General features: G+C 65.4%; 50 protein-coding genes (2 of these 50 cut by a window edge). 18 read left to right on the top strand and 32 right to left on the bottom strand.

Translation table 11 applies throughout. From position 1 onward, the window contains the following. A protein-coding gene (locus tag AC3A4M_RS16675) for a TIGR03885 family FMN-dependent LLM class oxidoreductase (protein WP_498737053.1) crosses the window boundary here: on the bottom strand, positions 1–730 show its 5' portion. The gene continues 227 nt to the left of window position 1, outside the view; only the first 730 of its 957 coding nucleotides appear in the window; its start codon is at positions 728–730; the stop codon falls past the left edge of the window. An 86-nt stretch (positions 731–816) separates the two neighbouring features. Between AC3A4M_RS16675 and AC3A4M_RS16670 the strand changes: the two genes are divergently transcribed. Both AC3A4M_RS16670 and AC3A4M_RS16665 read left to right on the top strand, forming a co-directional pair. Further along, a complete protein-coding gene (locus AC3A4M_RS16670) occupies positions 817–1764 on the top strand; it encodes a hypothetical protein (protein WP_498737051.1) in 948 nt (315 codons plus the stop codon). A gap of 71 nt (positions 1765–1835) precedes the next feature. After that, on the top strand, positions 1836–2435 hold the full coding sequence (locus AC3A4M_RS16665; RefSeq protein ID WP_498737049.1) for a hypothetical protein: 600 nt from the start codon (positions 1836–1838) through the stop codon (positions 2433–2435). 115 nt (positions 2436–2550) lie between these two features. Here the strand turns inward: AC3A4M_RS16665 and AC3A4M_RS16660 are convergent, their stop codons facing one another. The 13 genes from AC3A4M_RS16660 to AC3A4M_RS16600 all read right to left on the bottom strand — a co-directional run bounded on the left by AC3A4M_RS16660 (position 2551) and on the right by AC3A4M_RS16600 (position 17812). Then, entirely contained in the window at positions 2551–2766 is a 216-nt protein-coding gene (locus AC3A4M_RS16660; protein WP_498737047.1) for a YegP family protein, read from the bottom strand. A 148-nt stretch (positions 2767–2914) separates the two neighbouring features. Continuing rightward, on the bottom strand, positions 2915–5695 hold the full coding sequence (locus tag AC3A4M_RS16655; protein ID WP_498737045.1) for a helix-turn-helix transcriptional regulator: 2781 nt from the start codon (positions 5693–5695) through the stop codon (positions 2915–2917). Then, entirely contained in the window at positions 5688–7085 is a 1398-nt protein-coding gene (locus tag AC3A4M_RS16650) for an MFS transporter (RefSeq protein WP_498737044.1), read from the bottom strand. The genes AC3A4M_RS16655 and AC3A4M_RS16650 overlap by 8 nt, the downstream gene beginning before the upstream one ends. Before the next feature lie 159 nt (positions 7086–7244). Next, positions 7245–8336: a benzoate 1,2-dioxygenase electron transfer component BenC gene (gene benC / locus AC3A4M_RS16645; RefSeq protein ID WP_498737042.1), complete on the bottom strand. Its 1092-nt coding sequence runs from the start codon at positions 8334–8336 to the stop codon at positions 7245–7247. 89 nt (positions 8337–8425) lie between these two features. Continuing rightward, complete coding sequence (gene benB / locus AC3A4M_RS16640; RefSeq protein WP_498729366.1) at positions 8426–8944, bottom strand: benzoate 1,2-dioxygenase small subunit; 519 nt, start codon at positions 8942–8944, stop codon at positions 8426–8428. 12 nt (positions 8945–8956) lie between these two features. Next, a complete protein-coding gene (gene benA, locus AC3A4M_RS16635) occupies positions 8957–10321 on the bottom strand; it encodes a benzoate 1,2-dioxygenase large subunit (RefSeq protein WP_498737040.1) in 1365 nt (454 codons plus the stop codon). A gap of 285 nt (positions 10322–10606) precedes the next feature. After that, the gene (locus AC3A4M_RS16630) at positions 10607–11824 is read right to left on the bottom strand and encodes a benzoate/H(+) symporter BenE family transporter (protein ID WP_498737038.1); all 1218 of its coding nucleotides are present in this window, start codon (positions 11822–11824) and stop codon (positions 10607–10609) included. A 157-nt stretch (positions 11825–11981) separates the two neighbouring features. Continuing rightward, entirely contained in the window at positions 11982–12362 is a 381-nt protein-coding gene (gene rbsD / locus AC3A4M_RS16625) for a D-ribose pyranase (RefSeq protein WP_498729370.1), read from the bottom strand. After that, complete coding sequence (locus AC3A4M_RS16620; protein ID WP_498737035.1) at positions 12359–13315, bottom strand: ribokinase; 957 nt, start codon at positions 13313–13315, stop codon at positions 12359–12361. The genes rbsD and AC3A4M_RS16620 overlap by 4 nt, the downstream gene beginning before the upstream one ends. After that, complete coding sequence (locus tag AC3A4M_RS16615) at positions 13312–14253, bottom strand: substrate-binding domain-containing protein (RefSeq protein ID WP_498737033.1); 942 nt, start codon at positions 14251–14253, stop codon at positions 13312–13314. Before AC3A4M_RS16615 ends, AC3A4M_RS16620 begins: the two co-directional genes overlap by 4 nt. Positions 14254–14297: 44 nt before the next feature. Then, positions 14298–15269, bottom strand: a complete 972-nt coding sequence (locus AC3A4M_RS16610) for an ABC transporter permease (protein ID WP_139006638.1) — start codon at positions 15267–15269, stop codon at positions 14298–14300. Positions 15270–15281: 12 nt separating this feature from the next. Further along, complete coding sequence (locus AC3A4M_RS16605) at positions 15282–16799, bottom strand: sugar ABC transporter ATP-binding protein (RefSeq protein ID WP_498737031.1); 1518 nt, start codon at positions 16797–16799, stop codon at positions 15282–15284. Continuing rightward, entirely contained in the window at positions 16796–17812 is a 1017-nt protein-coding gene (locus AC3A4M_RS16600; protein ID WP_498737029.1) for a LacI family DNA-binding transcriptional regulator, read from the bottom strand. The genes AC3A4M_RS16605 and AC3A4M_RS16600 overlap by 4 nt, the downstream gene beginning before the upstream one ends. Before the next feature lie 257 nt (positions 17813–18069). Between AC3A4M_RS16600 and AC3A4M_RS16595 the strand changes: the two genes are divergently transcribed. The 3 genes from AC3A4M_RS16595 to AC3A4M_RS16585 all read left to right on the top strand — a co-directional run bounded on the left by AC3A4M_RS16595 (position 18070) and on the right by AC3A4M_RS16585 (position 22023). Then, a complete protein-coding gene (locus AC3A4M_RS16595) occupies positions 18070–19722 on the top strand; it encodes an amidohydrolase (protein ID WP_498737027.1) in 1653 nt (550 codons plus the stop codon). Positions 19723–19850: 128 nt separating this feature from the next. Then, on the top strand, positions 19851–21227 hold the full coding sequence (locus tag AC3A4M_RS16590) for an NAD-dependent succinate-semialdehyde dehydrogenase (protein ID WP_498737026.1): 1377 nt from the start codon (positions 19851–19853) through the stop codon (positions 21225–21227). 157 nt (positions 21228–21384) lie between these two features. Further along, positions 21385–22023: a RibD family protein gene (locus tag AC3A4M_RS16585; protein WP_498737025.1), complete on the top strand. Its 639-nt coding sequence runs from the start codon at positions 21385–21387 to the stop codon at positions 22021–22023. 180 nt (positions 22024–22203) lie between these two features. Here the strand turns inward: AC3A4M_RS16585 and AC3A4M_RS16580 are convergent, their stop codons facing one another. From AC3A4M_RS16580 to AC3A4M_RS16560, 5 genes are read right to left on the bottom strand one after another with little or no spacing between them, the layout of a single operon-like run. After that, positions 22204–23001, bottom strand: a complete 798-nt coding sequence (locus AC3A4M_RS16580; RefSeq protein WP_498737022.1) for an IclR family transcriptional regulator — start codon at positions 22999–23001, stop codon at positions 22204–22206. An 8-nt stretch (positions 23002–23009) separates the two neighbouring features. Further along, the gene (gene kduI, locus AC3A4M_RS16575; protein WP_498737021.1) at positions 23010–23843 is read right to left on the bottom strand and encodes a 5-dehydro-4-deoxy-D-glucuronate isomerase; all 834 of its coding nucleotides are present in this window, start codon (positions 23841–23843) and stop codon (positions 23010–23012) included. 22 nt (positions 23844–23865) lie between these two features. Continuing rightward, entirely contained in the window at positions 23866–25173 is a 1308-nt protein-coding gene (locus AC3A4M_RS16570) for a TRAP transporter large permease (protein WP_498729386.1), read from the bottom strand. Beyond that, positions 25170–25703, bottom strand: coding sequence for a TRAP transporter small permease (locus AC3A4M_RS16565; RefSeq protein ID WP_498737019.1), 534 nt, complete (start codon positions 25701–25703; stop codon positions 25170–25172). The genes AC3A4M_RS16570 and AC3A4M_RS16565 overlap by 4 nt, the downstream gene beginning before the upstream one ends. Beyond that, positions 25703–26710, bottom strand: a complete 1008-nt coding sequence (locus AC3A4M_RS16560; protein ID WP_498737018.1) for a TRAP transporter substrate-binding protein — start codon at positions 26708–26710, stop codon at positions 25703–25705. Before AC3A4M_RS16560 ends, AC3A4M_RS16565 begins: the two co-directional genes overlap by 1 nt. Positions 26711–26862: 152 nt before the next feature. Here AC3A4M_RS16560 and AC3A4M_RS16555 point away from each other — a divergent pair, with 152 nt between their 5' ends. The 5 genes from AC3A4M_RS16555 (at position 26863) to yidC (ending at position 31664) form a co-directional block, all read left to right on the top strand. After that, positions 26863–27894, top strand: a complete 1032-nt coding sequence (locus AC3A4M_RS16555) for a zinc-dependent alcohol dehydrogenase (protein WP_498737016.1) — start codon at positions 26863–26865, stop codon at positions 27892–27894. Next, entirely contained in the window at positions 27891–28646 is a 756-nt protein-coding gene (locus AC3A4M_RS16550) for an SDR family oxidoreductase (protein WP_498737014.1), read from the top strand. The genes AC3A4M_RS16555 and AC3A4M_RS16550 overlap by 4 nt, the downstream gene beginning before the upstream one ends. After that, on the top strand, positions 28643–29272 hold the full coding sequence (locus tag AC3A4M_RS16545; RefSeq protein WP_498737012.1) for a bifunctional 4-hydroxy-2-oxoglutarate aldolase/2-dehydro-3-deoxy-phosphogluconate aldolase: 630 nt from the start codon (positions 28643–28645) through the stop codon (positions 29270–29272). Before AC3A4M_RS16550 ends, AC3A4M_RS16545 begins: the two co-directional genes overlap by 4 nt. Continuing rightward, positions 29269–30210, top strand: a complete 942-nt coding sequence (locus tag AC3A4M_RS16540) for a sugar kinase (RefSeq protein WP_498737010.1) — start codon at positions 29269–29271, stop codon at positions 30208–30210. Before AC3A4M_RS16545 ends, AC3A4M_RS16540 begins: the two co-directional genes overlap by 4 nt. Before the next feature lie 479 nt (positions 30211–30689). Beyond that, positions 30690–31664 carry a membrane protein insertase YidC gene (gene yidC / locus AC3A4M_RS16535; protein WP_498737009.1) on the top strand — a complete coding sequence of 325 codons (975 nt, stop codon included), beginning with the start codon at positions 30690–30692 and terminating at the stop codon, positions 31662–31664. Between the two features lie 190 nt (positions 31665–31854). On the opposite strand, the gene AC3A4M_RS16530 is transcribed toward yidC, so the two are convergent. The 6 genes from AC3A4M_RS16530 to AC3A4M_RS16505 form a co-directional block, all read right to left on the bottom strand. Further along, positions 31855–32244, bottom strand: coding sequence for a hypothetical protein (locus tag AC3A4M_RS16530; protein WP_498737007.1), 390 nt, complete (start codon positions 32242–32244; stop codon positions 31855–31857). A 185-nt stretch (positions 32245–32429) separates the two neighbouring features. Then, on the bottom strand, positions 32430–32855 hold the full coding sequence (locus AC3A4M_RS16525; protein WP_498737004.1) for a hypothetical protein: 426 nt from the start codon (positions 32853–32855) through the stop codon (positions 32430–32432). A gap of 180 nt (positions 32856–33035) precedes the next feature. After that, positions 33036–33446: a hypothetical protein gene (locus tag AC3A4M_RS16520; RefSeq protein WP_498737003.1), complete on the bottom strand. Its 411-nt coding sequence runs from the start codon at positions 33444–33446 to the stop codon at positions 33036–33038. A 16-nt stretch (positions 33447–33462) separates the two neighbouring features. Continuing rightward, on the bottom strand, positions 33463–34968 hold the full coding sequence (locus AC3A4M_RS16515) for an FAD-dependent monooxygenase (protein WP_498737001.1): 1506 nt from the start codon (positions 34966–34968) through the stop codon (positions 33463–33465). A gap of 121 nt (positions 34969–35089) precedes the next feature. Next, on the bottom strand, positions 35090–37156 hold the full coding sequence (locus AC3A4M_RS16510; protein ID WP_498736999.1) for a transglycosylase domain-containing protein: 2067 nt from the start codon (positions 37154–37156) through the stop codon (positions 35090–35092). A 182-nt stretch (positions 37157–37338) separates the two neighbouring features. Further along, positions 37339–38172, bottom strand: a complete 834-nt coding sequence (locus tag AC3A4M_RS16505) for an SDR family oxidoreductase (protein ID WP_498736997.1) — start codon at positions 38170–38172, stop codon at positions 37339–37341. A 77-nt stretch (positions 38173–38249) separates the two neighbouring features. On the opposite strand from AC3A4M_RS16505, the gene AC3A4M_RS16500 reads away from it, so the two are divergent. Next, positions 38250–39074, top strand: a complete 825-nt coding sequence (locus AC3A4M_RS16500; RefSeq protein WP_498736995.1) for a sigma-70 family RNA polymerase sigma factor — start codon at positions 38250–38252, stop codon at positions 39072–39074. 99 nt (positions 39075–39173) lie between these two features. On the opposite strand, the gene AC3A4M_RS16495 is transcribed toward AC3A4M_RS16500, so the two are convergent. Then, the gene (locus tag AC3A4M_RS16495; RefSeq protein WP_498736994.1) at positions 39174–39854 is read right to left on the bottom strand and encodes a TetR/AcrR family transcriptional regulator; all 681 of its coding nucleotides are present in this window, start codon (positions 39852–39854) and stop codon (positions 39174–39176) included. 96 nt (positions 39855–39950) lie between these two features. Here AC3A4M_RS16495 and AC3A4M_RS16490 point away from each other — a divergent pair, with 96 nt between their 5' ends. The 3 genes from AC3A4M_RS16490 to AC3A4M_RS16480 all read left to right on the top strand — a co-directional run bounded on the left by AC3A4M_RS16490 (position 39951) and on the right by AC3A4M_RS16480 (position 42637). Beyond that, entirely contained in the window at positions 39951–40988 is a 1038-nt protein-coding gene (locus AC3A4M_RS16490; protein ID WP_498736992.1) for an NAD(P)-dependent alcohol dehydrogenase, read from the top strand. Positions 40989–41066: 78 nt separating this feature from the next. After that, on the top strand, positions 41067–42086 hold the full coding sequence (locus AC3A4M_RS16485; protein WP_498736991.1) for a PHP domain-containing protein: 1020 nt from the start codon (positions 41067–41069) through the stop codon (positions 42084–42086). Positions 42087–42160: 74 nt separating this feature from the next. Continuing rightward, positions 42161–42637, top strand: coding sequence for a heavy metal-responsive transcriptional regulator (locus AC3A4M_RS16480; RefSeq protein ID WP_498736989.1), 477 nt, complete (start codon positions 42161–42163; stop codon positions 42635–42637). A 127-nt stretch (positions 42638–42764) separates the two neighbouring features. On the opposite strand, the gene AC3A4M_RS16475 is transcribed toward AC3A4M_RS16480, so the two are convergent. After that, positions 42765–44033 (bottom strand): glycerophosphodiester phosphodiesterase family protein, encoded by a 1269-nt coding sequence (locus AC3A4M_RS16475; RefSeq protein ID WP_498736988.1) that lies wholly within the window; start codon positions 44031–44033, stop codon positions 42765–42767. A 150-nt stretch (positions 44034–44183) separates the two neighbouring features. On the opposite strand from AC3A4M_RS16475, the gene AC3A4M_RS16470 reads away from it, so the two are divergent. Further along, positions 44184–44819 (top strand): hypothetical protein, encoded by a 636-nt coding sequence (locus tag AC3A4M_RS16470; RefSeq protein WP_498736986.1) that lies wholly within the window; start codon positions 44184–44186, stop codon positions 44817–44819. Here the strand turns inward: AC3A4M_RS16470 and AC3A4M_RS16465 are convergent. The 5 genes from AC3A4M_RS16465 to AC3A4M_RS16445 form a co-directional block, all read right to left on the bottom strand. After that, a complete protein-coding gene (locus AC3A4M_RS16465; RefSeq protein ID WP_498737081.1) occupies positions 44727–46277 on the bottom strand; it encodes a dynamin family protein in 1551 nt (516 codons plus the stop codon). The genes AC3A4M_RS16470 and AC3A4M_RS16465 overlap by 93 nt on opposite strands. 77 nt (positions 46278–46354) lie before the next feature. Next, positions 46355–48190, bottom strand: coding sequence for a dynamin family protein (locus AC3A4M_RS16460; RefSeq protein WP_498736985.1), 1836 nt, complete (start codon positions 48188–48190; stop codon positions 46355–46357). A gap of 105 nt (positions 48191–48295) precedes the next feature. Next, on the bottom strand, positions 48296–49585 hold the full coding sequence (locus AC3A4M_RS16455; RefSeq protein ID WP_498736983.1) for an IniB N-terminal domain-containing protein: 1290 nt from the start codon (positions 49583–49585) through the stop codon (positions 48296–48298). Positions 49586–49737: 152 nt separating this feature from the next. Then, entirely contained in the window at positions 49738–52353 is a 2616-nt protein-coding gene (locus AC3A4M_RS16450; protein WP_498736981.1) for a helix-turn-helix transcriptional regulator, read from the bottom strand. Positions 52354–52357: 4 nt separating this feature from the next. Then, on the bottom strand, positions 52358–54433 hold the full coding sequence (locus tag AC3A4M_RS16445) for an Hsp70 family protein (RefSeq protein WP_498736980.1): 2076 nt from the start codon (positions 54431–54433) through the stop codon (positions 52358–52360). 509 nt (positions 54434–54942) lie between these two features. Here AC3A4M_RS16445 and AC3A4M_RS16440 point away from each other — a divergent pair. The 3 genes from AC3A4M_RS16440 to AC3A4M_RS16430 all read left to right on the top strand — a co-directional run. Further along, positions 54943–55161, top strand: coding sequence for a PLD nuclease N-terminal domain-containing protein (locus AC3A4M_RS16440; RefSeq protein WP_498736978.1), 219 nt, complete (start codon positions 54943–54945; stop codon positions 55159–55161). Continuing rightward, positions 55148–56203, top strand: coding sequence for a GlxA family transcriptional regulator (locus AC3A4M_RS16435; protein ID WP_498736976.1), 1056 nt, complete (start codon positions 55148–55150; stop codon positions 56201–56203). Before AC3A4M_RS16440 ends, AC3A4M_RS16435 begins: the two co-directional genes overlap by 14 nt. A gap of 124 nt (positions 56204–56327) precedes the next feature. Beyond that, positions 56328–56848, top strand: partial view of an HD domain-containing protein gene (locus AC3A4M_RS16430; protein WP_498736973.1) — the 5' portion only. 118 nt of this gene lie beyond the right edge of the window; only the first 521 of its 639 coding nucleotides appear in the window; its start codon is at positions 56328–56330; the stop codon falls past the right edge of the window.

Raw genomic sequence — 56848 nt, 5'->3', positions numbered from 1 at the left:
CAACGTGCGGCGGGAAGACGTTGGTCCGCCACTGGTCCAGGCCGATTTCCACGGCGGCCTCCTCCGAGGGTGCCCAGGACAAGTGCACCTGCAGCGCGGCCTTGCCCCGGCCGCCGTTGTCACGGTAGGCGTCCAGGACCTTCTTCAGCTGCGCCGGCGGCTGGTTGACTGTGATCAGGCCGTCCGCCCAGGCAGCCGCGCGGCGGGCGGTGTCGACACTGATCGCCGGCGCGATCAGCTCGGGCTTGGGTTCCGGCACCTCCCAGATCCGGGCGTGCTCCACGGTGACCAGGCCGCGGTGGGTGACTTCCCCGCCATCATGCAACCGGCGGATCACCTCCACCGATTCCTCGAGCCGCTGCTGGCGCACGTCCTTGGACGGCCAGGCGTCGCCGGTGATGTGCTCGTTGGTGTTCTCGCCGCTGCCCGGCGCCAGCCAGAACCGCCCGGGAAACATGACCGCCAGGGTCGCGGACGCGTGCGCGATAATCGCGGGATGGTAGCGCTGGCCGGGCGCCGTGACCACGCCGAAGCGCAGCCCGGTGGACGCGAGCGCCGCGCCGAGCCAGGACCAGGCGAAGCCGGAGTGCCCCTGCCGGGCAGACCACGGTTCAATGTGGTCCGAGCACATGGCCGCGTCAAACCCGGCAGCCTCGGCGAGCTGGACATCGGTCAACAGCCGCGCGGGACTGATCTGTTCATGGGACGCATGGAATCCGATCACAGGCACCCTCCATGCTTACCCGGCGGTAACGGCATTGTCGAGGGCTACAGTGGCATTGTGGAGGACAACACCGGCATGGGACACGCCTGCCCATGAGCCAGGAAGCCGCGGACACGGATCTGGCGGGCATCGCCGTCGAACTCTATGCCCTCCTGCCCAAGGACTTCACGGCCGCCCGCAACGAGCGGGCCAAGGAGCTGGGCAAGACCGACAAGGACCTGTCCAAGCAGGTCCGCGGCCTGCCGAAACCCTCCACCGCGGCCTGGCTGGTCAACATGTTGGCTGCGCACCGGCGGGAAGAGATCGACGGCGTGATTGGGCTGGGGGCGGCCATGCGCGAGGCGCAGGACGAGCTGGATCCGCAGCAGCTGCGGGAACTGAGCGACCAGCGGCACCGGTTGCTGGCGGCGATCGCGAAACAGGGCCGGAAGCTGGCGAAAGAGCTCGGGCATCCGGTCAGCGAAACCATCGCCGCGGACGTGGAGCAGACACTGCGCGCGGCCATGGCGGATCCGGCTGCGGCCGCCGCGGTGACCAGCGGCCTGCTGACCGATTCGCTGTCCTCGAACGGGCTGGATCCGGTGGAGCTGGACGGCAAGGTGGCGGTCCCGGAGGCCGTCGGTGAGGCCGCTCCGACGGCGCCGAAGACCCGGCAGAAGCCTGTGGATGAACTGGCCAAACGCCGTACCGAACGCGCCGCCCGGACGGACCGGGAGAAGCAGCGCCGCGCCGAGGAAGCCGAACGGCGCCGTCAAAAGGCCCAGGCGGATGTGGACAAGGCTGCCCGCCGGCTGGCCGAGACGGAAGCCGGCGAGCAGGGGGCCGAAGCCGAGGTGGAACAGATCTCCGCCAAACGGGAGGACCTCGCGGCGGAACTGGCGGAGCTGAAAAGCCGGATCCGTACCCTGGAGCGAAGCATCACGGCGGTGGACACGGAGGTCGCGGCCGCCGAGGACCGGCTCGAGGAAGCCACGCGTTCTGCGGCGGAGGCGCGGCGCGGACTGCAGCGCGCCCGGAAAGCGTTGGACGATCAGGACTAGGGGTCGACCGGAAGACAGACAGTAAGTATGCTTATAACCTTCCCTGCAAGCTGTCTTTCCAGGAGTTCACAATGTCAGGAAATCTTATTGCCCGGTCCGTCCATGATTTGACTGCGGGCGCCTGGTTCGGCGGCTCCCTCATGGGGGCCATCGGGCTGAACGGCGCCGCCGCGCAGGCCAAGGACCCGAGAGAGCGGGCCCGGCTGTCCAGTCTGGGCTGGAAAAAATGGGCTCCCGTCCAGGCCGGAGCCTTCGGCGCACACCTGCTCTCCGGCATTCCGCTCGTGCTGAAGAACGCGGACCGGTTGGGCAGCCAGCACGGCGTTGTCCGGCTCTCCGTCTACAAGGCCATCGTGACGCTGACCGGCGCCGGCGTGACCGCCTACGCGGGGCTGCTGGGCCGGAAGGTCGAAAAGCTCTCGCAGGAAGGTGCCGAAGGAGCCACCGAGCCCAGCCCGACGGCGTCGGAAGAGCTGGCGCAGGCACAGCGGCAGCTGAAGATCCTGCAGTGGACCGTTCCGGTTTTCGCCGGCTGGGTCATGGTGCTCGGCGCCAAGGAAGGCGAGATGCAGCGGCCGCAAAACGTGGCGATGGGCCTGCGGAAGAACCTTTCCCGCCCTGAACTGGCCAGGCTGCTGCAGGAGTGGAAGGAGCGCTCGCGGCTCATGTAGCCTGCGCCTCTGATGGCAAACGCCGGCAGCCGCTCGTTTAGCGCCGGCTCGAGCAAACCCTGCCGTCGGGCCTTGGACCGCCTTGGTCCGGGCCCGACGGCGGACGGATGCTACTTCAGCTTGCGGCCTGTGCCAGCTCCGGCACCTCGGCCAGGACAGACCTGTCCCTGATCCGCGAGGAGGCAGCGTACTCACGCGTCGCGTTGATCGCGGCCACCACGGCAGACTTCTCCGCGTAAGCCTCCGAGACTGCTATGACCATGTTCTTGGCCCCGAGCAACCGGAAGCGGTACTGCTTGTTGCGGTCCTTGAAAATTTCAAACAATCGCATTCTCCCAAAATCGTGGGGCGCCTTGCTCTCCGTTGAGCGGTCGAAGCTGTTCCCCAATCCAGAAGCATAGGCGCCCGAAACCGTACTGCCGAGTAGGAAAGTAGCCTGCGTCACAGATAGTCAGGAAATCCCAAGAACGACGCCGGCACTAACCTTCCTCGGTCTCGGCCCGGTAGCGGGCGGCCAGTTCACTGCGGGAACTGATGCCCAGCTTCGAATAGATGCGCGTCAGGTGGTATTGGACCGTCTTGGCCGCGATGAACAATTCCAGACCGGTCTCCTTATTGGTCCGGCCGTCCGCCACCAACCGGGCCACGGCAATTTCCTGCGCGGTCAGGACTGAGAAGTCCAGGGCGCCCCGGCGGCCAGTGCTCTGCACTCCGCTGGCCTGGATCTCTCGGTCGCAGCGCTCCACATAGACGCTGGCGCCCAAGGCCAGATAAAGGTCCCGGGCCCGGGCCAGGACGTCGGCGGCCTCCCGGCGCTGACCGGCCCGGCGCAGCATCTGTCCATAGGCGAAGTTTCCGCGCGCCCGGACGTACGGCGTCGGCAGATCCTTGATGCCGGCGAGACTCGTTTCGAATACCTCGCGGGCTTCATCCAGCCTGCCCTCGGCGCCGAGGATCCGGCCCCGGGGCACCGCCAGCCGGGCCATCACGGTACGGTGGCCGCGCTGGGCCGCCAGCTCTTCATGCGGAACGAGGAACTCTGCCGCTTCCGCCATCCGATCGGTCATCACCAGGGCGTTGGCGTAAACATCGTGCCACGGCCAGAACCCGGGCTCGTCCATCCCGTTGGCACGGTCCAGCTGCAGCAGCGGCCCCAGGGCGCGCAGCACGCCGTCGTAATCCGCAGCGGCTTCGGCCACGAAGGCGGCGGCCATCGCGGCGGGCAACTGCATGATGGCGTAGCTGTCCGCCGGCGCCCTGGCCGCGTCCCGGTGGAACGCGCTTTTGGCCGTCTCTCCCCGCAGGGCATGGACCTGGGCTGCGGTCAGATGGAGCAGCGGTCGGGCCAACTGGATCTGCAGGCGTTCCTGCTGGAGCAGCCCCCGCTCCACAGTGCGCAGGGCTTCGTCCCAGTCCCCGAGCTCGAACTCCGCCCTGGCCAGCCAGCCCTGAGCCCATTGCGCGATCCGGCCTGAACCCAGATGGTATTCGGTGGGGACGGCGGCGGCGAGCTGGTCCCGGGCCAGATAATGCTCGTCCTGCGCCAGGAGCAGCCAGCCCCGGCCCAGCTGCACGCGCTGGCGCTGGGCGCCAAGGGCCTTCAGGGACGGAAACTTCCCGTACTGCGCGTGCGCTTCCTCGATGCGGCCGAGCCCGGCCAGACCCAGGCCCATGATGGAGCGCGATTCGATGAAGGCAGGGGAATCCTCCGGTGCCAGTTCGATGGCGCGCTGCGCCCAGAGCACCAGATCGGCTCCGTTCTGCGCGGCCAAGGCATGCAGGACGCGCCGCTGGCAGATCATCGCCGCGATGTCCGGCGACGATGCCGGATTGCACTGCTGCCAGGCCTTGTCCAGCTGCATGTCCGCCTCGGTTTCCCTGCCGCGGAGGACGGCTAGGTAACCCAGCACGGCTTCCTTCAATGGGCCGGGGCGGAAACCCGCGACTTGCTGCGCATAGGCGCTGGCCCGGGGCAGGTCGCCGGCGGCGACGAGGGCATCGAGTGCCTGGAGCAGACGCTGCTGCCGGCCGGTGGCATCGGGCCAGACATAGCTGGCGCGCAGCAGGGCAGCGGCCGCGGACAACCATGCGCCGCGCTCTGCCTGGTGCGCGGCGTACGCGTCGAGTTGTCGGGCCAGGCCGATGTCAGGCAGCGCCGCGGCGGCAGCCAGGTGGAACAGCTGCTCGCCTTCGTCGTCCCCCATCGACGAAGCGGAGCGGTGCAGTGCAGCCCGCTGGGTGGCGGTCAGGGAGGAGTAGACGCCGGCCCGGACCAAGGGATAGGGGAAGTTCAGCACCTGCAGATCGGCGCCGATCTTCAATAGTCCCAGCGCACGAGCCTCGTCCAGGGCCGCCAGTGGATCCTCGATGCTGTCCGTTCCGGCGGCGTTGGCCAAGGCGACGGCGTCGGCGAGCAGACAGCCTGGTTCCAGGACCGCAGCGGCCTGCACCAGATCACGGGTCGCCGCGCCGGCAGCGGCCAGCGCGGTTTCGATTTCGTCTCTCAGGCGCAGCGGCGCCGGCAGATGCTCGTGCCACTCATTCCAGTAGTCGTCCGGCTGTTCCTGCAGCAGCTGGAGGAGATAGCCCGGATTGCCGCCGGCGTGGGTGCAGAGCCGCAAAGCCATCGGCGCGGGAAGTTCCAGCGCCCGGACCGACCAGGCGAGCGAAACGACGTGTTCGGGGGCCAGCGGACGGAGCCGGAGCTTTTGCACGGCAGCGGAGCCGGCGAATTCGCGGAAACCCGCCGGCAGCTGCCACCACTGGTCATCACGCACTGCCAGCAGGACCAGCACGCGTTCGGCAGCCAGGCGCCGCAGGGCGAAGACCAGCGCGCGGAGGGAGAATTCATCGGCCCACTGCACATCGTCGATCCAGACCACGAGCGGCGGGTGGTCCGACTCAGCAGCAGCATTGTGCGTGCCGGCTGAGCGGAGCCGTGTCAGCAGCAGATGCCCGGCGTCCACCGGATCAACGGGAACGGCGGCGGGTGCTGTTGTGCCGCCGTCGTAACCTCGCAGCAGCTGGGCGAGGACGCTTCCGTCCAGAGTCGTTTCCCAGCGGGCGCCTGCTGCCCGCAGCACTGTGCCGGAATCGGGCCGGGACAAAAAGTGCTCCACGAGGCTGGACTTCCCCATGCCCGCAGCACCGTGGATAATGGCGACCTGCGGGTCGGCGGAACTGGCGGCGCCGGCCATTGCTGCCAGCGCCGCCAGTTCCGCGGATCGCCCCGCCAGGGGTTCGGTTTTGGTCTCAGTCATTCCCGACAATGTTAGCTGCCGTGGCCATCTCGGGTGCCGGACGGTCCTCGGCCAGGCCGGAGCTCTCCTCGGTAACCGGACGCTTGGGCAGGAACAGGGTCACCAGCGCTCCGGCCAGCGCGACCCCGGCGAAGACGTAGAACGCCGTCGCTGTCTGCACTCCGGCAGCGATCAGGAAACCGCCGAGCAACGGGCCGAAGATGCCGCCGAGGCGGCCGAAGCCGGCGCACCAGGCCACGCCTGCGGCGCGCACCGAGGTGGCGTAGTAGTTCGAGACGAGGCCATAAATCAGCACCTGGGTGCCCAATGTACCGACGCCGGCGATGGCGATGGCGGTCAGCAGCACCGGCAGCGGGAAGCCGAAGGTCAGCAGGACCAGGGATACCGCGGCCAGCGCGAAGGTTGTCGACACAATCCGCTTGGCACCGAACTTATCCGCGGACCGGGATGCGATCAGGCCGCCGACTACGGCACCGGCATTGAGCGTCACGAGGAACATCAGCGAGTAGTTCTTGTCGTACCCGTACTGGCTCATGATTTCCGGCAGCCAGGTGTTCAGTCCGTACGTCAGGAGCAGCCCGGAGAAGCTCATGATGCCTAGGAACGCCGTGGGAACTGCGTAGCGCCGGCTGGCGAGACCGGCAAAACCGGCCTTCTGCTGCACTGCCGGTGCTGCGGATGCTGCGGTCGCCGGCGAGGCGGGAGCTGCGAGCAGCGGAATACCGGTCTTCACCGACAGCAGTTCCGCTTCGCGCTGGCGGCCGCGGGCCTGCAGCCAGCGGGGCGACTCGGGAAGCTTGAACAGGGCCACCGGGAGCAGGAACACGATGGGCAGGGCGCCGATCATGAACAATCCGCGCCAGTCGAGGATGCCGTTGAAAACGATGGCAAGCACCGAGGCCAGCGTGGCACCGGCCGGGACGCCCGAGTAGACGATGGCGTTGTAGAAATTCTTCTTGCCGGCCGGCGCGAACTCGGCAACGACCGCTCCCGCCGTCGCCACCAGGGCGCCGACGCCGATGCCGGTGAGGAAGCGCAGGATGCCGAAGGCGAAAACGCTGGTGGCCATGGACGTGAGCGCCATGCCGATGGAGAACCAGGCGATGTTGATCAGCATGACTTTGCGACGGCCGAGGAAGTCGCCGACGGCGCCGACCACAAGGGCACCGACCATGACGCCGACCAGGGCATAACTGCCCAGCGCACCGGCTTGGGCCGCATCCAGCGGGCCAAGCTGGCTGGGATCGTCCAGCAGGCTGGAGACCACGGTGCCGTAAACCACCAGGTCGTAGCCGTCGAAGACCAGTGCGAGGGCGGCGATCAGCACCACCCAGCGGACTGTTTTGCGGCCGCGCGCTGCTGTCGCGGCGGATTCGGTAAGAACGCTCATGTACAGACTCCTTTGTCCGGCGGCCTGTTTTGAGACAGGGCGCGATAGGGATTCGTGTCGAAATGGGGACTGCGCGGCCGTCGATGGCCGGCAGGGTTTAGCCGCGGGGAGCGGCCGGCAGGAAACTAGCCCTCGAAGCGGCCGGGGGAAATCATGGCTTCACCGGTTGTCACCGGAGACTTCGGTGTGGCCGGGCTGGCCTTCGTGTTCCTCCCCCGTCTCCTTGACGGAGCTGGTGGAGCCGACGGCGAAGCGCTCGTAGTAGAAGTTTTCCGGCACGATCCCCTGGCCGTCCCAATACTTGCGCACGGCGTCGACCATGGCCGGCGGTCCGCAGAGGTAGACGTCCACGTCGCCGCCGTTGAGCTGTTCCTCGGCGATGTGCTGGGTGACGTAGCCCTTCTTCTCCGCAGCGCTTTCGGGGTCGGCGACGCAGTAGTCGAAGCTGAACTCCTTGATCCGCTCCGCGTAGTACTCCAGTTTGTCCAGCTCCACCAGGTCCTTGTCGAAGGTCACGCCGTAGACCAGGTGGATCGGGTGCAGTGGATGGCCCTGTTCGGTGGTGTCGAGCTTTTCCAGCATGGCCAGCAGCGGTGCGATCCCGGTGCCACCGGCGAGCATCAGGGTGGGGCGCTTAATGTCGCGGAGGAAGAAGCTGCCCATCGGTCCGGTCAGCTCCAGCACGTCGCCCGCCTGCGCGCGGTCCTTCAGGTAGCCGGTCATGGCTCCGTCCGGGGCGGTGCGGACCAGGAACTTCAGCTGTTCGGAACTGGGCCCGCTGCTGAAGGAGTAGGACCGGACGGCGTCCGTGCCCGGAACGGCCACGTTCATGTACTGGCCCGGCAGGAAGGACAGCTCGTCGCGGTTCTCGATGTCCAGGGTGAAGCCGGCGGTGTTGTCCGCGAACCAGTGCAGGTCCGCGATCTTCGCCTGGAAGGTCTGGGCTCCGGTTTTCGCCATTTCTGCCGTGCCGGAAATCTGCAGCACCAGGTCCGATTCCGGGACCATCTGGCACGGCAGGCAGAAGCCCTTGTCCGCTTCGTCCTCGGTGAGCGCTTCGTCGATGTACTCGCCGGCGTCGTAATTTCCTGACTCGCAGAAAGCCTTGCAGGTACCGCACGCGCCGTCGCGGCAGTCGAAAGGGATGTTGATGCGGGCCTTGTAGGCGGCGTCCGCCACCGTTTCATAGGTGTTGCACTTGATGAACCGGGTCAGGCCGTCTTCGAAAGTGAGGGCAACTTGATAGGACATGGGGAACTCGTTTCCATCGGGACCGGGGCTGTCTGGGGAGGCGGTGCCTTCGGCTGCCGGACAAGGATCCCGGTCCGGCAGCCGCTCGATCAGATGTGGTAGACGTCCACCACGTGGTGGATGTAGTCGTTCTTCAGGACGACCTTCTTCTTCATGATGACCGGCTGGGTACCGGAGAAATCGAGCGTGTAGAAGGAGGTGCCGAAGTAGGTGTCCACGTTGTTGTAGCGGTAGTACAGCGTGAACCAGTTGAAGCGCACGTCCACCGTGTCACCGCGCTGCTCGATCACCTCGACGTTGGTGATGTTGTGGCCGGTGCGCGGCTCGGGCAGGCTGGTGGCGCTGGAGCGGTCGGTGCGGATCCGGAAGACCCGGTCCTCGATGCCGCCGCGGTTGGAGTAGTAGATCAGCGAGATCTCGCGCTGCGGATCCTCGGTGAGTTCATCGTTGTCGTCCCAGGCCGGCATCCAGAACTCGGCCGAAGGGTGGTAGCAGTCGATCCATTTCTCGAATTCGCGGTCGTCCAGGAATCGTGCCTCGCGGTAGAGGAACTGTTGGATGTCCTCCAGTGCGACGGCGGTGGCGGGCTGTTCAGCGGTTGCAGTCATCGTCGATGCTCCTTAGGCGTTGTTCTTCTCGGCGGCTTCGGCCTCGACCGCGGCCTTCATGCTCTGCAGCCAGTAACCGTGCTGCACGGGGTAGAGGCCTTCGTCCTCGGTCTTGGCGCCGCTGGAGAGCGGGTTCAGGCCGATCTTCTTGGCCTGCTCGTCCGGCCCGTTGAGCTGGTGGGTCACCCCGCGGCTGAGGTCGTTCCACTTCGCCGTGCCGGCCAGGTAGGTCTTCTGGCAGGAGCGGAACTCCTCCAGGTCATCCGGAGTGGCCATGCCGGAGGCGTTGAAGAAGTCCTCGTACTGGCGGATCCGGTTCGCGCGGGCGGCGTCGGACTCGCCCTTCGGCGCGATGCAGTAGATGGTCACCTCGGTCTGGTCCACAGAGATCGGCCGGAAGTGGCGGATCTGCGAGGAGAACTGATCCATCAGGTACACATTCGGGTACAGGCACAGGTTGCGCGAAGCGCCCACCATGAACTCTGCCTTCTCGGCGCCGAACTCCTGCGCGAGCTCTTCGCGCCGCTCATACAGCGGGCGGTCCTCGGGGTTGCCCCACCACATCCACAGCAGCAGGTGGCCATGGTCGAAGGAATAGTAGCCGCCGCCCTGCTTGCCCCAGGTACCGGCGTCCATCGCCTTCGTCTCATTGCTGGACTCGCCCGCGGTCCGGCGGGCAGTCGTCGCCGCGTAGTTCCAGTGCGTGGCGGAGACATGGTAGCCGTCGGCACCGTTCTCGGCCTGGACCTTCCAGTTCCCGTCATAGGTATAGGTCGAAGCGCCGCGCAGCACCTCGAGACCCTCCGGCGACTGATCCACGATCATGTCCATGATCTTGGTGGAATCGCCCAGGTGCTCCTCGAGCGGCTTGACGTCTTCCTTCAGCGAACCGAAGAGGAAGCCGCGGTAGGACTCGAAGCGGGCGACCTTGGTCAGGTCGTGCGAGCCGTCCTTGTTGAACTGCTCGGGGTAGCCGGCGTCGCGGGAATCCTTGACCTTGAGCAGCTTGCCCTTGTTGTTGAACGTCCAGCCGTGGAACGGGCAGGTGAAGTTGTTCCGGTTATCCGTCTTGCGCCGGCACAGCATCGCGCCGCGGTGGCTGCACGCGTTGACCAGGCAGTTCAGCTCGCCGTCCTTGGAGCGGGAAATGACCACCGGGGTGCGGCCGATGTAGGTGGTGAAGTAATCGCCCACGTTCGGGATCTGGCTCTCGTGCGCCAAGTACACCCAGTTGCCCTCGAAAATGTGCTTCATCTCGAGCTCGAAGATCTCCTCGTCCGTGAAGATACTCCGCTTCGCCCGGTGGATCCCGTTCTCGTGATCCTCGATCAGGGCGTCCTCAAGGTGGGTGCGGATGCTGTCCAAGGTTTCGGTCATGGTCACTCCATTCAACGTTGGGCGTCGTTGCCCCGGCAGGCCTCTTGGCAGCCGGTCCAAATCAGATATTCCACCCTCGCAGTACTGTGACCTGCGTCGCACCAGACATTTGCCTAGTCACGGCTAGGGGGTCCAGCAAGACTCCAGGCGTCCTAAAACCACCCTCGATTGTCTGAATCCTTTTGCCCCGTAATCCCGCGGAAAACCAGGCGTATTCCCGCCGCGGAAAAGCCAACGGACCCCGGCTGCCGAAGCTTCCGGGGCCCGCCACAGCGAGTCCAGGCGTTAGACCTTGGCGCGTCTGCGCAGGACCAGGTAGGACACCGTTCCGGCCAGGCATCCCCAGAACGGCGACACGATGCCCCACGGCGCAACGCCGGACGCCGTCACCACCAGGGTGATCAGCGCAGCTTCCAGCACAGCCGGCGAGGCCTTGTCCGCCGTCACGGTGTCCTTGAAGGATCCCTGCAGCGCACCGATCAGGGCCACCCCGGCCAGGGCGGTGAGCATCTCCCCCGGGATCACCGCAAACAGCGCCACGATCGCCGTGCTGAAGGTGCCGAACGCCAGATAGAACAAGCCGCAGAAAACCCCGGCAATGTAGCGGCGCCGCGGATCGGGGTGGGCCTCCGGACCGGCGCAGATACCGGCGGTGATGGCGGCGAGGTTGATGGCGTGGGAGCCGAACGGGGCGAACAGCACCGACGCCACCCCGGACGCGCCGAGCAGCAGCTTGTCGTTCGGCTCGTAGCCGCTGGCGTGCATCATGGCCAGCCCCGGCCCGTTCTGGCCTGCCATGGTGACGATCAGCAGCGGTATGGAAATGCCCATGATCGCCGTCGCGTTGAACGTGGGCATGGTCCACAACGGGCCGGCCAGCGAGAGGGACAGCTGCGGCGCGGCAAGCTCCCCGGTGGAGATGGCAAGAACGACGCCGGCAAACAGTGCCACGAAAACCGCATACCGCGGCAGGAAGCGCTTGCCCGCCAAATAAGCCAGGACCAGGCCGCCGGCCACCAGCGGGGAGGCGATCACGGCCGAGGCCGCATTGACCACGAAGGGCAGCAGCACGCCGGCCAGGACGCCGGCGAGGATGGGCTTCGGCACCGCGGCCAGCAGCTTGCCGAAGAGCCCCGTGACCCCGAGGACAGTGCCCAGGATGCCCGCGACGATGTACGCGCCGATAGCGTCGGAGTAAGAGTAGTCGCCCAGAGCCGTCAGCAGCAGCGCGGCGCCGGGAACGGACCAGGCCACCATCACCGGCTGGCGGGTGAACAGGCTCAGCACCGTACACACCAGCCCGCTGGCAATCGAAACCGCCCAGACCCACGAAATGGTCTGCTCGGGAGTCAGCCCTGCGCTTTTCGCCGCTTCGAGCACCACCAGCAGGGGCCCGGCATAGGAGACGGCTACCGCGATCAGCCCGGCCAGGACAGCCGAGAGGGACATCGCGGAGCGGTGGGTCAGGCGGGAAGAATCAGTCTTAGTGTTTGCCAGCGCCATAATGTTGCAGACACTATCCGACGGCTGTGGCGCGGCCAACAACTGCCCGGCCGATCCTGCGGATGTGCGTAACAACCTAGGCAATTGTCCTAGCCAACCCGGACATTTACGACGGCGGCGGCTCACCCGCCGTCGTTGGTTTCAGTATGCGCCGTTCCTAGAACGGGACGCCGCAGCGCAGCACCACGTTGGCGTAGGGGGTGGCTTCCCCCGTACGAATGATCAGGGCCGCCTGCGGGAGCAGGGCCTTCAGTTCCTCGTGGCTTATCAGGCCGGGCTGCAGGCCGCGTTGCTCCAGCCAGCCCAGCACCTCGGGACCAGTTTCAGCGGCTGCGGTGCTCGCCTCGACTTCGAGCTCGGCCAGCACCGCATCCAGGACCTCGGCGAACCGGGGAACGCCCCGCACCAGCGCGAGGTCAACCACGGGACCGGCTGCCGGCAGGGGCAGCCCACAGTCCGCGATAACCACCAAGTGCCCGTGGCCCAGCCGGGACAACCCGGCGTTGAGCGCCGGATTCAGGATGCCTGTCTTCTTCACCGCTGCTCCGCTTCTTCGGGTTCAATGCCCTTACTGACAGCCGGCAGCTCATCGGCCAGGGTCGGGTACGAAGGCTGCGCACCGGCTGTTTGCACCGCGAAGGCCCCGACCCGGGCGGCGAAGCGGGCGGCTGTGGCAAGGTCCTCGCCGCGGGACAGGGCAGCGGCGAGGGCTCCGGTGAACGCGTCGCCGGCCCCCGTCGTATCCACAACCCTAACTTTTGGCGCCGGTATAACGGTGACGGAAGCGCCGCCGTCGTCCCTGGTTTCTCCGACCAAGGCACCCGCGGCGCCTACGGTCATGACGACGGACCGCACGCCCGCGTCAAGGAGCCCGCGGACCAGATCCTCGTGGCCGTTGCCTGCGGGTGTCCCGCCCAGTCCGGACAGCGCGAGCTCGCCTTCATGTTCGTTGACCACCAGCGGATCGGCGGCGCGGACAACCGCCGGATCCAGCTCAACCACGGGGGCCAGGTTCAGCATGACCCGCCCTGTAGCGAGCGCGGCCGCAGCCTCGATGCCGTCCCGGGGGATCTCGCCCTGCAGCAGCACGATCTCCGCCGAGGCGATCAGCTCGCGCTGGCTTTCGACGGCGGCCCTGTCCATGGTCCCGTTGGCACCGGGGATCACCACAATGGTGTTTTCGCCTTGGCGGTCCACCTCCACCAGTGCCACGCCCGTGGAGCCGTCCGGATGCACCAGGCCCGTGAGGTCCACACCGGCGGCGCGGAGCCCGGAGAGGGCAATGTCCGCATAGGCGTCATTGCCCACGGCGCCCACCAGCGCCGTTGCCGCTCCCAGCTGGGCCGCGGCAACGGCCTGGTTGGCGCCCTTACCGCCGGGCAGAACTGCCATCGACTCGCCCAGCAGCGTTTCGCCGGGGCTCGGATGGCGGTCAAGGCGGATCAGCAGATCCGCATTGATGGATCCTACGACGACGGTCAGGCCGCTCACTTGATGAATTCCTCCACATTTTCCTCGGTCACGGTGGTTACCGGGACCGGCACGTTGGACTCGACGGTCTCGCCGGCCAGCAGCTGCGCCATCAGTTCCACCGAGCGCTTGCCCAGCTCGGAGGGCTGCTGCGCGATGGTAGCGGTCATGGTGCCGGCCTGGATCGCGGCGAGGGCGTCTTCGGTGCCGTCGAAGCCGACCACCTTGACGTCCGTGCCGGCCCTGTCGCCCAGAGCCTGGATGGCGCCGAGGGCCATCTCGTCGTTTTCGGCGAAAATGCCGGTCACGTCAGAGTTGGCCTGCAGCAGGTTGGTGGCGACGTCGAGTGCCTGGGCGCGGTCGAAGTTGGCGGTCTGTTTGGCCACTACCTCGATGTCCGGGTAGGCCTTGATGCCCTCTTCGAAACCGGCGCCGCGGTCGCGGCTGGCGGAGGTGCCGGCCACGCCCTGGAGCACGATCACTTTGCCCTTTTCGCCCATGGCCTTGGCCAGCTCGTCAGCGGCCTGCTTGCCGCCGGCGACGTTGTCGCTGGAGACCAGGGAGGCGATTTCGGCGTCGTTGACCGCGCGGTCAACCGCGATGACGGGGATGTTGTTTTCCAGCAGCGGGCTGACCGCGGCGGCTGCCGAGTCCGAATCCACCGGGTTGATGATGACGCCCTGCACACCGCTGGTCGCAGCGGTAGCCAGCTGGTTGGTCTGGGTGGCCGAATCGTTCTGCGCGTCGACTACTTCCAACGTCATGCCCGCGGCCTCGGCGGCCTCGGTGGCGCCGTCGCGCAGGTCGACGAAGAACGGGTTGTTGAGGGTGGAGACGGCCAGGGTCACCTGGCCACCGGACGCGCCTTCTTCGCCGCGGTTGCATCCGGCGGCTCCCAGCGCCACGGTCAGGCCCAGGGCCAGCACGGCTGTGCTGCGCTTGAAAGATGTGAACTTCATTGTTTTGGATCCTTCTCTAGTAATTTGTTCGGGTTGTTCGGATGTCAGTGGATGGTGTTCTTGCGGCGCAGCACGTCGATCCCCACGGCCAGCGCGATGACCAGGCCGATCACTACCTGCTGCCAGAAGGAGGACACGTTGAGCAGGTTCAGGCCATTGCGGATCACTACCAGGACCAGGGCGCCCACGAGCGTGCCGGAGATCCGGCCGACGCCGCCGGCCAGGGAGGCACCGCCAATAACGACGGCGGCAATCGCGTCCAGTTCGTAGCCCACCGCTGCCTGCGGCTGGGCCGAGTCCAGCCGTCCGGAGAGCAGCATTCCGGCCAGACCGGCAAACAGGCCGGAGAGGGCGAAGACAATGACCAGCACCTTCTGGACCGGGATGCCGGAGAGCCGGGCGGCCTCCTTGTTGCCGCCTACCGCATACATGTAGCGGCCGATGACTGTGCGGTTGAGCAGGAAGGCAGCGACCAGGCCGGCGACCACCAGCACCACAATGGGCATCGGGATCGGCCCGATGTTGCCGCCCAGGAACGAGACCTGGTCGGCCGTCCGCACCGGCCTGCCTTCGGAGATCACCAGCGTCAGCCCGCGGGCCACGCTGAGCATCGCCAGGGTGGCGATGAAGGAAGGCAACCGGCCGTAGGCGGTGGCCAGACCGCTGGCGACACCGCACGCCGCTCCGGTCAGGAGCCCGCCCAGCAGCGCGACCCAGCCATTGAGGCCGGCGGTAGTGAACATTGAGGCGGAAACCATCGCGGACAGCGCCGCCACCGATCCCACCGAGAGGTCGATGCCGGCGGCCACGATCACGAAGGTCATGCCGAATGCCAGCACGGCAATAGTGGATGCCTGGATACCGATGTTGAGCATGTTCCCGGCGGTGAGGAAGTCCGGCGTCGCAATAAACAGCGCCAGGCAGAGCACCAGCAGCCCGACCAGCGCACCGTTGTTCGCCAGGAACTTCTTGATGTCCAGGCCTTGCCGCTTCTCGGCCTTCACAGCAGTAGTCATGTTCTTAGTCCCTTAACTCTTGTCTTCCAAGTCCCGCACCACATCGCGGACGGCCAGTGTCATGACCTTGTCCTGCGTGGCGTCTTCTGCTGCCAGTTCCCCGGAGAGATGCCCTCCGCTCATCACCAGGATCCTGTCGCTCATCCCGAGCACTTCCGGCAGTTCGCTGGAGACCATCAGCACGGCGCCGCCGGCAGCGGTCACCGAGTTGATCAGTTCGTAGATTTCCACCTTGGCGCCGACGTCGACGCCCCGGGTGGGTTCGTCGAGCAGGAGCACCTTGGCGCCGGCCGCGATCCAGCGCCCGAATACTGCCTTCTGCTGGTTGCCGCCGGAGAGCGAGCGCACGGTCTGGTCCAGCCCGCTCATCCGGATGCGCAATTTTCCAGCCACATCCTGCGCCTTGTCCCGCTGGCCTTTGAAGTCCACCAGACCGGCCTTGGCCGTGCTGGCCAGTGTGGCGTAGCCAATGTTCTCGTTCACGGAGGCGTCCAGCACCAGGCCCTGGACTTTGCGGTCTTCGGGCACATGCCCCAGTCCAGCCGTGATCCCGGCGCCGATGTTGTGCCGCGGGATTTTCCGGCCCCTGATGGTGACGGTGCCCGAGTCATAGGGATCCACACCCGCGACGGCGCGGACGACTTCCGTCCGGCCGGCACCCACCAGCCCGGCAAGGCCCACCACTTCGCCGGCGTGCACGGTGAAGCCCATGTTGTTGACCAGGCCCTTGATGGACAGCCCCTCCACCTCCAGCAACGGCTCGGACGGACCGGTGTACTCGCGGCGTCGTGGAAACTGCTGGCTGATATCGCGGCCCACCATGAGGCGGACCAGTTCCGGCTCGGCCGTGTCCGCGGGCACCTCGGCCACGAATTTGCCGTCGCGCAGGACCGAGACGGAATCGCCCACTTCGGCGATCTCATCGAGGTGGTGGCTGATGAACACCATGCCCACGCCGCGCTCGCGCAGATCGTGCACCACGCTGAACAGCGCGGCGATCTCGCGCCGCGTGAGGGCCGCCGTCGGTTCGTCCAGAATCAGCATGCGGGCATCAAGGCTCAGGGCCTTGGCGATCTCCACCAGCTGCTGCCGGGCGATGCCCAACTCCCCCACCGGGTGGTCGAGGTCGATGTCCAGGCCGATCAGGTCCAGGGCTGCGCGTGCCTGCTTGCGGAGTGTCGGACGGTCCACCATGCCGAATCTCTTCGGGAACCGGCCCATCATGATGTTCTCTGCGACGGACATGGTGGGCACGAGGTTCAGTTCCTGGTGGATCGTGGCGATGCCGGCCGCTTCCGATGCATTGGTATCGCGGAACTTGACCGGCTCGCCGTCGAGCAGGATCCGTCCGCCGTCGGGCTGGTAGACCCCGGCCATCATTTTGATCAGCGTGGATTTGCCGGCACCGTTTTCGCCGAGCAGCACCTGGACCTTGCCGGCGTGAACGCTGACGGTCACCTCGTCGATGACTTGCACAGGCCCGAAGGATTTGCTGATTTTTTCCAGCGTCAGAATCGGCTGTCCGTTCATCGTTGCTCTCCAGTCTTTGCAGGTCCGGTTGATTTGCGCACCATCAGCCGGGTGGGTAGGACAATCGGCTCCGGTTTCTCCCCGGCAATCACTTGATGCAGCAACCGGACGGCCGTGCGGCCCATCTCGTCGGCGTCCTGCGCGATCAGGGTCAGCGCCGGACGCATGATGGCGAAGGCATCGATGTCGTCGTAGCCGACCAGGGACAGGTCCTCGCCGATGCGAATGCGCAGTTCCTGACAGACTCTGACTGCGCCCATGGTCATCAGGCCGTCCGCGGCGATCAAGGCGGTGGGCGAGTCGGAGAGTTCAAGGAGCTGCCGGGCACCCGCAGCGCCACTGCCAGCCTGGAAGTCACCGAACACCACCAGTTCCGGATCCTGCTCCAGTCCGCACGCCATGGTCGCAGCCTGGAACGCGGCGAAGCGTTCCCTGCCGGTGGAGGCGGACCGCGGCCCGGATATGTAACCGATCCTGCGGTGGCCCAGCTCCGCCAGATGCCGCACCGCCTCGCCCATGCCGCTGGCATTATCTGCGGTCACGCTGGGCAGATCGATATCGTCAATCACCCGGTCCACGAATACCGCCGGCAATCCGCTCGAAGCCAGCATCTCGACGTTGGCGTTGTCCCCGCCCTGTGGCACCAGGATCAGCCCGTCGACCCGCTGCGCCAGCAGGACGTCCAGGTAGCGGTTCTGCTGCTCGACGCTCTCATTGGCGTTGGCCAGCAGGGTGATCAGTCCAAGTTCAAGCGCCTGCTGCTCCGCGGCATGGGCGAGGTCGGCGAAGAAGGGGTTCCGGACGTCGGAGATCAGCAGTCCAATGGTGCTGGTGCGGGTAGAGCGCAGCGAGCGTGCCTGCGCATTCGGGCGGAAGCCGAGCTCGGCGACAGCCTGCTCCACGCGTTCCCGCGACAGTACGGAGGTTGCCGGATGGCCGGAGAGAACGCGCGAAGCCGTGGCCGGGGAAACACCCGCACGGGCCGCGACATCGCGGATCGTCACACCCCGCACAGCAGCTCCTTTGCTTGTCAGCTCACGAAAACGCGGCAACCATTTGCCCGCCCACGCAGTTGGTGGAATCGATTCCATGAAATCGTTTCCACGAGTATGAAACAGGTCACCATCCGGTGTCAACCCCGCCCCTTGCCTCCGCTGCCTCTTCATGTTTTCGGCGACCGTTCGGCCCGGAGTCTCCTGGGCAACAGGGAGGCGTGGAACACTGGTAGCGGGAGTCAGGCGAGGAAGCATTTTCAGCTATCGGAGGCGCCATGCTGTTCGAGACACTCTTCATCAACGGGGTCATCTACACCCAGGATCCGTCCCGTCCCCGTGCCAGCGCGCTCGGCGTCCATGCCGGCCGGATCATCAGCCTCGACGACGAGCTGCCGGCCACGCACTTCCGCAAGGTTTACGACCTCGGCGGTGCCGCCGTCGTTCCCGGTTTTAATGATGCCCACTGCCACCTGTCCATGGTGGGGCTGGCCGAATTGCAGGTGGACCTGCGGCCGTCCGTTTGCCCGACGATGGAGGACCTGCTCGCCGCCGTTGGTTCCGCCTGCGCCGATGCACCCGATGGCGCCTGGGTCCAGGGCGCCGGCTACAACCAGAACTATCTTGACGGCCAGCACCCCACCGCGGAGCAGCTTGACGCCGTCAGCAACGGCCACCCGGTCTGGCTGATCCACAACTCCCGCCATATGGGCGTGGCCAACACGGCCGCGTTCGAAGCCGCCGGCTTCAGCGGACGCCGTGGAACAAAAGCGCCCGACGGCGGCGCCGCACCGATCGATGCAGACGGCCGTGCCGTCGGGCTGCTGCAGGAAACGGCTCGGGCACTGGTCACGGACACCATCCCCATCCCGACCGTCGACGACGTCGCCGCGATGGTCGAAGCCGGCAGCCGCAAGGTCCTGCCGCTCGGCGTCACCAGTATCACCGAGCCTGGCCTCGGCGCTCCCGCACACATCGGCCACAGCCCCACCGACATCGCCGGTTACCAAACCGCGCGCGACGCCGGGAAGCTGGGCGTGCGCGCCACGGTGATGCCCTATCTGACCACGCTGCATCCCTTGGACAGCTCAGGTGAAACGGGAGCTCCGTGGGGTCTCGACCTGGGCATCCGCAGCGGCCTGGGCGACGAGTGGCTGCGGATCGGGCCCACCAAGATCCTCTCCGATGGCTCGTTGATCGGCCGCAGTGCCTTCATGAGCCACGACTACGCCCTCGACTCCCCTACGGAAAACGGTAATCGCGGCCTGCTGCAGTTCCCGCAGGAGATGCTGCGGCAACGCATCATCGGCGCCCACTGCGCGGGCTGGCAAGTGGCTACGCACGCCATCGGTGACGCCGCTCTGGACGTGGTGATGGACATCTTCGAGGAAGCCCAGCGGCGCTTCCCCCGCGAGGACGCCAGACACCGCATCGAGCATGTGTCTGTAGCCAGTGATGCGCAGATCCGCCGGATCAAGGAGTTGGGCCTGATCCCGGTGCCGCAGGGCCGGTTCGTCTCCGAACTTGGCGACGGCGCAGCCCAGGCCATGGGATCGGACAGAATGAAGCTAACCTACCGGATCAAGGGGCTGCTTGATGCCGGCCTGGAGGTACCGGCCAGCACGGACGCCCCGGTGGTGGAGGTGAACCCGGTCCTGAACATCCACGACATGGTCAACCGCAGGACCGCTGCCGGCGCGGACTTCGTTCCCGAGGAGCGGATCACGGTGGAACAGGCGGTCCACGCCTACACAGTGGGCAGTGCCTATGCCGTCCACGAGGACTCCTACAAGGGCACCCTGACGCACGGCAAGCTGGCCGATTTCGTCACCCTCTCCGAAGACCTGTACAAAGTCGCCCCGGGAAACATCAAGGACGTGACCGTCACCGCCACCGTGGTGGGCGGCGCAGTGGTCCACGGTGAGCTTTGAGAACCTATGTGTTACCCGCCACGCCCGGACTTTCTACACCAACCGTAAATCCGTAAACTCGGACCTTCAGGCGGCCGAGGCCGCCGCACGGCCATTTTCCACGTCATCACCAACCAGCAGGAGAACGTATGACTCTTTATGCCGTTACCAACCCGGCCACCGGTGAAACCGTCAAGGAATTCCCCACGGCTACCGACGTCGAAATCCAGGCAGCCCTGGAGCGCACGGACAAGGCCTTCCGCGAGTGGACCCGGAGCCCGCTGGAAGAACGCGTGAAACTGCTCAACCGCGTCGCCGAACTCTACGAAGAGCGCCGCGACGAGCTGGCCGCCATCATCACCCGCGAGATGGGCAAGCCGATCCGCCAGGCCGGCTTCGAGGTAGACATTGTCGTGTCGATCTACCGCTACTACGCTCAGAATGGCCCGAAGTTCCTGGAGGATGAAGAGCTCGACGTCGCTGCCGGCGGCAAGGCCGTGGTCCGCAAGGAAGGCCTCGGCGTGCTGCTGGGGATCATGCCCTGGAACTACCCGTACTATCAGGTGGCCCGGTTCGCCGCCCCGAACCTGATGAACGGCAACACCATCCTGCTCAAGCACGCCCCGCAGTGCCCGGAGTCTGCCCTGGCCATGGAACAGATCTTCAAGGACGCCGGCGCACCCGAGGGTTCCTACGTCAACATCTTCGCCACTAACGAACAGGTCGCGGATATCATCGCCGACCCGCGCGTCCAAGGCGTGTCCCTGACCGGCTCCGAACGCGCCGGCGCTGCCGTGGCCGAAATCGCCGGCCGCAACCTCAAGAAGGTCGTGCTCGAACTAGGCGGTTCAGACCCGTTTCTACTCCTGGATACCAAGGACCTGGACAAATCCGTCAAGACCGCTGTTTTCGGCCGCATGACGAACGCCGGCCAGGCCTGCAACGCGTCCAAGCGCTTCGTCGTGATGGAGGACCTCTACGACGAGTTCGTGGAGAAGTTCACCAGCGCCCTCGCTGCCATCACCCCCGGCGATCCGACTAATCCCAAGACCTACCTTGGTCCGCTGTCCTCGCTGACGGCCGCTGACAATCTCGCCAAGCAGGTGGACTCCGCGGTAGCCGAAGGCGCCGTGGTCCGCACCGGCGGCGGCAAGGTCAGCGACGATTCCGCCTTCTTCCAGCCGACCGTGCTGACCGATGTCACCCCCGGCATGGCAGCATTCCGCGAGGAGCTCTTCGGGCCGGTCGCCATGGTCTTCAAGGCGTCCTCCGAGGACGAAGCCATCCGGCTGGCCAACGATACCCCCTTCGGTCTCGGCGCCTCGATCCATACCAACGACGGCGAGAAGGCCCAGCGCATCGCCGAGCGGATCGAGGCCGGAATGGTCTACATCAACGAGCCGGGCGGCACCGCTGCTGAACTGCCCTTTGGCGGCGTCAAGCGTTCCGGCGTCGGCCGTGAACTGGGCAAGTACGGCATGGACGAGTTCGTCAACAAGAAACTGGTCCGCACCTCGGCCCGCTAGGACCCTCCTGCAGCTCAGCTGCACGACGGCGAAGTGGCGGGAAACCCGTGCGGCTTCCCGCCACTTCACTGCATACCCGAGGGCTGCGGCCGGTCTGAGTATCCGAACTTTGAGTTGACAACGGTTGGCGGTTCCGTAGACGTGCTTTCCTTATTGCATGGCTAGGTCGACCGGTGATCATCGTCCGTACGTACTCGTACATATGGCTGTTTCGCTCGATGGCTCCTTTTCCGGCTTCCAACCGGACGTCTCTCAGTTCTATTCATTGGCGGCCGAGTGGCAAGAGGATGCCACGCTCGTGGGAGCCGACACGATATTGGCGCAGGAGAACGAGTTGGCGGATGCCGACCTGCCAGGACCGAAGGAGGGCGGCCCGATACTTGTCGTTGTTGATAGCGGGTATCGGGTGATTGCCTGGAATGCGCTCCGCGACGTCGGCCATTGGTCGCGCGTGATTGCCTTGAGGGGCAATGCCCTCAGTCCGACACACGGCGTGGAAGAAATCGTCACAGGCGGCCAACGGGTCGATCTTGCGGCCGCATTGGCTAAACTGCGGAGCCTGTACGCTGTGCAGAGGCTGCGCGTAGATAGCGGCGGCAACTTGGTTGGCGCTCTGATGGCCGGAGGCCTCGTCGACGAAATCAGTTTACTCGTCCATCCCGCCCTCGTCGCAGATATCCATCGTCGTCCTTGGTGGGGCGGAGGGCACGCGGTTCCTATGTTCCGACTAACTGACCTCGATGCGCGGGCGATCGGCGACGATATTGTTCAACTGCGGTATCGGCTCCTCTGGTGAAGATGCGAGCTGTTCCTGCTGCAAGCGGAGCGCTCTGATGCCTAACGCGAGCGCAAACTGGGCCGGTCAACGGGCATCACTTAGCCAGTGACCGGCCCCTGCCATTTCGCGTAGGCCTTTGATCCAGGCTTCAGCATCCGAAACTGCGCGCGGACCACCCCTACGCAGAGAGCCTAGGCACTAAGCGCTCGCGCGGTCCACCGAAGAGCCAAGCGCCCGGGAGATCGCGTCCGCGGCGGCGACTGCCTCCGGCGCAAACTGCTCGATTGTGGAGCCAGGGTACTCAAGCTCAAGCGATGAGATCGAGAGGCCATACATCACTCGTCCGAGGTGATCCCGGATCGGAGCTGAGACGCACACCGTGCCGCGCTCATTCTCACCGAGATCTAGCGCGTAACCGCGTTGACGCACGTTCGCGAGCTCTGTGCGCAACTGTTCGGGATCGGTGATGGTCTTGTCGGTGCGGGGCGGCAGGCCCACCTCGGCTACCAACTGGGCCACCTGCTCAGGCGTCCAGCTCGCGAGCACAACCTTTCCCATGCCCGAGCAGTGCATCGGCATCGGTAACCCCACGCGCGAAGCCATCCGATAGGGCTTCGACGAGTCCTTGCGGATGACGTACACCATCTCGAAACCATTCACGACGCCGATGTGAACCGTGCAGTCGACTTCGCGTACGAGCTTCTCGACGATCGGCTCCGCGATGAAGGAGATGTCGAGCCGGGAGATGGCCCGGCCAGCAATGCCGAGGAGACGGGAGCCGGGGTGATAACCGCGATCGCTATCGCCGGTGATGAACTTCAACTCCGCCAGCGTCGCGAGAATACGGTGCACAGTCGCCTTGGGCAGCCCGGTCTCTTCGACGATGTCAGTGAAGCGGTCGTAGAGAATCGCGGCCTCGAGCACCCGCAACGTTTTCTCACTCGCGCCCATAGATGGCGCCGGGCTCGTGTCAAGCTCCTTGGGTTCCCCGGTCATGATCCGCATCATCTCATGTCGACAATCGCGACGCCATCCATGTCGTCGAAGGCCTGGTTCTCGCCGGCCATCGCCCACACGAACGAGTAGTTCGACGTTCCGACACCCGAGTGGATTGACCACGACGGCGAAAGCACCAGTCCCCCATCGCCGACAAGCATGTGACGGGTCTCGGACGGTTCGCCCATGAGGTGAACGACGCGGGCCTCCTCGGGTACATCGAAGTACACGTAAAACTCGGTGCGGCGGTCATGAGTATGCGCCGGCATCGTATTCCACATGCTGCCGGCGTGCAGTTGGGTGACGCCCATGACCACCTGGCAGCTGCGCACGCCGTCTTCGTGAATGTACTGGTTGATCGTCCGGCGATTCGAAGTCAGCGGATCACCGAGCTCTCGGACCGTGCCCTGGCCGGGCTCGACGAGTGCCGTCGGGCAGGTGGCATGAGCGGGCGCCGAGAAGCCGTAGAAACGAGCAGGCGTCGCGGCATCGTCGGACTCGAAGGAAACGTCCTTCACGCCGCGGCCCAAGTACAGGCACGCGCCGGTGGTCATCACATGGCGCTCACCATCGGCACGGATGGCACCCGCCCCTCCGATATTGACGATGCCGATCTCGCGGTGATCGAGGAACTGCTCACTACGGATCTCCGGCACTGCCTCGAGCGCAAGCGGTGCGTCAGTCGGCATAGCGCCGACCGCGACCACGCGATCGTAGTGGGTGACGATGGTGCGCACCGTGCCAGGAATGAAGAGATCCTCGACGAGATAGCGGTCGCGCAACTGCTGCTGCGTGACCCCGGGAATCTGCTCGGGAGAAGTGGGGCCATAAACGGCGGTCATGGTATTTCCTTCCATTGGAGAGTCAGAGCAGGCCCATGAGGCCAGGGAGCCACAGGGAAAGCTGGGGGACGAAGACGATGACGAACAGCAGCGCGATGAGCACGAGCAGGAACGGCATCAGTTTGGCGATAACCGGCTCGAGCTTGACCTTCGCCACCTGAGTACCGACGAACAGCACGGGTGCCGACGGCGGCGAGATCACGGCGATCGAGAGATTGAAGACCATCACGATACCGAAGTGCACCGGGTCGATGCCGTAGGAGACCGCAATCGGCAGGAAGATCGGAGTGAAAATCAGGATCGCCGGCGTCGGGTCAAGCGGGATGCCGATCAACAGCAGCACGAGCATCATGATCAGCAGCACGACGACCTTCGAGTCAGTCCACCCGAACAGTGACTCGGCGATCAACTGCGGCAGCCGGGCGTAGGTCATGACGTAAGACATGATCGTCGACACCGCGATCAGGAAGATGACGATCGCGCTGGTGCGGCAGGCGTCGAACAGGACTCGCGGCAGGTCCTTGACCGAAATGGTGCGGTAGAAGAACGAGAGCAGCAGCGCGTAGATCACGGCCACGGCCGAGCCCTCGGTCGGGGTGAAGAAGCCAGCCACGATGCCGCCGATCGCCACCACGATCAGGCCGAGCGACGGAACAGCGCGCCCGAACGTACCCAGGAAGACCGGGAACTTGGGCCAGGACTCGCCCCGCAGCTCGGGGTGCCGACGGGCGTAGACCAACCCGACGAGCGCACATGCGAGCGCCCACAGGATGCCGGGGATGTAACCTGCGACGAACAGCGCACCAAGTGACGTACCGCCAGCAGCGAGTGAGTAGACGATAAGCGTGTTGCTCGGCGGGATCAGCATTCCAGCCGGCGCCGAAGCGATGTTGGCCGCCGCGCTGAAGGCCCGGTCATAGCCCGCCTTCCGCTGCATTGGAGACATGGTGGAGCCGATGGCGGCGGCACTCGCGACGGCGGAACCGGATACGGAGCCGAAGATTGCGTTTGCGATGACGTTCGTCTGCACGAGCGGCGCCGGCGTGCGGCCCACGAGCACCCGTGCGAGGTTGATAAGCCGCTCGGCAATACCGCCGTTGTTCATGATCACGCCAGCCAGGATGAAAAACGGGATGGCGAGCAGTGCGAACGAGTCAGCACCGCCGATCATTTGTTGTGCGGAGGTGATGGCGCCTCGCTCGAAGTCTACGATCAGCAGCATGCATAGGGCCGACGGCAGCGCGATCGCTATGGAGACAGGGGCGCCAATCGCGAGCAGCAAAGCCAGGCCGCCGATAAGGATGACGCTGATGGTACCGGGCTCAATCACAGGGATGCCGCCTCGAGGTCCTCGTCGTGATCCACGTGGCCGGCATAACGGCTAGAGAAGGTTCCGACGATGTGGATGGTCAGGTAAATAGTCAACAGCACGCCGGAGATCGGCAGAGCCAGGTAGAGCTGGCCCTGTGTGAGGGGCAGCAGCGGATTCTGCTGCCCCCACGCAAGGGCGGACTGCTGGAGGCCACCAAATACCATCACGTACAGTACGAACGCGAGCGTTGTGAGGTAGGCAATTATGTCGGCGACTCGCTGGAGCGACACGGGCAGTCGTGCCACCAGGAAGTCCATGATGACGTCAGCCTTCTCGCCGACGGCGATGGCGATTCCGATCAGGCTGACCCACACGAATGTGTGTCGCGCCGCTTCCTCGGACCATGCGCTTGGCTGTCCAAGCACCAGGCGGGTGAAGACCTGCCAGGCCACGAGCAGCACCAGCAGCGCAAAAAGGGTGACGCACGTTGCTCGGAGCGTGCCATCGAGCCATGCCCGTGCAGTCTTCATGAGCTTCGCTGTTGCCATTAGCTGCGCGCCGCCTCGATGGCGTCGTAAACCGTCTGTGCGACCTCGGACGTGACGAGCTCCTCATGCAGCGGGCGCGTCGCCTCGCGGAACACCTCGGTGTCGACCTCGCTGAACTCCGCACCGGCTTCCTCGGCTGCGGCGGTTGCCTCCTCGACGGCGGCACCGAACAGCTCGAGTTCGGTGTCGACCGACGCCGTCAGCAGGTCCTCGAAGATCGCGCGGTCCTCCTCGGAGATGCCATCCCATACGGTGGGGCTAGTGACCAGGTAGTCAGGCATCATCAGATGCTCGGTGCGCGAGTAGTAGGGCGCAATCTCGTCGTGCGAAAGCGTCGAGTAGATAAGCTCGTTGTTTTCTGCGCCGTCAAGCACGCCTGACTGGATTGCGGTGTAGACCTCGCCCTGTGCCATCGGGGAACCGACGCCACCCATAAGTCCCATCATGCGTACATTCGTATCCGAACCGATAACCCGGATCTTCTGACCCGAGAGGTCGGCGGGCGTCTCAACCGGACCAACGCTTGAGTACACGTTGCGGACACCACCGTGATACGCGGAGAGCACCTGAATGTTGTCGTCCAGCAGCGTGTCGTACAGCCCGCCTGCAATTTCACGGTCGTTGAGCACGCTCATCTGGTGCTCGGGCGACTCGTAAAGGTACGGCAGGTTCACGACCGAGAAGTCCGATTCGAAGTTCTCGAGCAAACTGCCGGCGACGACGGCGAAGTCGATGGTGCCGGACTGCACCTGTTCAATGGTGGCCGCCTGGTCGCCGAGCGTCTCATCGGCGTAGAGCTCCAGCGCATAGCGACCGTCAGTCTGGGCCACGAGCTCATCCGAGAGCTGCAGCAGCGCCTGAGCCTGCGGGTGGTTGATGTCCTGGTTGAAAGCAACGCGGAGGACAGTCTCACCGCCGCCGTCTTCCGCGGAAGCGGAGCACGAAGCAAGTGCCATTGTGGTGATTACGGCGGCGCTCAGTACGCCCAGAATCCTTTTTCCCTGCATGAAATTTCTCCTCGTCGAGTCATTTGATCAATGTGATTTGCACCACCGGCGTGATCGAAGACTACTATAACCAGATAGAACTCGGTTGCGCCACACGGAACTTGTAGCGGAACATGGTTCCATTAGACGAACAGCGGACCGAAGAAGGAGAGATGGCATTGCGAGCAGCTAGATACATCGGCGATCAAAGGATCGAGGTGGGCGACGTTGAAGCCAAACCGCCTGCAGCCGGGGAAGTCACCATACGCGTCGCATACAACGGAATCTGCGGCACCGACCTGCACATAGTGCAAGGCCACATGGACACTCGAGTGGACATGCCGGCAGTGATCGGCCACGAGATGAGCGGCGTCATCAGCGCGATCGGCTCTGACGTGGACTCGCTGACACCGGGGCAACCGGTCACTGTGATGCCGTTGCGCTGGTGCGGGGAGTGCGCCTCCTGCCGCGCCGGCCACCAGCACATCTGCCAGCGTCTCGACTTCGTTGGCATCGACTCCCCCGGCGCGCTCCAGGAGCAGTGGACGGTGCCCGCTTCCCTCGTGGTTCCGCTACCTGAAGGCGTCTCGCTCGAGCACGCCGCGCTCGTCGAGCCGCTCGCAGTAGCGGTGCACGACGTGCGGCGCTCGCGGCTCGCGGCGGGCGAGACCGCCGTCGTAATCGGTGGCGGGCCCATCGGCCAGCTCATCGCCGTCGTGGCTCGCGCCGTGGGTGCGGAGGTGATCCTGGCTGAGCCGGACGCCGCCCGCCGCGCGTTCGCTGCACAGCAGGGCACCATCGTCGTCGATCCCATCGAGGGCGACCTCGCAGCCGTCGTCGAAGAGCGCACCGGCGGCGCCGGAGCCGACGTCGTGTTCGAGGTCGCGGGCACCCGCGGCACCGCGCTTGACGCCACTCGGCACGCTCGCACTCGCGGGCGCGTGGTATTCGTCGCGATTCACCCCGAACCGGTGCCCGTCGATCTCCATCGCATCTTCTGGCGCGAACTTGAGGTGCTTGGCGCCCGTGTTTACGAGCGCGAGGACTTCGTGCGCGCCATCGAGCTGCTCGCCTCCGGCGTGGTACCGGCGGACGCGCTCATTACGCGCGTCGTGCCACTTGATGACACCTCGGAAGCGTTCGAGGCACTGCTCGCCGCGTCCGCAATGAAAATTCTTGTCGACGTGCAGGGGGTGCGCGCGTGAGTATCTCATTTGACCTGACCGGTACGACGGCCGTGGTCACCGGTGCCCGCAGAGGCATCGGCTTCGCAATGGCTGAGGGGCTCGCAATGGCCGGTGCCGACATTATTGCGGCATCCGCGAGCCAGGAACCCGACGGCGGTGCGATCGGTGCGCGAGTACGCGAACTCGGACGCGCTTTTGAGGGATATGCCGTCGACTTCCGCGACCGCGATGCCGTCGCCGCCTTCGGGGCGGCTGTCCAGGATCGCGCTGACATCCTGGTGAACAACGCCGGCACCATCCGCCGATCGCCCGCGGCGGAGCATCCGCTCGAATGGTGGGACGAGGTGCTCGACGTGAACCTGCGCAACCAGTTCGTCCTCACGCAGGCAGTTGCGGCCGGGATGCTTGAGCGCGGCTACGGTCGCATCGTCTTCACTGCGAGCCTATTGAGCTTCCAGGGCGGCATCACCGTGCCGGGGTACACCGCGGCGAAGTCGGGCATTGCCGGTCTCGTGAAGGCGCTCAGCAATGAATGGTCCGCGCGGGGCGTCACGGTGAATGCGATCGCACCGGGCTACATCGCCACCGACAACACCGCGGCCCTGCGCGCCGATGAGGACCGCTCGCAAGCTATCCTCGATCGCATCCCAGCCGGACGCTGGGGCGATGCCGAGGATCTGCAGGGCGCGACAGTCTTCCTCGCCAGCCCGTCGGCCGCCTACGTCACCGGCGTCACGTTGCCGGTCGACGGCGGATGGATGGCACGATGATGCTCGAGCTAAGCGGCGTTGTCCCGCTCGCAACCGTCGACGACGCCGCGGCCGCCGATGTGATCGCCGACGGCCTCCTCGCCGGCGGCCTGCCGGTGCTCGAGGTCGCGCTGCGCAACCCTTACGGGATGGCGGCGATCGAGCGCATTGCCGCGCGAGGTGACGTGCTTGTCGGCGCCGGCACCGTCCTCGATCGCGATCAATTGCGCCGTGCACTCGACGTCGGCGCAGCATTTGTCGTCGCGCCGGGTCTTGACGAGGAAATCGTCGAAGCCGCGCTCACCGCGGGTGTGCCGGTGCTGCCGGGGGTGATGACGCCAAGTGACATACAACGCGGCATCCGCCTCGGACTTGAACGGCTCAAGCTCTTCCCCGCCGGCGCCGCGGGCGGGCTCGCCCTCGTCAACGCGCTGGCCCCGGTCTTTCCAGGAGTGCGCTTCATGCCCAGCGGAGGGGTGAGCACCGCCAACCTCGGCGAGTACCTGGCGCATCCGGCCGTCTTCGCGGCAAGTGGCTCGTGGATCGCTGCCCCCGCGCGTGTCGCGGCAGGCGCCGAGGCAGTCGCCGAGGCAGCGCGGGAGGCGGTCGCGGTTCGAGCCAAGGCAGGCTTGGGGGCCGGGCAATGAGCGTCGTCGCGCTCGGTGAGTCGCTGGGGCTGCTTGTCGCCTCCCGCATCGGCAGGCTTGAGCTCGTGCCTACGATGGATCTGGGCTTCGGGGGCGCCGAGAGCAACGTCGCGATTGGCCTGGCGCGCCTAGGCGTGCCCGTGACCTGGATGAGTCGCCTCGGTGATGACGCGCTCGGCCGCCTAATCGTGCGACAGCTTCGGGCCGAGGGCGTCAGCGCCGCGACGACCCTCGATCCGACGGCGCCCACCGCCCTCATGTTGAAAGAGCGTCCGGCGGCGGGCGCCAGCGCCGTCTCGTACTACCGTGCAGGCAGCGCAGGCTCCCGTCTCGCGCCGGAGCACCTCGACGTCGCCCGCATTCGGGAGGCTCGTATCCTGCACATCACCGGCATCACGGCCGCGCTTGGTGCTGGTCCGCGCGCTGCATTGGACGCCGCGATCGATGCCGCGAACGCTGGCGGCACTATCGTCTCGTTCGACGTAAATCACCGCTCGCGGCTGTGGAGCCACGCAACGGCAGCCTTCGCGTACCGCGAGATCGCGGCCCGCGCCGATGTCGTCTTCGCTGGCGATGACGAGGCGGAACTACTCACCGGCGAGCGCGAGCCGGCAGCGCAGGCCGCGGCGATTATCGATCTGGGCCCAACGCAGGCGATCGTGAAGCTCGGAGCTGAGGGCGCGTACGCGCTTGCCGATGGCCGGGCCGTGGAACAGTCGGCATTCCCCGTGCACGCTGTCGACACAGTCGGCGCCGGGGACGCGTTCGTGGCTGGCTACCTGGCCGAGCTCCTCGCCGGCGCCTCGCTGACGGAGCGTCTCCGCACGGCCGCTGCCTGCGGCGCGATCGCCTGCACCGCGCCAGGCGACTGGGAAGCGGCCGCCGACCGTGCCGCGATCGCGCGGCTACTTGGAGCCGGTGACCCCGTGCAACGCTGACGTTCCGGTGGCCCGGGAGGCCCTACGGCTCTTCCTTTACGTCCGGGCCAGTGGCGCAATGAAGGAGGGGGAGCTGCGAGTCACTTGGTACACCGAAGCCAATTGCGATTGCCGCGCAGACTCCAACTGTCAGTTGCCGTTACGGGGACGAACCGGTGTCCCAGGCACGCGGGCACTCTAGACCGAATGGATAACTGAAGGAGTCCTTCGGGTCTAGCCACAGAGGGGCAGAGGGCACGGCACTCGGCCCCTCTGTGGTCTGGACTCAGGCTTGGAAAAGGTTTGGACGGCTAGTTCCTAAAGTCTCCCGATTGCGATTGGCGGCCCGAGAATTCCGAAGCGGTGATTGCAGCTTGAGCTAGGCTCACAGTATGAAAGCTTCCGTCAGTCAGCGTGAATAACTGGAAATCCAAATCCGTAGCTGGCTACTTGGTCCAATGAAGAAGGCGGCGCTGCGGCCCAACGAATAGGGATACTGCATGGACTTCTTCGAGACAATCCTGTTTCCCTTCAAATGGTTCGTATCTCTCATCATGCTGGGCTTCCATGAAGGACTAAGCTTCATCGGCCTCCCTGCGGCTTCGGGCTGGACCTGGACCGCGTCCATCATCGGCCTCGTGCTGGTGATCAGAGCGGCGCTTATTCCCATCTTCATGAAACAAATCAAAGCGCAGCGGAGCATGCAACTGCCCCAACCTGACCTGCAAAAGCTGCAGGACAAATACAAGGGCAAGACCGACCAACTGTCCCGCCAGGCCAGGGCACAGGAACAAATGGCCATCTACAAGAGACACGGCACTAACCCATTCTCGGCGTGCTTGCCGATGCTGATTCAAATGCCGTTCTTCTTCGCCCTCTTCACTATGCTCGCCGGTGTCACTACCGCTTCCCAAGAGGGCAAGGGCATCGGGGCGATGAGCCACGAACAGGTCCAGCAGTTCGAAGAGTCCACAATTTTCGGCGCTCCACTATCGGCGGCGCTGCTGCACGGCGGCTTCGAGAACGTCGCGGTCACGGTTCTGACCATCGTCATGATCCTGGCAATGACGGGCTCGCAATTCATCACGCAGAAGCAGATCATGGCAAAAAACATGTCGGAAGAAGCCATGGCCAGCCCATTTATGCGCCAGCAAAAGATGATGCTTTATATCCTGCCTGTCGTCTTTGGCATCGGTGGCATCAACTTCCCAATTGGCGTTCTCATCTACTGGACCACCACCAATCTCTGGACCATGGCGCAACAGTTCTTCGTAATCCGCCGCATGCCGACCCCTGGATCCCCCGCAGCCAAAGCTCTTGCCGCACGCCGTGCCGCCAAAGGGCTCCCGACCCTTCCTAACCTAGGGAACAAAACGGGCGAAAATAAGGCGGAGTCGACCGCCGCTGAAGATGCGCCAGCGAGGCCGCAGCGCGTCCAACCCCAACGTAAGAAAAGGAAGAAGAAGCGCCCCTGAAGTGTCCCTTGCAGTTTGGAGAAGACTAGTTCGTTCGCCATTAGCCAGAACGCACAGGTTCAGTTCAAACGGAGCCTTACGTCCACAACCGCTGACCACGGACAAGCTGTGCGCCACGGTACTTGCGCTGTCGCCCATAGTGCCGATACGGCTTCAGCCGTTGCAGCGCCCTGTCCAATGATTGACCCGCCTATGAGAGCGCTTCCTCCACTGGCACATTGGCCTGATATTCTCGCCCCTCGGCCTCGCTAAACGCTGTCATTAGGTGCCCTTTTTCCAGTCCCAGTACCGTACTTATGGGGAAGTGGCCGGTAATAGTATTCCCTGAATGCTCCACACCGCTGAGGTCAAAGTTCTCCTCGGTGCCGTCATGGCTGAAGCAATAGAACGAGACAGCTTCGCCGTTAATAAACTCGATTCCCATTCTGCGTTGGTGGGAATGATCCGGGGTGGCAGCCACGAGGCCGACCACATAGGGCCCCGAGCCGGGAAGGTTGCCGTCTATATCGAATTTCGCTACCAACGTGGATTCCTTGGCTGCGATGGATACATGCTTAAGAAGTGCATTGTGGGAGCTCATGGCTCCATCCTGCTTTCTGCACTCTCATTCGTCCAGCCTTGAAAGAAGACCAGCGTCACCAGCAGCGCAACGCCAGCTTTGGATGGAGGTTGAGCAACGGCGGGCAAGGGCGGAAAGTGTCCCCCGAGGGATCGAGAAACAAACCGAGAATTCCTGACCCGCCGAGCCCTCAGGGCTATGCAGGACTATTGGCCGATAACTTTGTTCTGATGGGCTGCCCGGCATAACTGCTCTTCGCGTTCTTCCGGCGAAAGTTCGTTCCACCTTGCTCGTTGTGCGTGGATTTCAGCTTCGGGGCGCCCCATGGCCTTCATTTCCTCAGGGGAAACGATCACGCTGTTCTCCGGACCGATCATGTACTGCCGGTCCAGATCAGCGCCTGGACCATCGGCATAGTCTTCAAAGCATTCGTTGAATGGCTCATAAACTCTCGCCTCGGAATCATTCTTTACGTCTCTGACCTCAGATTCGAACGCGGGAGGAGAGGGGGCGCCGAGGACACCCGGCGAAGGAGACGCGGCCTCGGTTACGGAAGCGGGGAGGCCGTGCTTGCCGGGGAGTGTGCTGATACCAAGTACCAAGCCGGCTGCCAGCAAAAGGACAGCAGTCATTCCTACGGATGGTTTCTTGGCCAATTACTTCCCCCATACTTCGTCTTCGCACCATGACCGGAGCGAATGGAACGCACACCTCCACACACTATCGGCAAGCACGACGAAGCTTCGTACCGCTACTCCCATGCTGTGGGTTCTAAGGTGGGGGGACCGACCCTCCGTCGAGTCCGCCCCTAGTCAGTCGCCGTCGGCGTCTGCACTCCCGAACGCGTCGGGGCATGGACTTGGCCCGGCCACTCCGATATATGTCTGTCCGGAGTCCCCGCCCCGCAGCGCGGCGAGGATTTTGTCGAGGTCGCGCGGGTCGGTTTCATCAGCGGCATAGGCTTTGGTATCGATGGCTACCCCATCCGGTGCGTACGTGCAGAGCATGTCTGGCGGAATCCGTGCCACTGAGTCAGCGCCGGCCTGATTCACGGCGACCAGGCGGACAGGCATTGTCGCGCCGGTCCCATTTTCGGTGGCGTCCACGTCGACCTCCGCTGAAGTAGTTTCACCAGTATGGCGCGAGAGTTGCATCACTGGCTGGATTTGCATGGCGGTTGCACCGCAACCGCCACGGACCTCGTAGGAAACTATGGTTGGCATGCCCTTCTTTGGTGCGCTACGCCACGGCAGGCGCACCAAACCAGGTGGTGAGAGCGTCGGGGAGCCCGGGGTCAGTCGACTCTCCCACCCAAGCCACGTACCCATCGGGACGAATCAACACCGCTGTAGGCGCAGTGACCGCACCGATTGCTGGAAGCTCCCACGCACCGGCAAATTCCGCGTCGACCAGTTGGACACGATCTGCCCATGACGTGATGTCGAAGCGCCCGGGCTCGCCGAGGTTGAGGAGCACGGGGTTGGCCCGATGCAGCAGGGTGAACACGCGGACGGGACCGTCGGCGGTGGCCAGGTCAAGATCGGGCATACGGCGTCCGAGCAGCGGATGTCCCTCGCCGAGGTCGTAGCGGACGTCCAGGCCCGACATCATGGCTCCGAATCGCTTCCGCGGTTCGTCCATACGCAGCAGCTCGGCGACGGTGTCGCGCAAGGCCGCAGTGCGCTCGTCAGCGCGGCGGAGCGCGACTTGCGCCATCGAGTTGCGCAGCACGCGAGCAGCAACCGGATGCCGCTCGGCGTGGTAGGTATCCAGAAGGCTCACCGGCGATGTCCCCTTAACGACCTGAGCCAACTTCCACCCCAGATTCACCGCATCCTGCATGCCCGTGTTGAGGCCTTGTCCACCGTCCGGGGAGTGCACGTGCGCGGCATCGCCTGCCAGCAGGACGCGCCTGTCCCGGTAGGCCGCGGCCAGCCGGGCCATGTCTGTGAACCTGGAGATCCACGTTGGATCGTGGACCCCGTAGTCCGTCCCGTAAACAGTGATGAGCGCCTCGCTGAGATCACTCAACGTGGGTTCTGTCGTGTTTCCCACGTGTGCTTCAGTCACCATGACCTGCACAGGCCCGCCATCCAGGAAGACCACCTCGCCGTCGCGAATTTCATAATTCAGCTTGCCTAAGGCATGGAGGCCGAGGGCGTCGCGGCGAATACCCAGCTCCGGCTTCTCGGCCATCTCGACCTCGGCGATCAGGTTGCTGACGGTCGGATCACTTCCGGGGAACTCGATGCCGGCCGCCTTACGAACCAGGCTGCGCCCGCCGTCGCAGCCAACGAGGTACTCCGCCCGCAGCTTCCCGCCATCAGCCAGCTTGATGTCGACGCCGGTGTCGACCTGAGCGAAACCGGTCACCTCGCGTCCGCGATAGATTGTCACGTCCAAATCGTTGACCCAGCCGGCCAGGATCCGCTCGATGTGGATCTGCCACAGCCCGAGCCCATAGTTATGCCGGGTGGGGAAGTCGCTGATGTTTAAATGAGTGCCGCCGAACCCGGCGACCTGCGCCACCTGCCCCTCCGACAGGAATCGATCGGCTATCCCACGCTGGTCCAGGACTTCAATAGTGCGCGAGTGCAAGCCACCTGCGCGGGCGCCGGCAAGGTCTTGGCTGGGACGCCGCTCGACGACGGCCACATCAACCCCTGCCAACGCTAACTCACCCGCCAGCATCAGCCCTGTCGGACCTCCTCCGGCGATCACCACCGCATGCTCGGTCATCGACATTCGCATCCCCATTCCCTCAGTTCCCGCGTTTGCCGATTATGCAGCCGGGCCGGGGGCTTGCCGCAAGCCCCCGGCCGGGATATAGATTGGAAATAGGAAGTACGGGTTGCCCTGAACTCGGTCAGGGCCCGTCGGGTAGCCGGACTTTCTTCTCGCCCTTGAGCGCGCCCTCCATGGTGTCTTGCCAGACCGGACCGGCAACTTCGGAACCGGTCAAGTCCCGATAGGTGTTGCCGTAGGCTTCCACCCGGGTCAGCGGATATTGCGCGCCGCCCCTCGGGTCGCCCAGCCACACGGCTGCCACGAGTTGAGGCGTGCCGCCCACAATCCAGTTGGCGGCGAAATCGTTGGTGGTGCCCGTCTTGGCTCCCGCTTCCCGGCCTTCGGGGCGGAGCCGCGGCCCAAGGGTGCCGGTTCGTTTGAACGGTTCCTTGAGCACATCGGCCACGGTGTCGGCTATGTCCTCATCGATCGCCTGGTGGCAGTCAGGGTCCGGGACCGGCAGCTCTTCCTTGGTGCCGGTGCGCACTGCCTTGATGACCGTCACCGGCTGGCAGAGCACTCCCCCGCCCATGAAGGCGGAGTAGGCATTGGCCATCTCCAGCGGGCTCACTTCGTAGGCACCCAGGGCCAGCGAGGCTTCCCGCCCAACCAGCTGATCGGTCGGGATGGACGTGATGCCCAGTGTTTCGGCCATCTTGGCCGCGTTGATAACCCCGACGCGTTCAATAAGGCGGACGAAGTACACATTCACCGAGCTGCGGATGGCCTCATAGGCGTTGATAACCCCGTAGTCACGGTTGCCGTAGTTGACATAGCCGCCGCGCGGGTTATCGAGTTTCGACGATCGGTAGGGTCCGTCAGCGCGTAGCCGAGTGGAGGTCGGAATGCCTTGGTCCAGCGCCTCGGCCAGAATGATGGGTTTCATGGCAGACCCGACTTGAAAGGCGTTTCTGGCGTAGATCACTTCCGTCTTGCCCTTGCCCTCGCCCCAGTCCCGGTTCTGGGCGATGGCCGCGATATGGCCCTTGCCCGGCACGATGATCGCGGTACCGAGGGCCGCACGGTTGGTGTTGCCCAGTGCTTTCTCGACCGCAGCCTGTGCAGCGTCTGCCGCTTTCCGGTCCAACGTAGTCGTTAGCGTTAAACCGCCCAGGTGGAAGCGTTCCTGACGGACCTCGGGTGTCTTCCCAAACGCCTTGTTCGTCAGGATTTCCTCGCGGACAACCTCGCAGTAGAAGGGGTACTTGGATTCCCCGCAGCTGGAGGGGGCCGCGCCGCGCTTCACGGCGAGGTCCGAGTCCAGTGCCGCCTGAGTCTCTTCGGCGGTCAGGACACCTCGTTGCTCGAGCACCGTCAACACGGTGTTGCGCCGTTCCGTGGCACCTTCGGGGTTGGTGAAGGGGTCGAGGTCAACGGGTGCCTTGAGCATGCCGACCAGCAGGGCCGACTGGACATGGTTCAGCTTCGCCGCCGTCGTGCTGAAGTAGATTCGGGCGGCCGCCTGCACTCCGTAGGCGCCGTTGCCGAAGTAGACGGCGTTCATGTACTGGGTGAGGATCTCGTCCTTGGACAGCTGTTTCTCCAGCGCAAGCGCGTATTTGGCTTCGCGGATCTTGGCGTTGTAGGTGACGCCGACTGCCACCTGCTCCTCGACTTCGTCCCGCGCATGGTTGACCAGCATGTTCTGGACCAACTGCTGCGTGATGGTGGACGCGCCTTGAACGTTCTCGCTGGTCACATTGTTGATCAGCGCGCGGGTGACGCCGAGGGGATCCACGCCCCGATGCTCGTAGAACCGCGCGTCCTCAGTTGCGATCAGTGTTTCCTTGAACGCCTCGGACACCTGGTCCAGCTTCACATCCGTCCGGTTTTCACTGTAGATGCGGGCAAATTCCTTGCCGTCCTTGTCCAGCAGCACCGTATGCTGCGGCAGCGGGCGGTCCACCGGCAGGTCAGTCGGCAGCTCCTCCCACATGTCCAGCACGGAATTGCCGGCAACAGACAAGCCCACCGCAGCGGGCGCCACGATCATGCCGACGCCCAAAGCTGCGACCGCCACGCTCGCCAGCCACAGGTCGACGCGCCGCTGCCCGGCGCGTCGCTTCGGGGTTCGGCCGGGACGGGCTCCCGCCAGCAACTCGTCAAGGTTGACCGGTTCCGGTTTGTTGCGTCCCCATAGCCGCATGATGTTTCGTGGGGGAATTCCGGTGCCGGTTACACCTGTTGCGCAACCGGTCGCTACCGCGCATTATGAGGGGCCGCTGGGAAGGCACCCCTCGGGCGCCGCTGGTTTTCCCACACCCCTCCTTTGCCAAGATGGAGCAGATAAGAAAACAGTAGAACCTCCGCCGGGCGTTGACTAGAGCGTCAGGCATAATGGTGGACAGGACCCAAACGGTCCGCCAGAAAGTCGTCCCACGTCTTGCGGCCTACCGCCTGTTCGGGCGTCAGGTTGGCGCCGTTCCTGAACGCCAGTGCTGCCCCGCCCGGCATCGGGACCGGCATGATCAAGCGGCGACGGCCGGTGGCGTGCAGGTAGCTGCGGACCAGGTCCGCCATCAAGTTCACCTGAGGCCCGCCCATCTCCGGTACCAAGCCGGACGGCCCGCCAAGGGCCAGTTGGGCCAGCCGTGCCGCTACTTCCGCTGCATCGATTGGCTGGACGCGGAGTCCGGCAGGAACCGGTATCACGGGCAGCTTGGCCATCCCCTGGGCCATCATCAGCACCAGGTCATGGAACTGGGTAGCCCGGAGCGTCGTGTAGGGCACCCCGGAATTGGCGATGATCAGCTCTGCCGTCCGCTTGGCTCCGACGTAGCCGAACATCGCCCGGTCAACGCCGCTGGTGATCGGTGTGCGATCCGCGCCGACCACCGAAATATACACAAGATGCCGGACGTTGGCCCCCGCCGCGGCGCGAACCAGATTGCGTGCCTTTTCATCATCCCCTTTGCCGCTGCCGGCACAGTGGACAATGATTTGCACTCCTTCCACCGCCGCTTCGATGCCCTCGCCGGTCGCCAAATCCCCGGTTACGAATTCGATGCCCTCCACCGGCTCGCGCTTAGTCCGGCTCAACACCCGGACGCGGCAACCGGCTTCCTGCAGGCGCGGAACCAGATGCCGCCCCAGCGTCCCGGTTCCGCCGGTGACCAGCACCGGCGTCGTCGTACTGTGCTCTTGGTTGGTGTGCAACTCCATTATTGTTCCCCTATCAGGATTGTTACTCGTTATCGTGGTTCACTGTTATGACCCTTCCGGGCGGGAGAATGTGACAGATGGACGATCTTGAACAGCTGGCCGAGCAGTTCGAGCCGCACCGGGCCCGGCTCCGGGCCATGGCGTACCGGATGCTCGGTTCGCTCAGTGAAACCGACGACGCTGTCCAGGAGACCTGGTTGCGGCTCAGCGGCACGGATCCCAAAAGTGTCGAAAACCTTGGCGCCTGGCTGACAACCGTGCTCGGACGGGTCTGCCTGAACCTGCTGCGTTCCCGAAACACACGCCGGGAACAGCCGTTCGGGCTGCACATGCCGGATCCGGTGGTGAGCCGCGTCGAGGGGGCTGATCCTGAGCAGGAGAGTCTGCTGGCCGACTCCATCGGGCTCGCGCTGCTGATTGTGCTGGACGCCTTGACTCCTGCCCAACGGCTGGCTTTCGTCCTGCACGACATGTTCAGCGTTCCGTTCGACGAGATTGCCGAGGTTGTCGACACCTCACCGGCAGCGGCCCGGCAACTCGCCAGCCGCGCCCGCCGCCTGGTGGAGCAGGAATCCCAGATCCCCGACGCCGACCCAGTACGCCAGCGCAAAGCGGTGGATGCTTTTTCGCAGCCTCCCGCCACGGAGATTTCGCTGCGCTCGTCGCGGTGCTGGATCCCGACGTCGTTCTTCGTTCCGACGGCGGACTCGCCCGTCCCGCTGCCACCACGGTCCTGCGCGGCGCCTCGAGCGTGGCTGGACAAGCGGTTACTTACCAGCAGCTCGCCCCATTCGTGCGGCCGGCGCTTGTCAACGGGAGCGCTGGAGCCGTGGTGGTTCCGCGCAAGCAGGCGGTTTCAGTCGTGGCATTCACTGTCAGGAACGGAAAGATCGTGGCGATAGACGTGCTCGCCGACCCGGCGCGGCTCAGCCGACTCTGCCTGGCCGTCTAGCCGAAGCCCGTCATCCGCCACCGTGGATAGCGGGCACCGGTCCGGGAAATCAGGAAGGGTTCCCGGGGAGGGCTGCCGCGAGCGCGTCCAAGATCATGTTGAGCCCGAACTCGAATTCATCGCCGAAGTCGTAACCAGGTTTCAGCACGTGTTCAGTCGCCATTTCCACGAGGTGGGGGTACTCGCCCTCGGCAAAGAGCTGCACTATCGGTTCGGCGACGCCGGCAACGGTATCCGGCCCGCTGAAAGGCAGCGCGGCTTCCTGCAGCGCGGAACCGTAGACATACGCGTCGAGCAGGGCGTAGGCGTGGGCGGCCATCTTTACGGAGAAGCCCGCCGCCCGCAGCGTGCCGAGGATCGCGTCGTGATGCCGAAGGGTGGCCGGCCCCGGCGTAGTGCGTGACTCCATCAGGGCTGTTGCCCACGGGTGCCGCTGCAGTGCCTGCCGCGCTGAATCCGCCCGTCGCCGTATCTCGGCTCGCCAGTCCCCCGCCGACGACGGCAGCTCGATCTCGCTGAAGACGAGGTCCACAACGCCATCGAGCATCTCGTCCTTGTTCGCCACGTAATGGTAGAGCGACATCGGCTTGGCTCCGAGTTCCTGCGCCAGCGAACGCATGGTGAGTGCCGCGAGGCCCTTATCGTCGGCGATGGCGATGGCTCCGCGCAGTACCCGCTCCCTGCTTAAAGGAGAGCGTTCCTCGCTTGTTCCAATTGTTTCTCGAAGCATTTCAGTTAAGCCTATCGCGTTTTCGTACGCTGTACGATACTCTCGTCGTACTTAGTACGGCAGCTTTGCCGCACTTCATGAGTAAAGGAAACGGCCATGGCATCTCGTGCAGAGCATGTGGATAAGGGAACCCTGAAGAACGGCCCGGCTAAGGGGGAAACCGCCATGCGGGCCATCGCGCAGGACGTTTACGGCTCCGCGGAGGTCCTGCACCTTGCGCAGGTTCCACGCCCCGTTCCCGCGGAGCACGAAGTACTTGTCCGGGTGCGGGCGGCCGGGCTGGACCGCGGCGTCTGGCACCTGACAAGGGGACTGCCCTACCTGGCCCGGCTGGCCTTCGGGCTTCGCAAACCCAAAAACCCAATACCGGGTATGGACCTCGCGGGCATCGTGGTTGCGGCCGGACCGTCAGTTACCAGGTTCGCCATCGGTGACGAAGTGTTCGGAAGCGGCCGCGGCTCCTTTGCCGAATACGCAGTGGCCCGCGAGGACCAACTGGCCATCAAGCCGGCAAACCTAACGTTCGAGCAGGCCGCCGCCGTTCCGGTATCAGCGGTCACCGCTTTGCAGGGCCTGCGCGACGCCGGCCGGATCGAGCCGGGGCAGAAAGTGCTGGTCATCGGTGCGTCGGGCGGGGTTGGCTCCTTCGCGGTTCAGCTGGCCAAGGCCTTCGGGGCGCACGTCACCGGCGTGGCGAGTACCACAAAGCTCGAGGTCGTTCGTTCCCTGGGGGCCGACCGCGTCATCGATTACACCCGCGAAGACTTTGCCGACGGCGCCAGCCGCTACGATCTGATCCTCGACATCGCAGGGAACCCCTCGCTCGCCCGGCTGCGCCGTGCGCTGACCCCGGCCGGGACTGCAGTCATCACCGGCGGGGAAGAAGGCGGAAACCTGACCGGCGGCATGAACCGGCAACTGGGGGCCCTGCTCCTGTCGCCCTTCGTCGGCCAGCGGTTGACCATGTTTATCGGCAAGGTACGCTCCGCCGACCTCGAAGAGCTGACCGGGCTCATCGAGGCAGGGAAGGTCAAGCCCAGTATCGACAAGACCTTTCCTTTGGCCGAGGTCCCCGACGCGTTGCTTTACCTTGAGGAGGGCAAGGTCCGCGGAAAGGTTGCCATCACCATTTGAACGGCCCGCGGTCCAGGTGCCGGTGGGAGATTTTCCTCTGGAGCGGCGCGGCGGTGCTCCTTGGTGGAAGATGGAGCCATGGATGCTGTCGCCGCACTCAATGAGATTGCTTTCTGGCTCGAACGCGAGCTTGCTCCCAGCTTCAAGGTGCAGGCTTTCCGCAAGGCCGCCACCGCCATTCGCAGCCTGGAGCCCGAGGAGCTCGCCGCCCGGGCGCGTGACGGCCGGCTCAAGAACATGAAGGGGATCGGCAGCAGAACGTTTGAGGTCATCAGCCAGGCGGTCGACGGCGGGGTGCCCGACTACCTTGCGAAGCTGCGGGAACGTTCGGCCAAACCGCTGGCCGAAGGCGGGGCGGAATTGAGCTCGGCACTCCGCGGCGATCTGCACAGCCACAGCAACTGGTCCGACGGCGGGTCCCCCATCGAGACCATGGCCGATACAGCCCGGATGCTAGGACGGGACTACCTGGCGCTGACCGACCACTCCCCCAATCTGAAGATCGCCAACGGGCTAAGTGCCAAGCGGCTTACCGAGCAGTTGGACGTAGTCGCGGAGATCAACGATGCAGCCGACGGCTTCCGCCTGCTGGCCGGGATCGAGGTCGACATCCTCGAAAATGGCGCGCTGGACCAAACTCCCACCATGCTGCAGCAGCTGGACGTTGTGGTGGCCAGCGTGCATTCAAAACTCCGCTCCGATAAGCGCACTATGACCAAGAGAATGCTGGGCGGCGTCACCGATCCCCATACCAATGTGCTGGGCCACTGCACGGGCCGCCTGGTCAAAGGGTCGAGGGGCACCCGCCCGGAATCGGAGTTCGACGCCGATCGGGTGTTTGCCGCCTGCGCCGAACACGATGTCGCCGTCGAGATCAATTCGCGGCCCGAGCGGCAGGATCCGCCGGACAACCTGATCCAGCTTGCTCTGGACGCCGGCTGCCTGTTCAGCATTGACAGCGACGCCCATGCTCCCGGCCAGCTCGACTTCCTCCAGTACGGGGCTGAGCGCGCCGCGCGGAACGGCGTCCCGGCGGAACGGATCATTAATACATGGCCTTTGGATCGGCTGCTGGAGTGGACGGGCGCGGGAAAATAACCGGACAAAAGCCATGGGCAGGAACGGGATTTTTTGTTGACCTTGGAGTGGGCTCCAAGGTTTAAGCTGAAGCCATGACTGGCTTACAGGCGCCTCACGCGCTGAAAATTGGCGAGTTGGCCAAGGCTGTCGGCGTCTCAGCCGATGCGCTCCGCTACTACGAGCGCGCGGGCTTGCTTCCGCCGCCGGACCGGTCCCCCGCGGGCTACCGGTTGTATCCGCCCAGCGCCGCGGACCGCGTGCATTTTATCCAAGGTTGCCAGCGGCTGGGCCTGCGGTTGGCAGAGATAGTCGATCTGCTCGACGTCCGGGACACTGGCCGGTGCCCCTGTGAGCCGGCAGAGTCATTGCTCCGCCGGCGGATCGGCGAGCTGGACAGGGAGCTGGACCGCCTCACCCGGTTGCGCTCCGATCTGCAGGCCATGGCCGACCAGCTGCACGGCACAGATTGCCCGGATCCGGCCCCTGGCACGTGGTGTCCGCCCGGCTCGGAAAGCAGAAAGGAGGTGACCCTTGATGCACACCCAGAAGGCGTGCCCCTGCTGCGATGACCCTGCCTGTGACGGAAGCTGCTGCGGCGGCGGTTGTTGCTGAACCCGTTCCAGAACAACGACGGCGGCACTCCCGGTGGGATTTCCTTCCCACCGGGAGTGCCGCCGTCGTACGTAGTTAGGTTCTTCAGTTGGCGAAAACGTCCTGCAGCTGGCCCTGCGGGGTCCACAGCGCCACCGAGTCGCCGCCGTTGTTCAGCACCGAGGCGGTGCCATCGTTGTAGAAGCTCTCCGCGGTGTTGGTGCCGGGGCCGGTGTAGACGCGCAGTTCGGCGCCCGGGGTCAGGACATAGCCGTCGCCGATGGCGAGGATGTTGTTGGCCGCGTCACGGATGATGCTGCCGCTGACATCGATGCTGCGTCCGGTGGTGTTGCGCAGGAGCACGTGCTCGCCGGTTTCCGCCTGGACGTCGCTGCCGGCCGGGTTGTTGACCGAGTCGACGATTTCGATGCCGTTCGCCGCGGGGAAGGGCTTTCCGCCGTCGAGGTAGCGGGCAGTCTGGATCGGGAAGTCGCCGGTGACGGCGTCGACGCCAAGGTCGATGGAGTGCTGGACGGCCTCCGGGGAATTGGCGGTGTAGACGCCGATAACCAGACCGGCGGCCTTGACGTCGGCGACGTTCTGCGCGGTCAGCGTGCGGTAGTTGGTGCCCACGGAATCGGCGAACTCGGCCCACTGGGCCAGGGTTTCCGGTCCGGGAACGGTGCTGGAGAGCTGCTGCAGCTCGATCTCCGGGGCGATGGAGGCGAAGGTACGGTTGGAGGCCTCGTCGAAGCTGAGCACCTGGATCTTGTCCGCGGCTACCAGTTTCTGCCACTTCTTATCGGTGCGCAGCTCATCGGCGACCAGCTGCTCGATGCCCGGCGAGTTCTTCGGGGACTTGATCTCGATGTAGACGCCGGTCTCGGTGGTGGCGACCTTGGCGGCATCGTCCAGATGCGGGATGCGCTCGCCGGCGAATTCCTCGCCGAAGTAGGCGCCGGCGTCGAGCTGCTGCAGCTCCGCCCAGGTGAAGGACGTGATCGGATCGTTGGCGCGGTCCGGGAAGACGCCCTCGACGTTAGTGGTGCGGGCCGGAGTGTCATCGTGGAAGAGGAACGGCACTCCGTCGGCGCTGAGCTGGACGTCGATCTCAAAGAAGTCCGCACCGGAGGCCCGGCCGTCCTTGAACGCGGCAACGGTATTCTCCGGTGCCGTGCCGGCGGCGCCGCGGTGCCCGATGAGCAGCGGAGCTTCGGCCTGGCTGCTGGCCGCGGTGTCCTGCGCGGCGGAGTCTGCTGTTCCAGTCTGCGGCCCGGCCTGCTGGGCAACGGCGGCAGGCGCTGCGAGCAGAGACAGCCCGACGGCGGTGGCCGCGGCTGACCCGGTCAGAAGCGTGGTGATGCGTGATGCCATACGAATTGAACTTCCTTCATCCTGGTGGTCAATATCCCCTTTGACCGATGCTGGCCCCTGGTTGCATCCGGCACGCCAACACAGGGTGAACCCGGAATGAAGGGCGGGAAAAGGTGGACGAGGAGTGGCGGCCGCCACTAGATTACGAGCATGGCTCAAGATGGGGGAACCAACGATCCTGCCGCTGCCGGCGGACGGACAGACGCCGCCGGTCAGACCCAAGCTGGCGCCTCGCCGCTGGGACGGCCGCCGAGACCGCAGTTGTCCGACCGGACCCCACCGCCCATAGGGCAGGCACTGCCGCCTACCGGCATGGTGAAGGTGGCGAGATCCCTGTGGCTGGTGAGCTTCCTGCTTGGCGCGGTGGCCGTCGCCTTTGCCTACCTGTCCCGCGACGACCGGCTGGAGCGGCTCCGCGAGATCGTGACCGAGGTTGACCCTGCCCAGGACGAAGCAACCGTCGATGCAGTGGCTGCCCTGGTGCACTGGGGCAGCCTGGGAGCCCTGGCACTCATCATTATGGTCGAGGCACTCCTGCTGCGCGCGCTAATGCGCAGGCGCGGCGGGATCCGGTGGGTCCAGCTGGTGGTCATACTGCTCCACGGTGGAGCGGCGGTCCTGGCGGACGCTTTCCTGGTGGCTCCGGGCGAGGGCGAAATGTACCTCCGCTGGGCGCTGATAGCGCAGGTGGTGCTAGCCTGTGCGGCGCTGCTGGTCAGCCTGCTGCCCGGCGCCGACGCTTGGTTCCGTGCCAAGCACGAGACGTACGGTAGGCCGCGGGGCTGATCCGTCCGGCAGCCCGGCGAGGACCGCCTCGCAGCTGCGGACCACAATATGGCAAGCTTCCGCGGCAGTGCGGTCGGTCATCGGGTTCTCGGCCAGTGTGCGCCAGCGGCGCAGGCAGGCCAGGGCTTCGGCCCGCAGCGCCTCCGCTGGCGTGTCGTCGGGCAGGCCGAGCCGGAGCGCGGGCAACATCCCCCTGCCGCCGATCAGGCGTTCGGCCTCTGCCGCCAGCTCCTTGGGCAGGCCGAGCCCCGTGGTCCGAGCGGTAGCCAGCAGCCGCAGCTCCCGGAATTCATGGGCACCGGCCTGGATCTGTTCGAGCAATCCTGCCACCCGTTCCGTTCCGGTCCGGGGCCGCTCGCGAAGAAGTGCTTCCACGCCGGCCAAGGCGGTTCGCGCCTTGAGCTGCGCGGCGCGGGCCTGGAACTGGCCGGACATCAGGCCCAGCAGGTCGTCCAGCCCGCTGCGGCGGGCGAGCTCGTGGGCCAGCGCCGTCGGCTCACTGATACCGCCCCGGATGAGAGCCGTGGACATCCGGATCCCGAACAGGCCGAAGCGTTCCAACAGGGCCGCCCGGACCTCGGGGCTGGCTTTCAGTCCTGCGGTGGGACGGGCAAACCTGTCGGCGGAGAGCAGCATGCGTTCGCGTTCCGACCGGCCCAGCTTGGCCAGTTCCAGCAAAGCAGTGAACTCCGTTTGGCGGAGAGTGCGCGCACTTTGGGCCAGCAGGCCCGCGATAGGAACGACGCCCAGGGCCAGCGACCGCAGCGTGCCGTCGCGCTGGTAGCGCTCTGCGATCTCGCCCGCAGATAGAAGCGAGTCGATCCGTCCGGCGCCGATTTCATCTGCACGAGACAGCACCGCGAGCGCGTTCACCGTCCCCGATTGGCCTGCCGCAGTGTCCTTGAAGGCCTCCAGGAACTTCAGGTCGGTGGCGTGCAAGTGCCGCATCAGGTAGACGACGGCGTCCGCTTCGGAGGGAGCATCCCGGGGGGTGAGGAAGTTCGTGGAGCGCGCGGAGACGTCGCCGGAGAGTGAAGCGATGCCCGGAGTGTCGATCAGGGTCAGCTCCCGCAAGCCCTTGGCCGGCCAGTCCACCATCAGCCGCTCAACCTCTTCGGCGCGTGTGGTGCCCATGTCGAAGACCAGCCTGCCCTCGACCCTCCTGATCGGCAGCGTCCAAGGTTCAGGTGCAGGTGCTCTGCCCCCTCCGCCGGCCGCCGGGTACAACGTGATCCGCGGTGCGTCCCGGTAGCGGTACCAGGTCACCACCCGGGTGCACTCGGCGGTGTCGGTGGGCGCGATCTCCTCTCCGATGACGGCGTTGAGCAGCGTGGACTTCCCTGCCTTCACCATTCCAGCGAGCGCCACCCGCAGCGGTTCGGCAAGCCGCCGCTGGTAGCCCTCGAGTGCACGGCGCGCGTCCGGATCGTCAGCATAGGCCTCGATCGCCTGACGCAGGAGGTCCGGAACGGCGTCGGCGGCGGAGCCGTTCGTGACGGTGCCGTCACGGCCCGCCCCGTCTGCCCCGGTGGCGTTCACACCGTGCCTGCCAAGGCAGGTTTACCGTCCAGCTGCTGGACATGTTTGCGCAGCGCGTTGACGCGCTTGAGCTCGGCCTTGATCTGCCGGATCCGTTCTTCGCGTTCCACGGTAAAGGTGGAGGCTGCCTTCTGCGCCGCAAGCACCGAATCCGCCAGCGAGCGGTGGTGCTCTTCCGCGATTTCGGTGAAGTGGTCCCGCGTGGCGCGCTGCACCAGCCGGAGCCGGTCCTTGAGCTGCTTGCCCACCTGGAATACGACGTCGTCCAGCTGGCGGCGGACCAGTGCCTTGGCCTCGCTCTGTCGCCGCTTGAGCCGGGCTTCCTTGTCCTCCCGGTAGGCCTTGCCGCCGAGCAGCAGGCCCGCCCCAACCGACAGCGGGTTGATCAGGGCCATGCCGACGATCCCCGTGAGCAGGCCGAACATGAGCACACCGCCGTAGGAGCCGCGCATGCCGATCAGGACCTTCTGCAGCGGGCCGATATGCCCCGGATCCAGTACAGGTACCTGTTCCACCGGATCCAGCACACCGCCGGTGTCGTCCACCCGAAGCACCGGCAGCGGCACTTCGTCCCGCGCGAAGTGCTCGGCGACCTGAGCGGAGAGCCACTGTGCGCGCTCGTCCGCCCAGACAAAGGTGTCCGACACGGCCGAAGCAACACGCTGCTCAAGCCACTCGGCGAACTGGGCCCAAATCGGCCCTGGATCCCCCGCGTCGATGGCCTCCTCGGCGTCGCGCTGGATGATGCGCAGGCGGTCGCGCAGGTCATGCTCCATGTCCGCAATAAGGTCGCTGACGCCATCGCTGAGCGTAATCTGCCAACGCGCCGACCGCCGTCGTTGTTCGTCCGCGCGTTCCTTGGCGATCTCCAGCTCGGCGATCATCTGCGGCGTGCCTTCCGGATCTTCCAGCGCGCTGAGTTCGGACTGCAGCGACAGTCCCAGGTGCTCCGTGATGGAGAGCAGATCCCGGGCCACCGAATGCCGCTGCAGCCGTTCGGCCTGGCCGAGAATCTCCTTGCGCAGATAGGTGACGAGTTCGGGGAAACCGGATTCCGCGTTGAGCTCGTCGTCGCGCAGCCGTGCGGCATGCAGTCGGAGGTCGGACGAGACGGGGAACAGCGGGATGCCGGAGCCCACCCGGTCCAGGTGGCGTCGGTCCAGCGCCGCCACCTGCCGCCACTGCGGATACAGGTCGGTTTTGGACAGCACGCACCCCACATTCGGGCAGATCCGCATGGCCTGCCGCAGGAAGCGGATCTCCGGTTCGGTGTACTCCTGCGAGGCATCCGAGACCAGCAGCATCGCGTCTGCGGTAGGCAGTGCGGTGAGCGTGGTCAGCGAGTGCGCAGAGTCGAGGCCGCCCACGCCGGGCGAATCTACCAGCGACAGCCCTCCGGCGAGAACCTTGCGCGGCAGGTACACCTCGGCCGCAGCCAGCCCGTTGCGGTTGCCGGGATTGCCGCTCTCGGAAACATGGGCGGCCAGCTCCTCCAGCTTGACCGGACGGCGCTCCAGCTCCGGTTCCCTGTCACCATCGGCGTAGCCCGTATCGCCCTTGGGAACAACGACGACGGCGGATGGCGGATCTCCATGGCGCACCACTGTAGGAACGGAGGTGGCAACGTCGTCGTCGACCGGGCAGACCGGTGCGTTGACCAGGGCGTTGATCAACTGGCTTTTGCCCTGCTTGAATTCACCGACCACGATCACCCGGATGCTGGGATCCAGCAGCCTGCGGCGGGTCTGTTCCAGCCGGCGCCGCAGGTCCCGCCGTTCCCCGGTGCCGACCAACTCGATGCCATAGTCAACCAGCTTGACGAGCTCAACCACGCTTGCCCTCCTTTGGACTCGCTACTGCTTTAAACGGCACATCTGCCCGGCAGGAAGGGAGTCCTCCTGCCGGGCCGGTGCGAGACTATGGACTTACCCCCACGATCAGTCCACGTCGACGTTGTTTACATCGGTCTCCTCTATCCCGACGTCTTCAAGCTCGCTTTGGGCGAACGGGGAATCAACCACCGAGTTGAGTTCGGTGTTGATGTCGTCGATGTTGGTGGACTCGTCCGTGTTGCCGACGTTCTCAAACTCGGTGTTGCCGACGTCCTCAAACTCGGTGTTGCCGACATCCTCCAGGTTGGTGGACTCGTCGGTGTTGAAGGACTCGTCCGCGGTGAAGGAGTCCTCGACGATAGTGGAGTTGTCCGAGTTGTCGTTGAGGGAATCCTCGAAGTCCGCGGAGTTGTCGGTATTGCCGACGTTCTCCAGGTTGGTGGACTCGTCGGTGTTGAAAGAGTCATCTGGGTTGAAGGAGTCGTTGACCGAGTTGTCCGAGTTGTCGTTGAACGAGTCCTCGTTCGTGGTTTCCTCGACCTCGACGGTGTTGAAGTTCCCGTCGATACCGTCGTTGTCCTCGTTGCCGATTTCGTTGTCGTCCCCGTCGACACCGTCGTTGTCCTCGTTGCCGATTTCGTTGTCGTCGCCGTCGACACCGTCGTTGTCCTCGTTGAACGAGCCGATGTTCGTGGTGTCCTCACTGCCGATTTCGACGTCGGCATCGCCGTCGGCCTCGACATCGACGTTGGTGGAGTTGTTCTCGGAGTTGTCCTGGTCAACATCGTCTGCAGCGATGGAATCATCGCCGTTGGCCACGTTCGCGTCTTTGCCGGCAGCCACGGAGTCGTCACCGGAGGCGATGACGGCGTCGTTGTCGAAGATCTGGCTGACGTCACCATCGGCCCAGATGTTCTGGTTCACCGACTGGTCGTTGATGGTGTCCCGGTCATCCACCGTGGAGGTGTAGGAATACTCGTTGACGATGTGGGTCAACTGCTGGACCGCGTGGCCGTGGTCGTCATCGTTGTCCCGGTGCGGACCGTCGTCGTCGTCGTTATCCCGGTCCGGACGGTGGTTGTCGTTGTCGTTGTCCCAGTCACGGCCGCCGCCCCCGCCGTCGTTGTTATTTCCCCCGTTGCTGGCCGGATTGTTGTGGTCGATCCGCGAGGAGTTATCCCCGGTGTTGTACTCGCGGTCGAAGGAGGCACCGACGCCAACCGGGGCAAAGTCCAGGACTACCGGCATGACGGCGTCGACGTCGTCCGAGCAGACATCGCTGAGGCCGGCGTGCTCCAGCTCCCGCTCGGGATCCTCGCGGAAAGCGTGGGCCGCATCGGGGTCCCGGAGCAGGTTCATGATGAATTCAAGAAGGGTGTTCGCAAGTGTAGGCATGGTATTCCCTCAATCTCAAAGGTGTGTGAACTTGGATCCGCCGAGCTGGTTGCCTGGCTTGCTTCAAACGTAGATCCGGGGTGGCGGGGCCTGCATCGGGGTTATCTCCCCTGTGCGGCCACCCCCTATAGGGGATTGGACGTCCCCCGGCATTAGGGAGGACCGGACACTTCCTGGCCGAGGAGCAGTCGCAGTTGCGCCAGCAGTTCCGAGCGTGTGGCGGCCCCCAAACGGCGGCGGATCCTGGCGATGTGGTGCTCGGCAGTGCGGGGCGAAATGAAGATCGCGGCACCGATTTCCCGGTACGTCTTGCCTTCCAGCACCAGCCGGGCCACCTCACGCTCGCGGGCACTCAGGACCGCTCCCTCTGAGGCGGCGCCGGCCGGCAGCCCTGCCGAAGGCCTAATCCCCGGCCGGACTGCCGGCCGGACCGTCGGCAACGTTGGAACGGGCTCGGTTTCCGCGCTGACCGAGACCACGGATCCGGGATGAAGGTCCCGGGCGCAGGCGAGCAACCTGGCCATGTCCTTGCGCTCATCGGCCCGCGGGGCGGCGTGGCCGGCCAACCGGGAGCCGTCCCAGGTCATGCCCACCGCGGCCAGTCCGCGTGCCGCAGCTTCGACCGCGTCAACGTCGATATGGCCGGAAAGGACCGCTACCCAGGACCGGCCGGCGGCCGCCAGCACGGAGGCCAGATGGTTATTCCCGGAAGCACGAACCAGTGCCGAGGCGTGGGGCGCAAGATCCGACGGCCGCTCCGCGAGAATGGCGGCCTGGACCGCGTGCCAGCGCAGCGGAATCGACCACAGCGGAGGATCGCCGAGACGCTCCAGCAACGCCAAGGCCTCGGCGAGCTGCGGCTCCAGCCGGGCCGAATCACGTAGCCGCGCGGCCGCGACGGCCAGTTCACCGAACGGCAGCAGGCTGTAAAGGTCCACCGAGACATGCAGGATGCGCTCGCGGGCGCGCTGCCAGGCGTGGACAAGGGCAGCGGTGTCATCGGTCCGGCGGGCCAGGCCTACTTCCAGCGCGTCGAACAGCAGTTCGTCCCGGGGTGCGAGCCCGCCCTCGGGGGCGGCGTCGGCGATAGCCGCACGGGCCAGGTCCGGACGGTCCAGCTGCATGGCTGTCCAGGCGCGCAGCAGCAACAGCCTGGGACGCGCCGCCGGTCCGGCCTGCTCTCCGGCCAAGGCATCGTTCAGAATTGAGTCGGCCACCGCCGGTTCGCCGCTGTGCAGGGCTACCAGCGCAGCCAGCGCGGCCGGGACTTCCGGGAGGGGAATGCTGCTGCCGGACGCCGTCATCATGTCCGATGCCCGGATCAGCGCGGGCAGGGCACGGGCCGGCTGCGCCGCAATGGACGCGCTGATTCCCTCCCCCATAAGTCCGACGGCGACAGCGGCGAGCGTGGGCGAACCGCTTGGTCCGGGCGACTTGAGCATGGTTTCGGCGCCGTCGCGGTCGCCGGTGCCGATCATTGCGACGGCGGCGAGCGCAGCCGAGGGGCCCGTCCGGTCCGCGCCCAGCCACCGGTAGACTTCCGCGCTGCGTGCCAGCATGCCCCGCCGTGCCCAAGTAGCGGCGGCTACGTCCACCCCGCGGACGAGGTCGGGTGCGTCTTGGCTTGAGAGCAGGGTGTCCAGAATGCGCCCGGCGCCGTCAAGGTCGCCGACGGCGGAGGCGGCCTGCGCCCGGCGGGCCGCGGTGGCAAGTTCGTCGGAGCCGGCGGCTCCGGCTTCGTCATAGAGGGCAGAGGCAAGCGCGGGCTGCTCGGCCAGCACGTTGTCGCCCTCGCGCTCCAAGGCTCGGGCGATCCGCGGGTCCCTCAATCCGTCACGCGCGAGTCCGCGGGCAACCTCGCCGAGTGAACGCCCCTCCGAGGTGAAGGCATCCACCAGAGCCCGCTGCGCCTCGTGGACGCGGTATGGCGGCGTCGCAGCCAGCACGGCTTGGCGCACCAGTGGCACCAGCTTTCCGTCGGCGCGCAGCAGACCCGCGGCCCGCGCCCTGGTAACCAGATGGTCGAGGCTTTCCCCTGCCTGGTCCAGGGCTGGCGGAATTTGCCCGGCGAGGTCGAATCCGACGCTCAGGGCAAGCAACAGGTCGGACAGCCCGCCGTCGATCTTGTCCAGTTCATAGCCAAGCTGGTCCATCAGACCGCGTGCACGATGCGGCTCAGACAAGACACTGCTGCCATGCTGGCCGATCGCTTCCATAACCAGATGCACCAGCCAGGGCATGCCGGCGGTAGCCTCCGCCAGCTTGTCCACGAGCGACGTCGTGGGGGCAGCCTCCAGCACTTCCGCAGCCCGCGCGCGGATTTCCTCGTTGGACAGCGGGCCGAGGATCACCGGTGCGTGGTGCTGCTCCAAAGTGGCGGACAGACGCCGCAAGGCTGCCGGCTGCGGCCAGGGCCGGTACGCCACCACCAGATTCACGTCCCGGTCCTCGATCAGCGAACCGAGCTGGGCCAAGGCGGTATCGCTGCACTCATGGGCATCGTCGACCAGTACCGCACCGCGGGCGTTGACCGTGCAGAGATCGAGATCCGTGGGGCTGAGGTCCACGCAATTGCGCAGAATATGGAGGCCCATGGCGCGGTACTGTGCCTCAAGATCGTCCAGCAGGACGGTCTTCCCGGTTCCGCCGGCACCAACGATACCGGCCAGCAACCGCGTTTCCGGCGCGGCCGCTACCTCCGCCAGAAAAGAGGCAGCAACAGTAGGGCGGAGCGGGCGTGATCCGATGCCCGCAAGGCTTGTCTCCACCGTGTCATCCCTCCGGCGCAGGAACAGGTGCAGTCGAGGGTGCTTCCGGAGCGGGCGCGGGCGGTACCGGGTCAGCTGCTGGTTCGGTCGCGGTGGGCGCCGGCGGCGCGGGTTCAGGAGGGGCAGGTTCAGGAGGTGCGGGGGCGGGCGGGTCAGCGGCGGGAACCGTCTGCTCGGGAGCGGGAGGCTCGGGGACTGGCTGCTCCGGCACCGGGGTCTGCGGGACGTCAGGAGCAGGCGTTACGGGCGGCTCGGCTGTGGTCGGCGGCTGTGTGGCCGGGGGTTGGGCTGGCGTGGTCGGAGCGGGGCCGGTTGCCGGCGGCTCCGGCTGCGGCGCCGGGGAGGTCGGCTCTTGTGTGGTCGTGCTCGGTTCGGCGGCCGGCCCGGGTGCTGAAGGGCTCGTTCCCTTGGTCGTCGGCTTCGGTGTGCTCGACGGCGAGTCCGGACGGGCTGCGTTTGTCCCTGAAGTGGAGCCCTTCGGCGTTGTGGCCGTGCCGCCGTCGTTATTTGCTGCTCCCGCAGTCCCGTCCACGGGCGCCGTCCCGGTGACCGGATCTGCGTCGGCGTCCACCGCCTGCCAGTTATCAGTGATCGGAGCCCCGCCGCTGCCGTCCAAGACCGGCATTCCTGCCGGTCCCCCCGCGCCTGATCCCTGTGGTCCGGCAGCGCCATCGAGTGGAACCGTCCCCGCTCCGCCTTCCTCTTCCGGAGCCTGCGCCCCCGCTGCCCCGGCCGCCAATGAATTCATCTCCGCCGGACTCTGGGCCGCTGTGGCCGTCAGAATGGTGAGCGTAGCGACGGTTGCCGCTACCGCGGTCATCCGGGCGCCGGTCCGCGGGTGCGCCGGTTTGACGGAAGCCACTGGCGCACCCGTCCCGGTGTCAGTCCCGAAACCGTGACTGTGGCCAGTTGTTTCCCCCGCGGCCGCTTTGCCTGCGGTTACTTCCTCGGGCGCGGCCGGACTGTCCGGAACAGTCTGCGCTCCGGCAGCCGCGGGAGCCAGCATGGCCGCAGCCGAGAACGCCGCGCCCAGCGAGATGGAAGCCTTGGGATCGGCGTCGATAGCGATCGGGCGGTTGAACTCCGCCGAGAGCAGCTGGGCCACGAGCGGGATGCGCGAAGAGCCGCCGATCAGGAGGATGGCGCTCAAGTCTTCGGCATCGGTGTCCGCCGCCTGCATCGCACGCTTGAGCGCCGCAATGGTCTGCTGCACGCCGTCGTCGATCATCGCTTCGAACTCCGAGCGCACCAAACGTATCTGGCTTTGGCCGCCCGGCAGAAGTACCGGGATGGAGGCCTCCGAATCCGTGGAAAGGGCTTCCTTCGCCTCCGTGCATTCACGGCGGAGCCGCGCGAGCGCCATCAGCATCCCTGGGTCGGTGATATCGAGACCGGCCAGAGCGTCCGCCGCGCAGGAAGCAACGTGGCGGAAGACAGCGTCGTCGAAATCGGCGCCGCCAAGGCGTTCAAGTCCCTCGGGACGCCCCAACGTACGGAATGTCTCCGCATTGCTTTTCTGAAGCACGGCCGCGTCGAAGGTCCCGCCGCCGAGATCGTAGACGGCGATGGTGCTGCCTTCATCGACCCGTTCCTGGGAGGCGTAGTGGACCGCCGCAGCCTCGGGTTCGCTGACCAGCGTGACGTCTGAAAGTCCCACGCCTGCCAGGGCTTGCCGGATCAGGTCCCTTTTATAGCCGCCCCAGCTGGCCGGATGCGCAATAGCGATGGCGGCAGGCGGTTCCCCCTCGCGCTCCTGGGCACGGTCTACCACCCAACGTGCCATGGTGGCGACGATATCCTCGGGTGCCACAGACAGGTCGCCGACGACGATGGGAACGGCATCGCCCACACGCCGCTTGAATTCACGTACCAACCGGTCCGGATGGGTTGTTCCGCGACGTTCGGCTGCTTCGCCCACCAGGACCTGGCCGTCCTCGCCGAGGAAGATCACCGATGGCACCGCGCCGCCGCGTACGCCCAGGTTCAGCACCTGCGGCGCGGACTGGCCTGAACCGTCCAGACGCGCAACCGCCGCAGCGGAAAAACTCGTGCCAATATCAATGCCAAGTACAAAGCTCATGGACTCCCCCAGCAATGCCCGATCGAACTCGATCGTCCCAACCCGTGAACGGGTCTTCAGTCAGAGCAGTGCGATGCTCCCCAATAAGCCAGGCAGAAATCCATGCCATGGATGCGACATGTCAGCGGACCTCATAACCTCCGCTGCGGTGACCCTCAAAAGTGCTTGCGATGATGATCGTGCCGGTTCCCAGCCGGCCCGTTCGTGGTCTCTGCTTGACCCCAACTCCTTCAGGTTAGGAGCCCCTCTGCTGGAATAGCAAGGGGTGTGGACCCCGTAATTCCGCCGGGAAATGCCATCGTCCCTGGTTAATGGATTAGGTGGACTTGGACGTCTTGCGGGGTGCAGTCCCTAGGGCTGACGCGCCGGTTATCGATCTCATCCTTCGGACTGATGCCACCCGTCGTGCTGGAAATCTAGACTCGCAAACGGGGGTTGGGAACAACGTGGCCGACCGGCGCCGGGCGGCATCGCACCCCACACGGAGAAAGGGAACGGGGGGATGCCAGATGGAGTATGACCAGCTGATCTGGCTTGTGTGTGCCGGCCCGTTTGCCCTCTGCCTCAGCGCAGGTGCGCTGGTCAGCGTGTTCCGCAGCGACTTCCCGCCCGGTGCAAGAACCGCCTGGGCCTGCGCGGTCCTCTTCGTCCCGGTCCTTGGCGCTTCCCTCTGGCTCGCGGCGCACCGAACCCCAAGTAAGAACCAGCGGGGAGATGTCCATTCGTGATGGAATAACCGAAGGCAGCCCGACAACCTGGCAAAAGGGGCTGGCCGGAATCGAGGCGTCCATGGCAACCGCACGCCGCAGCACGTCCGTGCGGGTGGGGATCCTGGTTTTCGACGGCGTGAAGCTGCTCGACGTCGCCGGCCCGGCGGAGGCATTCGCCGAGGCGAACCTGCTCGGTGCCTCGTACGAACTTATCCTTCTGTCACCCGATGGGAACGACGTCCAATCCTCGGTGGGCATGCGGGTTTCAGTTGATGCCGCAGCGACCGAAACGGCGAGCTTCCACACGGTCCTGGTGGCCGGCGGTGATGCCCTGCCCATGAGGCAGGTTCCCGCCGAGTTGGTCGCTGCCGCCGGGCATTTGGCCAGCAACACCCAGCGCATGTCCTCCATTTGCACGGGTGCCTTCGTTCTTGCCGCGGCGGGGCTGCTCGACGGCCGCCGCGCCACAACCCATTGGAAACATACCAAGCAGCTGGCCCTGCGCTACCCGGCGACGCAAGTGGAGCCTGATGCCATTTTTGTCAGTGACGGTGGAATCCATACTTCGGCCGGCGTCACTGCGGGAATCGACCTCGCGCTGGCGCTGATCGAAGACGACCACGGCCCGGATCTGGCCAGAGCGGTAGCCCGTTCGCTGGTGGTGTACATGCAGCGTTCGGGCGGCCAGTCGCAATTCTCTGCCCCGTTGCAGGGGGAACCGCCCAAGTCCTCACCACTGCGCCCGGTACTTGACGCCGTCCAAGCCGACCCTGCAGCGGAGCATTCTGTCCCAGTGCTTGCCCGCAACGCCAACCTGAGCGTGCGGCATCTGACCCGGCTCTTTCGCGAGGAACTGCAGACCACTCCCTCGAAGTACGTGGAACTGATCCGCTTCGACACCGCCAAAGCCCTGCTCGACGCGGGCTACAGTGTCACAGAAGCGGCCGAACGCTCCGGATTTGGCAATTCCGAAGGGCTACGGCGGACCTTCATCGCGAGGATCGGCGTGCCGCCGTCGAAATACCAGCAGCGTTTCCGGTCGACGGCGAAAAACGGCTGAATGCCACCGGCGTCATGGCCGAATCCGAGGGAATATCGTCCTTTGCGACGGGGCCGGTCCCCCGTCCCGCCGGACAGTATGGGATACAGGCACACTTCCGTGCCGTTGGACAAAGGAGACATTCATGGCGGAAATCATCGCCGGCATCACCGTTCCGGACACCGAACTCGTCCGGAGCGCTACCAAACTGGTCCGCGACACTACCAACGACCTGCTGTTCGACCACTCCCGGCGGGTATTCCTCTTCGGCGCGCTCCAGGGCCGGCGCCTCGGCCTCGACGTCGACCACGAACTGCTCTATGTGGGCGCACTTTTCCATGACCTGGGCCTGACCGATAAGTACGGTACGGACAAGCTGCGCTTCGAGGTCGACGGCGCCAACGCCGCCAAGTCCTTCCTGCTGGACCATGGACGCTCGGAGGCTGACGCGACCAAGGTGTGGACCGCCGTCGCACTCCACACCACCCCGGGCGTGCCCGAATTCATGGATCCGGAAATCGCGCTGGTGACCGCCGGCGTGGAGACCGATGTGCTGGGCATCGGCTACCAGGACCTAGACCGGACCGACATCGACGCTGTCACCGCCGCCCACCCGCGGCCGGACTTCAAGCGGCAGATCCTGGCCGCCTTCACGGACGGCAACAA

The sequence above is a fragment of the Arthrobacter sp. Soil_C_60 genome (genome assembly GCF_057656375.1).
Note: the sequence above shows the minus strand (reverse complement) of the source record. Positions and strands in the feature narration are given on the sequence as shown.

Excerpts from the sequence above, each read along its gene's own strand:
- AC3A4M_RS16670 (WP_498737051.1), top strand. The coding sequence starts at position 817 with ATGAGCCAGGAAGCCGCGGACACGGATCTGGCGGGCATCGCCGTCGAA.
- AC3A4M_RS16665 (WP_498737049.1), top strand. The coding sequence starts at position 1,836 with ATGTCAGGAAATCTTATTGCCCGGTCCGTCCATGATTTGACTGCGGGC.
- AC3A4M_RS16660 (WP_498737047.1), bottom strand. The coding sequence starts at position 2,766 with ATGCGATTGTTTGAAATTTTCAAGGACCGCAACAAGCAGTACCGCTTC.
- AC3A4M_RS16655 (WP_498737045.1), bottom strand. The coding sequence starts at position 5,695 with ATGACTGAGACCAAAACCGAACCCCTGGCGGGGCGATCCGCGGAACTG.
- AC3A4M_RS16650 (WP_498737044.1), bottom strand. The coding sequence starts at position 7,085 with ATGAGCGTTCTTACCGAATCCGCCGCGACAGCAGCGCGCGGCCGCAAA.
- benC (WP_498737042.1), bottom strand. The coding sequence starts at position 8,336 with ATGTCCTATCAAGTTGCCCTCACTTTCGAAGACGGCCTGACCCGGTTC.
- benB (WP_498729366.1), bottom strand. The coding sequence starts at position 8,944 with ATGACTGCAACCGCTGAACAGCCCGCCACCGCCGTCGCACTGGAGGAC.
- benA (WP_498737040.1), bottom strand. The coding sequence starts at position 10,321 with ATGACCGAAACCTTGGACAGCATCCGCACCCACCTTGAGGACGCCCTG.
- AC3A4M_RS16630 (WP_498737038.1), bottom strand. The coding sequence starts at position 11,824 with ATGGCGCTGGCAAACACTAAGACTGATTCTTCCCGCCTGACCCACCGC.
- AC3A4M_RS16615 (WP_498737033.1), bottom strand. The coding sequence starts at position 14,253 with ATGAAGTTCACATCTTTCAAGCGCAGCACAGCCGTGCTGGCCCTGGGC.
- AC3A4M_RS16610 (WP_139006638.1), bottom strand. The coding sequence starts at position 15,269 with ATGACTACTGCTGTGAAGGCCGAGAAGCGGCAAGGCCTGGACATCAAG.
- AC3A4M_RS16605 (WP_498737031.1), bottom strand. The coding sequence starts at position 16,799 with ATGAACGGACAGCCGATTCTGACGCTGGAAAAAATCAGCAAATCCTTC.
- AC3A4M_RS16595 (WP_498737027.1), top strand. The coding sequence starts at position 18,070 with ATGCTGTTCGAGACACTCTTCATCAACGGGGTCATCTACACCCAGGAT.
- AC3A4M_RS16590 (WP_498737026.1), top strand. The coding sequence starts at position 19,851 with ATGACTCTTTATGCCGTTACCAACCCGGCCACCGGTGAAACCGTCAAG.
- AC3A4M_RS16585 (WP_498737025.1), top strand. The coding sequence starts at position 21,385 with ATGGCTAGGTCGACCGGTGATCATCGTCCGTACGTACTCGTACATATG.
- AC3A4M_RS16580 (WP_498737022.1), bottom strand. The coding sequence starts at position 23,001 with ATGACCGGGGAACCCAAGGAGCTTGACACGAGCCCGGCGCCATCTATG.
- kduI (WP_498737021.1), bottom strand. The coding sequence starts at position 23,843 with ATGACCGCCGTTTATGGCCCCACTTCTCCCGAGCAGATTCCCGGGGTC.
- AC3A4M_RS16565 (WP_498737019.1), bottom strand. The coding sequence starts at position 25,703 with ATGGCAACAGCGAAGCTCATGAAGACTGCACGGGCATGGCTCGATGGC.
- AC3A4M_RS16560 (WP_498737018.1), bottom strand. The coding sequence starts at position 26,710 with ATGCAGGGAAAAAGGATTCTGGGCGTACTGAGCGCCGCCGTAATCACC.
- AC3A4M_RS16555 (WP_498737016.1), top strand. The coding sequence starts at position 26,863 with ATGGCATTGCGAGCAGCTAGATACATCGGCGATCAAAGGATCGAGGTG.
- AC3A4M_RS16545 (WP_498737012.1), top strand. The coding sequence starts at position 28,643 with ATGATGCTCGAGCTAAGCGGCGTTGTCCCGCTCGCAACCGTCGACGAC.
- AC3A4M_RS16540 (WP_498737010.1), top strand. The coding sequence starts at position 29,269 with ATGAGCGTCGTCGCGCTCGGTGAGTCGCTGGGGCTGCTTGTCGCCTCC.
- yidC (WP_498737009.1), top strand. The coding sequence starts at position 30,690 with ATGGACTTCTTCGAGACAATCCTGTTTCCCTTCAAATGGTTCGTATCT.
- AC3A4M_RS16530 (WP_498737007.1), bottom strand. The coding sequence starts at position 32,244 with ATGAGCTCCCACAATGCACTTCTTAAGCATGTATCCATCGCAGCCAAG.
- AC3A4M_RS16525 (WP_498737004.1), bottom strand. The coding sequence starts at position 32,855 with ATGACTGCTGTCCTTTTGCTGGCAGCCGGCTTGGTACTTGGTATCAGC.
- AC3A4M_RS16520 (WP_498737003.1), bottom strand. The coding sequence starts at position 33,446 with ATGCCAACCATAGTTTCCTACGAGGTCCGTGGCGGTTGCGGTGCAACC.
- AC3A4M_RS16515 (WP_498737001.1), bottom strand. The coding sequence starts at position 34,968 with ATGTCGATGACCGAGCATGCGGTGGTGATCGCCGGAGGAGGTCCGACA.
- AC3A4M_RS16510 (WP_498736999.1), bottom strand. The coding sequence starts at position 37,156 with ATGCGGCTATGGGGACGCAACAAACCGGAACCGGTCAACCTTGACGAG.
- AC3A4M_RS16505 (WP_498736997.1), bottom strand. The coding sequence starts at position 38,172 with ATGGAGTTGCACACCAACCAAGAGCACAGTACGACGACGCCGGTGCTG.
- AC3A4M_RS16500 (WP_498736995.1), top strand. The coding sequence starts at position 38,250 with ATGGACGATCTTGAACAGCTGGCCGAGCAGTTCGAGCCGCACCGGGCC.
- AC3A4M_RS16495 (WP_498736994.1), bottom strand. The coding sequence starts at position 39,854 with ATGCTTCGAGAAACAATTGGAACAAGCGAGGAACGCTCTCCTTTAAGC.
- AC3A4M_RS16490 (WP_498736992.1), top strand. The coding sequence starts at position 39,951 with ATGGCATCTCGTGCAGAGCATGTGGATAAGGGAACCCTGAAGAACGGC.
- AC3A4M_RS16485 (WP_498736991.1), top strand. The coding sequence starts at position 41,067 with ATGGATGCTGTCGCCGCACTCAATGAGATTGCTTTCTGGCTCGAACGC.
- AC3A4M_RS16480 (WP_498736989.1), top strand. The coding sequence starts at position 42,161 with ATGACTGGCTTACAGGCGCCTCACGCGCTGAAAATTGGCGAGTTGGCC.
- AC3A4M_RS16475 (WP_498736988.1), bottom strand. The coding sequence starts at position 44,033 with ATGGCATCACGCATCACCACGCTTCTGACCGGGTCAGCCGCGGCCACC.
- AC3A4M_RS16470 (WP_498736986.1), top strand. The coding sequence starts at position 44,184 with ATGGCTCAAGATGGGGGAACCAACGATCCTGCCGCTGCCGGCGGACGG.
- AC3A4M_RS16455 (WP_498736983.1), bottom strand. The coding sequence starts at position 49,585 with ATGCCTACACTTGCGAACACCCTTCTTGAATTCATCATGAACCTGCTC.
- AC3A4M_RS16445 (WP_498736980.1), bottom strand. The coding sequence starts at position 54,433 with ATGAGCTTTGTACTTGGCATTGATATTGGCACGAGTTTTTCCGCTGCG.
- AC3A4M_RS16440 (WP_498736978.1), top strand. The coding sequence starts at position 54,943 with ATGGAGTATGACCAGCTGATCTGGCTTGTGTGTGCCGGCCCGTTTGCC.
- AC3A4M_RS16435 (WP_498736976.1), top strand. The coding sequence starts at position 55,148 with ATGTCCATTCGTGATGGAATAACCGAAGGCAGCCCGACAACCTGGCAA.